Origin of the sequence: Paenibacillus sp. FSL F4-0100, assembly GCF_037993005.1 — a bacterium.
In the GTDB taxonomy this organism is placed as follows: domain Bacteria; phylum Bacillota; class Bacilli; order Paenibacillales; family Paenibacillaceae; genus Paenibacillus_AQ.
Map to the genome: position 1 here is coordinate 3,394,285 of NZ_CP150303.1, position 57,671 is coordinate 3,451,955.

Annotated in this window: 44 protein-coding genes (2 of these 44 only partly in view); 42 read left to right on the top strand and 2 right to left on the bottom strand. The window is 47.9% G+C overall.

The genetic code is table 11. From position 1 onward, the window contains the following. From MHH48_RS15460 to MHH48_RS15535, 16 genes are all read left to right on the top strand, one after another. On the top strand, positions 1–516 hold the final stretch of the coding sequence (locus MHH48_RS15460; protein ID WP_083659836.1) for a response regulator. It extends 1,074 nt beyond the left edge of the window; the window shows 516 of its 1,590 coding nt (coding positions 1,075–1,590); its start codon lies beyond the left edge, outside the window; it ends in the stop codon at positions 514–516. A 293-nt stretch (positions 517–809) separates the two neighbouring features. Further along, a complete protein-coding gene (locus MHH48_RS15465) occupies positions 810–1,730 on the top strand; it encodes a sugar ABC transporter permease (RefSeq protein WP_076326113.1) in 921 nt (306 codons plus the stop codon). Between the two features lie 12 nt (positions 1,731–1,742). After that, complete coding sequence (locus tag MHH48_RS15470) at positions 1,743–2,585, top strand: carbohydrate ABC transporter permease (protein WP_083659837.1); 843 nt, start codon at positions 1,743–1,745, stop codon at positions 2,583–2,585. A gap of 150 nt (positions 2,586–2,735) precedes the next feature. After that, positions 2,736–4,118, top strand: a complete 1,383-nt coding sequence (locus tag MHH48_RS15475) for an extracellular solute-binding protein (protein WP_076326114.1) — start codon at positions 2,736–2,738, stop codon at positions 4,116–4,118. A 120-nt stretch (positions 4,119–4,238) separates the two neighbouring features. Next, entirely contained in the window at positions 4,239–6,590 is a 2,352-nt protein-coding gene (locus MHH48_RS15480; RefSeq protein WP_076326115.1) for a glycoside hydrolase family 95 protein, read from the top strand. A gap of 76 nt (positions 6,591–6,666) precedes the next feature. After that, positions 6,667–7,926, top strand: a complete 1,260-nt coding sequence (locus MHH48_RS15485) for an alpha-L-fucosidase (RefSeq protein ID WP_076326116.1) — start codon at positions 6,667–6,669, stop codon at positions 7,924–7,926. A gap of 37 nt (positions 7,927–7,963) precedes the next feature. Continuing rightward, entirely contained in the window at positions 7,964–9,823 is a 1,860-nt protein-coding gene (locus tag MHH48_RS15490; protein WP_076326117.1) for a beta-galactosidase, read from the top strand. 600 nt (positions 9,824–10,423) lie between these two features. Continuing rightward, the gene (locus MHH48_RS15495; protein ID WP_076323188.1) at positions 10,424–15,403 is read left to right on the top strand and encodes a polysaccharide lyase family 8 super-sandwich domain-containing protein; all 4,980 of its coding nucleotides are present in this window, start codon (positions 10,424–10,426) and stop codon (positions 15,401–15,403) included. A gap of 190 nt (positions 15,404–15,593) precedes the next feature. Next, positions 15,594–17,255 (top strand): hypothetical protein, encoded by a 1,662-nt coding sequence (locus MHH48_RS15500; RefSeq protein ID WP_076323189.1) that lies wholly within the window; start codon positions 15,594–15,596, stop codon positions 17,253–17,255. Positions 17,256–17,283: 28 nt separating this feature from the next. After that, complete coding sequence (locus tag MHH48_RS15505) at positions 17,284–17,955, top strand: bifunctional 2-keto-4-hydroxyglutarate aldolase/2-keto-3-deoxy-6-phosphogluconate aldolase (protein WP_076323190.1); 672 nt, start codon at positions 17,284–17,286, stop codon at positions 17,953–17,955. Between the two features lie 239 nt (positions 17,956–18,194). Next, positions 18,195–19,667, top strand: a complete 1,473-nt coding sequence (locus MHH48_RS15510) for a spore germination protein (protein WP_076323191.1) — start codon at positions 18,195–18,197, stop codon at positions 19,665–19,667. 57 nt (positions 19,668–19,724) lie between these two features. Further along, the gene (locus tag MHH48_RS15515; protein WP_076323192.1) at positions 19,725–20,936 is read left to right on the top strand and encodes a Ger(x)C family spore germination protein; all 1,212 of its coding nucleotides are present in this window, start codon (positions 19,725–19,727) and stop codon (positions 20,934–20,936) included. Then, the gene (locus tag MHH48_RS15520; protein WP_076323193.1) at positions 20,933–21,154 is read left to right on the top strand and encodes a hypothetical protein; all 222 of its coding nucleotides are present in this window, start codon (positions 20,933–20,935) and stop codon (positions 21,152–21,154) included. Before MHH48_RS15515 ends, MHH48_RS15520 begins: the two co-directional genes overlap by 4 nt. A gap of 21 nt (positions 21,155–21,175) precedes the next feature. Next, the gene (locus MHH48_RS15525) at positions 21,176–22,270 is read left to right on the top strand and encodes an endospore germination permease (protein WP_076323194.1); all 1,095 of its coding nucleotides are present in this window, start codon (positions 21,176–21,178) and stop codon (positions 22,268–22,270) included. Positions 22,271–22,429: 159 nt separating this feature from the next. Continuing rightward, positions 22,430–23,209 carry a MerR family transcriptional regulator gene (locus MHH48_RS15530; RefSeq protein ID WP_076323195.1) on the top strand — a complete coding sequence of 260 codons (780 nt, stop codon included), beginning with the start codon at positions 22,430–22,432 and terminating at the stop codon, positions 23,207–23,209. Then, positions 23,206–23,862: a GAP family protein gene (locus tag MHH48_RS15535; protein WP_083659688.1), complete on the top strand. Its 657-nt coding sequence runs from the start codon at positions 23,206–23,208 to the stop codon at positions 23,860–23,862. The genes MHH48_RS15530 and MHH48_RS15535 overlap by 4 nt, the downstream gene beginning before the upstream one ends. A gap of 89 nt (positions 23,863–23,951) precedes the next feature. Here the strand turns inward: MHH48_RS15535 and MHH48_RS15540 are convergent, their stop codons facing one another. Next, on the bottom strand, positions 23,952–24,650 hold the full coding sequence (locus MHH48_RS15540) for an aspartate/glutamate racemase family protein (RefSeq protein WP_076323197.1): 699 nt from the start codon (positions 24,648–24,650) through the stop codon (positions 23,952–23,954). Between the two features lie 219 nt (positions 24,651–24,869). On the opposite strand from MHH48_RS15540, the gene metE reads away from it, so the two are divergent. The 22 genes from metE to MHH48_RS15650 all read left to right on the top strand — a co-directional run bounded on the left by metE (position 24,870) and on the right by MHH48_RS15650 (position 50,761). After that, on the top strand, positions 24,870–27,158 hold the full coding sequence (metE, locus tag MHH48_RS15545) for a 5-methyltetrahydropteroyltriglutamate--homocysteine S-methyltransferase (protein WP_076323198.1): 2,289 nt from the start codon (positions 24,870–24,872) through the stop codon (positions 27,156–27,158). A 328-nt stretch (positions 27,159–27,486) separates the two neighbouring features. Continuing rightward, entirely contained in the window at positions 27,487–28,923 is a 1,437-nt protein-coding gene (locus MHH48_RS15550) for an N-acetylmuramoyl-L-alanine amidase (RefSeq protein ID WP_076323199.1), read from the top strand. A 92-nt stretch (positions 28,924–29,015) separates the two neighbouring features. Next, positions 29,016–29,714 carry a response regulator transcription factor gene (locus MHH48_RS15555; protein ID WP_076323200.1) on the top strand — a complete coding sequence of 233 codons (699 nt, stop codon included), beginning with the start codon at positions 29,016–29,018 and terminating at the stop codon, positions 29,712–29,714. A gap of 3 nt (positions 29,715–29,717) precedes the next feature. Then, a complete protein-coding gene (locus MHH48_RS15560; RefSeq protein ID WP_076323201.1) occupies positions 29,718–31,172 on the top strand; it encodes a HAMP domain-containing sensor histidine kinase in 1,455 nt (484 codons plus the stop codon). Continuing rightward, the gene (locus MHH48_RS15565; RefSeq protein ID WP_076323202.1) at positions 31,169–32,383 is read left to right on the top strand and encodes a hypothetical protein; all 1,215 of its coding nucleotides are present in this window, start codon (positions 31,169–31,171) and stop codon (positions 32,381–32,383) included. Before MHH48_RS15560 ends, MHH48_RS15565 begins: the two co-directional genes overlap by 4 nt. 325 nt (positions 32,384–32,708) lie before the next feature. Then, positions 32,709–34,097 (top strand): extracellular solute-binding protein, encoded by a 1,389-nt coding sequence (locus MHH48_RS15570; protein WP_076323203.1) that lies wholly within the window; start codon positions 32,709–32,711, stop codon positions 34,095–34,097. A gap of 21 nt (positions 34,098–34,118) precedes the next feature. Next, positions 34,119–34,943, top strand: a complete 825-nt coding sequence (locus MHH48_RS15575) for an ABC transporter substrate-binding protein (protein ID WP_083659689.1) — start codon at positions 34,119–34,121, stop codon at positions 34,941–34,943. Between the two features lie 17 nt (positions 34,944–34,960). Then, positions 34,961–35,536 (top strand): extracellular solute-binding protein, encoded by a 576-nt coding sequence (locus tag MHH48_RS15580; RefSeq protein ID WP_083659690.1) that lies wholly within the window; start codon positions 34,961–34,963, stop codon positions 35,534–35,536. After that, entirely contained in the window at positions 35,529–36,410 is an 882-nt protein-coding gene (locus tag MHH48_RS15585; RefSeq protein WP_076323204.1) for a sugar ABC transporter permease, read from the top strand. Before MHH48_RS15580 ends, MHH48_RS15585 begins: the two co-directional genes overlap by 8 nt. A 17-nt stretch (positions 36,411–36,427) precedes the next feature. Then, entirely contained in the window at positions 36,428–37,306 is an 879-nt protein-coding gene (locus MHH48_RS15590; RefSeq protein ID WP_076323205.1) for a carbohydrate ABC transporter permease, read from the top strand. A gap of 24 nt (positions 37,307–37,330) precedes the next feature. Continuing rightward, positions 37,331–38,473 (top strand): biotin/lipoyl-binding protein, encoded by a 1,143-nt coding sequence (locus tag MHH48_RS15595; protein WP_083659691.1) that lies wholly within the window; start codon positions 37,331–37,333, stop codon positions 38,471–38,473. A gap of 218 nt (positions 38,474–38,691) precedes the next feature. Then, the gene (locus tag MHH48_RS15600; protein ID WP_076323207.1) at positions 38,692–39,147 is read left to right on the top strand and encodes a hypothetical protein; all 456 of its coding nucleotides are present in this window, start codon (positions 38,692–38,694) and stop codon (positions 39,145–39,147) included. 76 nt (positions 39,148–39,223) lie between these two features. Continuing rightward, positions 39,224–40,111, top strand: a complete 888-nt coding sequence (locus MHH48_RS15605; RefSeq protein ID WP_076323208.1) for a YwqG family protein — start codon at positions 39,224–39,226, stop codon at positions 40,109–40,111. 27 nt (positions 40,112–40,138) lie between these two features. Then, positions 40,139–40,867: a class I SAM-dependent methyltransferase gene (locus tag MHH48_RS15610; RefSeq protein WP_076323209.1), complete on the top strand. Its 729-nt coding sequence runs from the start codon at positions 40,139–40,141 to the stop codon at positions 40,865–40,867. Positions 40,868–41,128: 261 nt separating this feature from the next. Then, the gene (locus MHH48_RS15615; RefSeq protein WP_340390694.1) at positions 41,129–41,617 is read left to right on the top strand and encodes an RNA polymerase sigma factor; all 489 of its coding nucleotides are present in this window, start codon (positions 41,129–41,131) and stop codon (positions 41,615–41,617) included. After that, entirely contained in the window at positions 41,584–42,564 is a 981-nt protein-coding gene (locus MHH48_RS15620; protein ID WP_076323211.1) for a hypothetical protein, read from the top strand. The genes MHH48_RS15615 and MHH48_RS15620 overlap by 34 nt, the downstream gene beginning before the upstream one ends. 63 nt (positions 42,565–42,627) lie before the next feature. Next, positions 42,628–42,966, top strand: a complete 339-nt coding sequence (gene ytxJ / locus MHH48_RS15625; protein ID WP_076323212.1) for a bacillithiol system redox-active protein YtxJ — start codon at positions 42,628–42,630, stop codon at positions 42,964–42,966. Positions 42,967–43,006: 40 nt separating this feature from the next. Continuing rightward, complete coding sequence (locus MHH48_RS15630) at positions 43,007–43,339, top strand: thioredoxin family protein (RefSeq protein WP_076323213.1); 333 nt, start codon at positions 43,007–43,009, stop codon at positions 43,337–43,339. A 98-nt stretch (positions 43,340–43,437) separates the two neighbouring features. Next, on the top strand, positions 43,438–43,857 hold the full coding sequence (locus MHH48_RS15635; RefSeq protein ID WP_076323600.1) for a GNAT family N-acetyltransferase: 420 nt from the start codon (positions 43,438–43,440) through the stop codon (positions 43,855–43,857). Between the two features lie 508 nt (positions 43,858–44,365). Further along, positions 44,366–46,150 carry a HAMP domain-containing methyl-accepting chemotaxis protein gene (locus tag MHH48_RS15640; RefSeq protein WP_256720568.1) on the top strand — a complete coding sequence of 595 codons (1,785 nt, stop codon included), beginning with the start codon at positions 44,366–44,368 and terminating at the stop codon, positions 46,148–46,150. A gap of 54 nt (positions 46,151–46,204) precedes the next feature. Continuing rightward, positions 46,205–49,933 (top strand): amino acid adenylation domain-containing protein, encoded by a 3,729-nt coding sequence (locus MHH48_RS15645; protein WP_256720569.1) that lies wholly within the window; start codon positions 46,205–46,207, stop codon positions 49,931–49,933. Between the two features lie 150 nt (positions 49,934–50,083). Next, positions 50,084–50,761 (top strand): serine/threonine protein kinase, encoded by a 678-nt coding sequence (locus tag MHH48_RS15650; protein ID WP_076323215.1) that lies wholly within the window; start codon positions 50,084–50,086, stop codon positions 50,759–50,761. A 138-nt stretch (positions 50,762–50,899) separates the two neighbouring features. Here the strand turns inward: MHH48_RS15650 and glsA are convergent, their stop codons facing one another. Next, positions 50,900–51,838: a glutaminase A gene (gene glsA, locus MHH48_RS15655; protein WP_179090653.1), complete on the bottom strand. Its 939-nt coding sequence runs from the start codon at positions 51,836–51,838 to the stop codon at positions 50,900–50,902. A 563-nt stretch (positions 51,839–52,401) separates the two neighbouring features. Here glsA and MHH48_RS15660 point away from each other — a divergent pair. The 4 genes in view from MHH48_RS15660 to MHH48_RS15675 are tightly spaced (at most 26 nt apart) and all read left to right on the top strand, a layout consistent with a single transcriptional unit that may run on beyond the window. Then, on the top strand, positions 52,402–53,169 hold the full coding sequence (locus MHH48_RS15660; RefSeq protein ID WP_076323217.1) for an ABC transporter ATP-binding protein: 768 nt from the start codon (positions 52,402–52,404) through the stop codon (positions 53,167–53,169). Next, on the top strand, positions 53,156–55,087 hold the full coding sequence (locus MHH48_RS15665; protein ID WP_076323218.1) for an ABC transporter permease: 1,932 nt from the start codon (positions 53,156–53,158) through the stop codon (positions 55,085–55,087). Before MHH48_RS15660 ends, MHH48_RS15665 begins: the two co-directional genes overlap by 14 nt. Before the next feature lie 22 nt (positions 55,088–55,109). Continuing rightward, complete coding sequence (locus MHH48_RS15670; RefSeq protein WP_076323219.1) at positions 55,110–55,475, top strand: YxeA family protein; 366 nt, start codon at positions 55,110–55,112, stop codon at positions 55,473–55,475. A gap of 26 nt (positions 55,476–55,501) precedes the next feature. Continuing rightward, on the top strand, positions 55,502–57,671 hold the 5' portion of the coding sequence (locus MHH48_RS15675; RefSeq protein WP_076323220.1) for a M1 family metallopeptidase. The gene runs 35 nt beyond the window's last position; the window shows 2,170 of its 2,205 coding nt (coding positions 1–2,170); it begins with the start codon at positions 55,502–55,504; its stop codon lies beyond the right edge, outside the window.

A 57,671-nucleotide genomic window follows, 5' to 3' on the forward strand; every position in this document is an offset into this window, starting at 1 on the left:
GACTTTGCCAGGGACCTTTCCTCCATGCTTCGCGGTGTCGAGCTGATGTTCTCCAGTCTGAAATTCGATGAGGATCTGTTTGCCTATCTTGCTTTAGCTCGCACCTTGGAGGATATGATGGAACTGGTGGAGAGAAAGCTGATCCAAATTATCGGAACCCGGCAAACGGGAGTAGGAAGCTCCCCGAATGAGCCGAAGCTGCAGGTGATCCAGCAATATATCGATCAGCATCTTGACGATAACATCACGTCGATCGATATGGCACGCTATCTGTTTTTGAATCCGAGCTATTTTTCGCGATATTTCAAACGGATGACGGGGTTGACCTTCACGGATTACGTGCATCAGTACAAAATGAAGATGGCTACCAAAATGCTCAGAATGTCTGGACAAAATCTGGAGTCTCTTGCTATGGGATTGGGTTATTCGGATCGGACGTATTTTTCAAAAGTGTTTAAAAAATACGTGGGGACCACGCCAAGTGAATATAAAGCGAAGTACACCGCGCGAAAATAAGTGGACCGCTACAGTTCAATTCACATTTACAGCAGCAAGCCGCCTGGCAAGGGCGGCTTTTTAAGATTTAAGAATGTATAAGTTTTCAGCGAAGCGTTAGCAATAATGTATTCGCATTTATATGTTTTGGGGTCCCCGCAAAGTATTTGGAATAAGCATCGGAGCATAGGCCCCCCTTTGTGGGGCTTTTTTTAGGTCAAAATCTTGCACATGGCTGGTCATAATCCCTCCTTCTTGCCGATAGCGGATGTATTACTATAATGACAACTTACAAATTGTTGAGGTGATGCTACATGGAGGCTGTACAACAACCTGTGCCCAAGAGCCGACGGAAGTTTTGGACCCCCAAGCGGAAAGAGGCTTTGATCGGGTGGCTCTTTCTGGCCCCGGAAATCGTCGGAATGCTGCTATTAAACGTATTTGCCCTTGGATTTTCTTTGTATTTGAGCTTATCCGATTGGGATATGCTGTCGGGTGTCCAGGGTATCGAATTTACCGGACTGGATAATTTCATCAAGATGTTCCATGATCCAACCATTATGCAAGCGATAAAGAACAACTTGATCTATATGGTTCTTACGGTGCCGATCCCGATTGCGATCGCCTTGGTGCTTTCGGTATTGATTCACAACAGCGTGTTCTTCAAGAGTTATTTTAAAGTCGCGTTCTTTATTCCTTATATCTCTTCGATCATCGCAGTTGCTGCGGTGTGGAGCGCATTATTCCACCCATCGCTGGGTCCGATCAACCAGTTTCTGATGGACATCGGGATCAGCAGTCCGCCGAAATGGCTGGTCGATCCGAAAACGTCGCTCTTGGCGATTTCGATTATCAGTTCCTGGGCGGGCCTGGGTTACACGATCATAATCTACATGGCTGGGCTCACGAACATTTCGAATGAAATTTACGAAGCGGCGGATATTGACGGTGCCAGTTCGATCAAAAAGTTTTTTGCGATCACGGTTCCGATGCTCCGCCCGACGACCTTCTTCCTGTTGATTACGATGTTGATTGGCTCGTTTAAAGTGTTTGACATCATTGCCTTTTTAACGGAAGGCGGCCCGAACAATTCTTCTACCGTGCTTGTATTCCGCATCTATGAGGAAGGCTTTAAATACTACAATATGGGATACGCTTCGGCCATTTCCTGGTTGCTGTTCGCGATTATCGGTCTGATTACCGCGCTCACCTGGAAAATGAGAAATGAAGAATAAGAAGGGAGAGGAATGTACATGCAGTTGCTTCGAAAAAACGTGTCCAAAGTGATAATCACCCTTATCATGGGGGCATTGTCCATCGTGTTTCTCGTTCCGCTTATCTGGATGATTTCCGCGGCTTTTAAATATGAGAAGGATGTTATGCGATTCCCGATTCAATGGATACCGGAAAAGGTGAATCTGGCGTACAATTTCAAGATGGTCTGGATGGGAAGAGTTCCCTTCTATGATTTCTACTTTAATTCTTTTAAAATAGCGATTATTACGACTTTAATCACACTGATTATCTCATCCATGGCAGCCTATGCGCTGACGAAGATTCGCTTTAAAGGACGGAACCTCGTCTTTATGGCCTTGCTCTCGTTCATGATCATTCCGGATCAGGCGACGCTGATTCCTCGATTTTTGCTGATTCGCTGGTTTGGCCTCTACAATACGCATGCAGCCATCATCTTCATGAGCATGTTCTCGATCTACTTCACATTCCTGCTGCGTCAGTTTATGATCGGGATCAGTGATGAATACTTGGAAGCGGCCAGAATTGACGGAGCGGGTCATCTGCGGACATTTGCTTCCATTATGGTTCCGCTGTGCAAGCCTGTGCTTGCTACGGTAGCGATTATTAAATTCATTTGGACCTGGAACGATTACCAGAATCCGCTCATCTTCTTGCTGGACAAGGACTTATACACGATTCCGCTGGGGATGACGCTGTTCCGTGATGACTATACCAACAACTACGCCATTATGATGATGGCGTCCGTATCGGCGATCATTCCGCTGGTCATTGTGTTCATCGCATTGCAAAAGCAGGTTATAAACGGCATTGCTTTGGGCGGGGTAAAAGGTTGATACGAAGTCTAATGTCAAAAATCAGAATTTCGGAAAGTCAAAAATGTAATCCTAGAACCTCAAAATTGTGCACTTGATCCGCCATGCTGGTGCCTATAATGAACATGAAAACAGCACCACAACTAATTTATCTGTGCAGGGGGAAGTAAGATGAAGAAAAAAAGTAAACACAGATTATCCGTCATTCTTAGCACGATCCTGGCGAGCACCCTGGTCTTAAGCGGTTGCGGGAATTCCGGGTCTGAAAGCGGTGCCAGCAAGGACGGTGGAAGCGGTCAGACGGACAAGCAGGTTACCGTCAAGTATTACAACTGGGATAACGAAGCTCAACAGGCGGGTACGGACGCCATGCTCCAGGAATTCATGGATCAGAATCCGAATATCAAGGTCGAACATGTGGTTCTGGTCCCAGGTGATTCCGTGGAAATGTTGAAAAAGCTTGATTTCCTGATCTCATCCGGTGAAGCGATCGATGTTATTCAATTCCCAAGCTTAGGCGGAGTTCTCGAACGCGCCTCACGTGGAGCACTTGCTCCCCTGAACGAGTTCTATGAGCAGGAAAGTCTCGTTCCGGAAGACGAATACTTTGTCAATGCCAAGTTAGAAGACAAGTATTATGGCATGCAGTACACCAAGAGCATGAACTATGTGATGCTCAATAAGGATGCCCTGGATGAAGCGGGACTTGAAGTTCCGAAATTCGGCTGGACTTGGGATGATTACCGCGACTATTCCAAGAAGCTGACCAAGGGCGAAGGCGTAGACAAGCGTTACGGGTCTTACTTCCATACATGGGAGCTTTATATGAACGCTCCGGCGCAAACCATGATGAAAGATCCGTTCGTATATGAGGACGGAACTACCATTCTGGCCGATCCGACTTACAAGTATTTCTTCCAGCTCCGCAAAGATATGGAGGAGACGGACAAGTCGGCCAAACCTTACAGTGACGTACTTGCCGCGAAGCTGAACTACCGTACTGAATTTTTTAATGAAGAAGCTGCTATGATTCTTACAGGCAACTTCACGATAGCGGACCCAGGAAATACCGAGCAATATCCGCATGATTTCAAAACAGCTTTCGCTCCTGTACCTGTGCCTCCTGCGGGAATGGAACCTAAAGAGTATGAAGGAAAATACTTCACCAGCGGCAGTATGCTTGCGTTGGGTGCCAATTCAACCAACAAGGAAGCGTCCTTCAAGCTTATGAAATTTATGACAACAGCCGATTCGGACAACAGACTTGAGTTCTCTGGTTACAAGAAAGCGAATAACGAAGAATTGTTGACAAAGCTGGTTGCCGGTAAAGAGGATAAGTACGATATGGATTCGCTGAAATATACGCTGTTTAGCGATGAAATCCAGTATCTTGATGCAGCCAAAGTCATGATGACGGATACTTCGGAATTGACCAAGATCATTGATGACGGCTTTGCGAAATTCATGCTCAGCAACGAGCCGATTGATGAGGTTCAACAATGGATGGTCGATGAAGCTACAAAAATCATTAACGAAAAAGGCGTTGTTAAGTAATCGGGCCGGATGGAATCCTAAAGGTTGATGCTTAGCTATTGATTGGAAGGGCTGTCCTCAGTAATCATACATCTGAGACAGCCCTTATTCTATTGTGATACTCAAAATAGGAGCAGAGCGATGATCAACGAAACTAGAAAGCTTGTAGAACGACGGCCTGCAAAGGTCTGGACGGAGGCATTTCCCGTCGGCAACGGGAGACTCGGAGCCATGGTATTTGGCGGTGTGTCCACCGAGCGGATTGGTTTGAATGAAGATTCGGTATGGTATGGCGGACCGAAGCAGCACGACAATCCAGAGGCGATACAAAAGCTGGATGATATTAGATCTCTTCTTCGCTGTGGGGAGCTGCGAGAGGCGGAGCAGTTGGCGCTTACACATTTTACGAATGCTCCGCAATACTTTGGACCTTACCAGCCGCTCGGAGATCTGCTGCTTCAGTTCAAGTCCGACACATCCGAAGTTAATCAATACAGGCGGGAGCTGGATCTGAGGACGGGCGTTGCTTCCGTATCCTGGGAAGAGAACGGCATTTTCTATGACAGGAAAGTCTTTGCAAGTGCTGTTCATCAAGTCCTTGTCGTTCGTATTTCTGCATCGGAACCTGCAGCTATTCATTTATCAGCCCGGTTAAGCAAGCGCCCCTTCGATGGAAACATAAAGCGGGAAAATGAACGTACATTGGCGATGGAAGGCATATGTGGGCCGGATGGTGTTAAATACGCGGCAGTACTTCATGCCTATACGATTGGCGGCAAGTGTCAAACGGTTGGCAATTACCTCGATATCCAGTCTGCCGATGATGTTACTTTGCTGTTCGCCGCTCAAACATCGTTTCGCTGTGATGATCCGTACCGGGAGGCACTGCAACAGGCGGGATCCGCTGCATTGCTTCCATATGGCTCATTGCTGGATGAGCATATTGCTGATCATTGCGCTTTATTCGATCGAGTAAGTCTGAAAATCGAAGCGTCTGATACATTGATAACTCCGATAACGGAAGATGGCGCTTCAGAGGCAGAAGATGCACTTGTTGATAGGTCTACTTCGGAGAGACTACAGCTTTATCGGCAAGGGGTTAATGATCCTGGACTTGAGGCGTTGTTCTATCAATATGGTCGTTATTTACTGATGGCAAGCTCGAGACCGGGGAGTTTACCTGCCAATTTGCAGGGAATCTGGAATGAAAGTTTCACGCCACCCTGGGAGAGTGATTATCATCTGAACATTAATTTGCAGATGAACTATTGGATTGCCGAGACAGGCAATTTGCCGGAATGCCACGAGCCATTGTTCGATTTTATCGATCGGTTGGTCATAAACGGGCGGAAGACCGCGGCATCTCTGTATGGGGCGAGAGGGTTTACGGCGCACACATCATCGAATCTGTGGGCAGAGAGCGGCTTGTTTGGAGCATGGACACCTGCCATTTTCTGGCCGATGGGCGGGGCGTGGCTGGCCCTGCATTTATGGGAGCATTACCGCTATAATCTGTCAGAGTCATTCCTGCGAGAACGAGCTTATCCAGTACTGAAGGAGGCTTCCTTGTTCTTTCTTGATTTTCTTGTTTTTGATGAGAACGGCTGTCTGGTTACTTCGCCTTCGCTCTCACCGGAGAACAGCTATATTAACGAGAAAGGACAGATTGGTTCCTTATGCTCCGGCCCTTCGATGGACTCACAAATTATATATGCATTATTTACCGCTTGTATTGAAGCAGCGGAGATTCTGGGGATGGATGAGGAATGGAGTAGACAGTGGAGCGGTACGCGGGCAAAACTTCCTCAGCCCCAAATCGGCCGATATGGACAGGTCATGGAATGGGCAGTCGATTATGAAGAGTTTGAGCCGGGTCATCGCCATATCTCACATTTATTCGCTCTGCATCCGGGAGAACAGATTATCCCTCATCGAATGCCCGAGCTAGGAGAAGCTGCCAGGGCAACGTTGGAACGGCGCCTGAAGTATGGCGGAGGACATACCGGTTGGAGCCAAGCGTGGATTACGAATTTCTGGTCTCGACTTGGCGAGGGAGAGAAAGCACATGACAGCCTACGCGAGCTGCTGGCCAAGGCAGTACATCCGAATTTGTTCGGTGACCATCCCCCTTTTCAAATTGATGCCAATTTCGGCGGAGCGGCCGCGATCCAGGAGATGTTGCTGCAATCCCATGGCGGTGAAGTTCGTTTGCTTCCTGCTCTGCCGTCCTCATGGGCAAGTGGTTCGGTGAAGGGACTTCGTGCTAGGGGCGGTTATACAGTAAATATTAGCTGGAAAGAAGGCAAGCTTGAAACGGCTGAGATTTATTCTGAGAATTTCCGGAATTGTGTTTTATTTAGCGGGCACCAGCTTGTAATACTTGATTCCACGCATGTTCCTGTACCTATAACATGCCTAAGCTCAGGCTCGGGTTATCAATATACGTTTGCGGCAGAGGGGGAAGAGACCTATCAGATTGTATTAAAAAGATAATGAACCGTGTCATTCACTGTGTAGTTGGTATCAAGTTTCATATGTAGCATAACTCATGTGAGGGAGTGAAAAAGAGATGAATGATGATTTGAAGGAGCATTCGGATTATCTTGCTGTTTTGCCGACTCCAGAGCAGCTAGCCTGGCAGGACATGGAGCTCGGGATGTTCTGCCATTTCGGAATTAATACGTTCTGTGACCAGGAGTGGGGAGAGGGCAAGGATTCGCCCACATTGTTTAATCCACTACAGCTAGATGCCCGGCAGTGGGTTCGGTCCGCGAAGCAAGCCGGATTCCGTTATTTCATATTGACGGCCAAGCACCATGACGGCTTTTGCCTGTGGCCAACGGCGACAACGGACTACTCCGTAGCCTCGAGTCCGTGGAAGGAAGGGCGGGGCGATGTCGTAAAAGAATGTGCGGATGCTTGCCGGGAAGAGGGCATCGGATTCGGTATTTATGTATCCCCTTGGGACAGGCACGAGCCGTGTTATGCCGACCCGCAAAAGTATGATGACTTTTATTGCAGACAATTGGAGGAGCTCTTAACCGGCTATGGTCCGCTTGTGGAAATCTGGTTTGACGGCGCGGGGTCGGAAGGCCGCGAATATGACTGGCCTCGAATCATGGATCTCGTGAAAAAGCATCAGCCCAGCGCGATGGTGTTTAATATGGGCGCGCCCACGATCCGTTGGGTCGGCAATGAGGATGGCGTCGCTCCGTATCCTTGCTGGAATACGGCCGATTCTTCGCGAGGCAGCATGTTCAGCGAAGAATCGCTGAAGTGGCTGCCGGAGACGCCGGGCTGGGTGCCCGCGGAATGTGATGTCCCCATCCGAAAAGACCGCTGGTTCTGGCATCCTGACGAAGAACACTTGCTGTTGTCTGTTGGTCAACTAATGGAAATCTATTATCGGTCGGTCGGACATGGGGCAACCTTGCTGCTCAATGTCGCTCCAGACCATCGGGGGCTGCTTCCGGAAGCCGATGTAAAGCGGCTTCTGGCATTTGGCAGAGAGATCGAGCGTCGGTTTGGTCATGCCCTGGCTGAAAGCTCGGGATCGGGCGAGGTCGTTGAAATGACCCTTTCCCGAATATGCGTGATCGATCATGCCGTTGTCATGGAGGATATCGCTTACGGAGAACGTGTAAGTCAATATGTGCTGGAAGCGTGCATCGATGGGGAGTGGCTTGAGCTTACACGCGGCAGCGCGATCGGTCACAAGAAAATCGATGCGTTCTCGCCAGTATCTACGGACAAGGTGCGTTTACGTGTACTGAAATCGGCCGCAAGTCCGAAAATCAAAAAAATGGCGGTTTATCGCTGCGGGCAATAAACGTTGGATTTTATCAAGAAGTGTGGAGGGATCTGTAATGGGAATGCTCACTTGGAATAACGGGCAATACTTGTTGAACGGGCAGCCGTACCGGATCATATCGGGAGCGATTCACTATTTCCGTGTGGTTCCTGGATATTGGGAGGACAGGCTATTAAAATTAAAGGCCTGCGGCTTCAATACCGTTGAAACTTATATCGCCTGGAATGTACACGAACCCAAAGAAGGGGAATTTAACTTTAGCGGCATGGCCGACGTCGTATCGTTTATCGAATTAGCCGGGAAATTGGGCTTGCACGTCATTGTCAGACCCAGCCCGTTCATCTGTGCGGAATGGGAATTTGGAGGTTTGCCAGGCTGGCTGCTTGGTTATGGAGAAGTCCGGCTTCGTTGCAGTGATCCGCTCTATTTAAGCAAGGTGGATCATTATTACGATGAGTTGATCCCAAGACTGGTTCCGCTGCTGTCCACACATGGAGGGCCGATTCTGGCCGTTCAGGTCGAAAATGAATACGGCAGTTACGGCAACGATCACGCTTATCTGGAATATTTGCGCGCGGGACTGGTGCGGCGTGGCGTGGATGTGCTTCTCTTTACTTCCGACGGGCCAACCGACGAGATGCTGCTAGGCGGGTCACTTGACGATGTGCACGCGACTGTGAATTTCGGTTCCAGGGTAGAAGAATCCTTCCGCAAATACCGGGAATATCGTACGGAAGAGCCGCTGATGGTCATGGAATTCTGGAACGGCTGGTTTGATCACTGGATGGAGGATCATCATGTGCGGGATGCGGCCGATGTTGCCGGCGTACTGGATGAAATGCTGGAGAAAGGCTCCTCGATTAATATGTATATGTTCCATGGTGGAACCAATTTCAGCTTTTACAGTGGAGCGAATCACATCCAGACCTATGAGCCAACAACGACAAGCTACGATTATGATGCCCCTTTGACGGAATGGGGGGATAAGACGGAGAAATATGAGGCGGTGCGGTTGGTGCTGGACAAGCATGGCTTTAAGCAGGGTTGTGTCTTCCCGGATCCCATTCCAAAGGCAGCCTACGGAAAGGTCGCGTTGTCTGAAATGGCAGGCCTGTTTGCGGATGCCAATTTAGAGCATCTCTCAGAACCGATACAAAGCGTACACATCCAACCGATGGAAAAATTCGGACAGTCCTATGGCTTTATATTGTACAGCACATTTATTCAGGGACCGCGGCAAGGACAGCAGCTGCATATTCAGGAGGTTCGGGATCGTGCTCAGGTATTTCTGGATGGTCGGCCGCTTGGCGTTATCGAACGATGGAATTCAGAGCCTCTCCATATTACCGTACCCGCAAACGGAGCGAGGCTGGATATTCTCGTCGAGAACATGGGCCGGATCAATTATGGGCCGCTTATCCGCGATCCTAAGGGAATCACGGAAGGCGTGAGAATCGATAACCAGTTCCTGTATGACTGGACGATCCGGACCCTGCCGCTGGAGTCCGAAACGCTGTCATCTCTCTCTTATAAACCGGTTACCGATGATGGACAGACGGAGCAAGAAGAGCTGTCCACACCGGAATCGGAAAACGCAGACCTGCCCGGATTTTACCGCGGACATTTTCAGGTGGAGGACATCGGGGATACGTTTCTTCGCTTTGATGGCTGGACTAAAGGTGTCGCTTGGATCAATGGCTTCAATCTGGGCCGGTACTGGAAGGCGGGGCCGCAGATGGCGTTATATATTCCCGGCCCTTTATTGCGTAAAGGGGAAAACGAACTGGTTCTATTTGAACTACATGGCCGTCCCGCATCTTGCGAAGTCGAACTGTCAGATCGACCGGACCTCGGACAGACCGCTGCTGTGGACGAAGCTGTGCTCAATTTCGTACAGGACGGAGAAGACAAATAGTCCATACAGACACGGATATTGTACAGTTCGTCGAGTTCAACAAGGGGCCGTCCCAAAAGTAGATTTATTGCTTGACGTACGGCTCCCATGTCGGGTGGCTTTCAACTTCCCCATAATTTGTCTCAAGAAGGCGGCCAATGATCAAAACAGAAGCCATAGCGGTGTGGGAATAACATCCTGAGCACCGCCATGGCTTTATTTGACGTACTTTCTGTTAGGACGAATCGATTCCGGACAAGCGTCAGCGCTCGCCTTTGCCCCCACATTTCGTCCTTGCTCAGAACCATTCCAAGAAATGTGGGGGCAACAGCGATGGTAGGAATGATTCGTACATGGAGCGTCTTCTAGGGCCGCCCGCAAGATCTAAGATCTTTTGGGACACCCCCTTTAACGTATGTGCCCTGAACAGGAGTCCAGGACAATGTCAGAAATGTATACGCTTTCGGTCAAAATTCTCCACCTTCCTATTTTTTCAACTAAGTAAGATTACAAGTAACACGAGGCCTGATGCGGGTATTGAGCCGTAGGAGTCTTAGAAAGCTGAGGTGTACGCGTACCAGGTTTGTGGCTTGTACTTTAACCATATGGCGGGGTGAATTAATGCGAAAAACCAGTCTGGTGTTAGCGCTTATGCTTGGGATAGATCTCTTGTCCGCAAGCATCGGGAGTTTCACAGCCGGGGTAGCGTCGGCTGCATCTACCAATCTTATGCTTAATGGAAGCTTCGAAGAAACGACTTCCACGGTAAGCGGGGCCTGGAAAGGGATCGCGGATCCAATTCCGGTTCATTGGGATTTATGGATTCCAACCGGCAGCGGCAAAGAGCCGAACAAAACGGCAACGGTCAAAATCGATACGGAACACTCGCATGAAGGGAAACAGTCACTGTTGTTTGATGCTTTTAACACGAGTCGGGTATCCGTCAAGCAGGTGGTCACATCTGTGACACCCGGCAAATCCTACAAGCTTAAGCTGTGGCTGAAGACGGATAACGTATCCGGCCAGGGCGTTTACTTCCGGACCCAATACTATAATACGGCCAAGGTGGGGGACGGACCTGCTTCCGAGAAATGGACAGGAACCCGTGATTGGACGATGCAGCAGGTGGTTCTGACGATTCCCGAAACAACAACCAAATTGACCATTGAGCCATTTCTGGAGACAGGGAAAGGGAAGGTCTGGTTTGACGACCTGGTACTGGAGGAATATTCAGGTTACACCGGAATCACGCTGAATCAAACGGCCTTTTCCATGGCAGTTGGTGGCCAAGTTACGTTGTCTCCGACCATGACGCCTTCTACGGCATCGGACAAAAGTGTAAGCTGGACTTCGAGCAACCCCGATGTGGCGATCGTAAATGATCTTGGCGAGATTACCGGCGTAGGTATCGGTACGACAACAATCAGAATTTCAACACCGGATGATCTGACGTTTGCAGAATGTTTGGTAAATGTGGAATCAGCTTCAGACATGGAGGCCTACGAAAGCTTACGTGCAAAATGGCATACACGTCTGACTGGCGGCGCATTTGACGAAAGTGATCCTGATATTGTCGCGGCTGTAACCGCCCAAGCGAATAAGGCTTCTGGATTCTGGAAGTCGCTGGACAAGTCACCCGGGCGCACATGGTTGTGGAGTGATCTGACCAGCACGACTGATTCCAGCCAAATCACGACCGCTTATAACCGATTAAAAACGATGGCATTAGCATATTCCGTTCCGGGCTCCGATTTGTTCGAAAACAAGGAGCTTGCGAGCGATATTGTCAGCGCACTCGATTGGATGTACGCAAATCGCTACAACGGTAGTAAAAAAGCCTACAATAACTGGTGGGACTGGGAGATTGGTGCTCCGCAAGTACTTAATGATGTGATGGTTTTGATGTACGACAATCTATCTCGGGAACAAATCACCCGTTTCATTTCGGCAATCGATACATTCTGTCCGAATCCGAAGGTAGGATCCGTGCTTGGCGTAAGCGGGGTCAAAATGACCGGTGCCAATTTATTGGATAAAGCGTTTGTGGTTACACTTCGTGGAATTATCGAAAAAAACAGTGCCAAAATTATGCTGGGTAGAGATTCGATCGGTTCCGAATATGTTTATGCAACAAAAGGGGACGGCGTATATCGCGACGGCTCCCTTGTGCAGCATTCGAATATCGCTTATACCGGAGGTTATGGATCGGTATGGTTGAAAGGCACGGCGGACATGTCCTATCTGTTGACCGATTCGCCATGGCCGATCACGGATCGTAACGTATTGAATGTGTATGACTGGGTATCGCAGACCTATGAGCCGATCATTTATAACGGGCAGTTCATGGATATGGTCAACGGAAGGGGGATCTCCCGCAGTGGCAACGGCAGTGCCCGCAGTACGATCATTACTTTGCTGCGCATGGCGGAATCTGCACCGGCTGATGTGGCCATATCCATCAAACAAATGGCAAAGGAATGGATATCCAAAGATACAACCTACAGTAATTATTACGAAGGATTGTCCCTTGGCGATATCATGGTCATCAAAAAGCTGATGAACGAGGATGCGATTACACCGAGGGGCCACCTGGTAAAAAATCAAATGTTCGCAGGCATGGACCGGGTCGTTCAATTGCGGGATGGTTTCGGGTTTGGGCTGAGCCTGTTTTCGGATCGCATCTCGGCCTTTGAGAAGGGAAATAACGAGAACCTGAAGGGCTGGTATACAGGCATAGGTATGACTTATTTGTATGACCGGGATTTCGGGCAGTATCGCAATGACTTCTGGCCGACCGTCGATTCCTTCCGTTTGCCGGGGACCACAACGGACGGATCCGGACAAGGGCGGGTTCCCGGAGAATGGACCTCATACATGAATACTCAATCTTGGGTCGGGGGCGTATCGCTGGATGGCGAATACGGAGCCGCCGGCATGGATTTCTCGCTGGCTAAAGTGACGGGCAGCGATTTGAAGGGTAAAAAATCCTGGTTCATGTTTGATGATGAGATCGTCGCGCTTGGCTCCGGCATTACCAGTAATGGAAGCGGGCCTCAAACGGTTGAAACCCTAATCGAGAACCGCATGTTGAATGCTGCCGGGGACAATAGACTCATTATGGACGGCGTTGACCAGCCGTTAGCGACCGGATCCCCATATAAGACGAGCGGTGTGCATTGGGCACATCTCGACAGTAATACGGATGGCGCCGGAACGGGGTATTATTTCCCGGATGCAGCGGAATTGTCGGTACTCCGTGAGAACAGAACCGCCAGTTGGAAGGAGATCAACAGCTCGCAAGCGGATACTCCGATTACACGGAATTATTTAAGTCTGGCCTTCGATCACGGAGAAACACCAGCTAATGCCTCCTATTCATACGTTCTGCTGCCTGAGCAAGGTGGGGAGGCAACCAAGCAGTACAGTGAGAATCCGGATATCGACGTGTTGGCAAGCACGATAGACATCCACGCGGTGAAGGAGAAGACGCTTGGCCTCACAGCGGCTAATTTTTGGAATCCGGGTACCGTGGGCGATCTGCGTTCGGAGCAGCCGGCTTCGGTGATCATGAAGGAAACGGACGACGGTTTAAGTATCGCGGTCTCCGATCCGACACAGCAGCAGTCGGAAATAACGCTGTATTTAAATCGCGCGGGGCTGGTATTGGCAAGTGCCGATCCTACTGTAAGCCTTGAACAAACGACTCCATTCATTAAACTGCGCTTGAACACAAACGGATCATTAGGTGCGGCACATACCGTTGTTTTTAAGAAAGAGGTACCTGTCTCTTCCTTATATTCAACACTTCAAACCGAAACGAGTGTCGAACTGGAATGGACGGTCCGGGATAGCGTGTCGGGGATAGAAGGTTATGAAATTACCAAAGACGGTGTTACGGTAAGTGACGCTACTTACCGTACAGTGACATCTGACACCTACACTGCGACCGTGGACGGCCTGCTGCCTGGTACCATTTATCACTTTGAGGTATCGGGCCTTGATGGAGGCGGCCAGCGGGTGGGAGACAGTCGGGAGATTACGGTCGCGACTCGTGATGACACCCCGCCAAGCGCGCCTGTGCTGAGTTATACATCGGTGACAGATACTTCAATTGCCTTAAAGTGGTCCGAGTCTTCCGACAATGTAGGAGTATCCGGCTACAGCCTTTACAGAGATGGGCAGTGGGTGACGAGTGTGTCTGCGTCGGTGTATAGCCAAACGCTGGACGGGTTGATTCCTGCAACCGAATACGTGTTTAGTGTGAAGGCATCCGATGCCGCAGGCAATCTGTCGGAGAGCAACAAGCTGCAAGTAACGACGGATACATCCTCTACCGAGGGTGGCACGGATAATGGCTCCGGTAACGGGAATGGATCGGAGAGCAATTCGCACGACAACACGTCCGGCAATGAAGGGACGCAAGGTAATTCGGACACTTCAACGGAAACGAGCCATCATGAAGCGACCCACGGGGTCAAAATCGTGAATGAGAAGACGCTTCGGGCGCCAGTGGACGGCGTAGTCTCGATCTCACTCACTGAAGAGGAAACCAAGATCAGCCTGCCCCAACAAGCCGGAGCATTTCTTGGAAAAAGCAAGCTGGAAATCAAGAAGAAGGGCGTAACTCTTACACTCGATTCGGCGCTGCTTTCGGCAATCGAAGCCGATTCGGTCGGCCATACGGCGGTGCTGCTGACATTCGAACCGGTTGGGCAACAAGAAGCGTCCGTTCTAGTCGGTGGTTCCCGTGGATCGAATCTTCAGCTCCGATCCGGCGGGATGATGAAATTCGGCGTATTTCTTGGCGGGGCAGATGTGGAAAAGGAATATAATCAACCTTTTGCGGTGCCTGCCCGGATCCGTTTTGACGCCTCGGCTTATGCCGGATTGGATCCTGAACTGTTGGGGATTTATGTATATGATCAAGATGTTCAAACATGGAAGTATGTCAGCGGGTTAACCGGGACCCACAAAGAATCAATCGAAGCCTACATAAATAGTCCTGGATTATACACTGTGCTGGAATACAACAAAGGGTTTAACGACCTACCTGCTTCGCACTGGGCGAAGCGCGCCGTTAAAATATTGACCGCACGGCATATTGTAAATGGTCGGACGGAAACGGAGTTTGCTCCGGACTCGGCGGTAACACGCGCCGAATTTATCTCATTGATCGTACGGACCTGGGGCTTTGCGGCAAGTGACAAAAACGCATTTGATGACGTCAAACCGCAAGCCTGGTATGCGAATGCGGTTGCCGCTGCCTATGAAGTCGGGCTTGTAAAAGGTAAAGCGGATGGTATATTCGACCCCAATGGGCCGATCAGCCGGGAGGATATGGCTGTCATGGCTGCAAGACTTTCAACGATGATCAAGGGCAGTATGGAAGGACAGGTTAAAGAAATCAAGTTCATAGACGCGGATCAAGTATCCGCTTATGCACGGGAAGACCTGAAGCTTGTCGTAAACCTTGGTTTAATGCAGGGAAGGGGAGAAGCTTTCCTTCCCCAGGGACAGACTACCCGTGCAGAGGCGGCACAGGTAATGCTGAATATGATCAATTTCCTGGGTATGGATAACCCATTAATAGAGGGCCGATAGGCCCTCTTCTGTGGTAAAGGGCAAGCCATGCAAGATAAATGAAGGCTTTGGTTTTTAAATATAGCTTCCCTTTTTGTTCATTTAGGTTTTTAATGTTTATATAGGTTCGAATTAGGTTTCTTTTGGTTCTTTTTTTATTCTGCATTATGTTGGGAAGCGGCTTTACCATCGGATTGGGAAAGGAGAACACATGAACGATTATAAAGAGAGAATGAACCGGATTGTTCGGAACGTTGCGGAACAAGCATGGAGGCAGCCTTTGCTATCCAGCGGGCTGTGGTTTCACAGAGATGTTCGTGATAACTTCTATTACGCTTCTTATCTGTTTGCAGCTTCGGTAGACTTCGAGAATGATCCGCAGTTCAACCGGCAGGAAGGTAAACGGTTGGCAGAGGAGGTTCTGGGTCGTGTGCTGCGGCTGCAGAACCGGGATGCGAAGAATCCCATGCACGGGCACTGGCCGCTGAACCTGGGGGCGAAGCCGGAAGAGGCGAGTCCGCATGCGCTGCCGGTGGAATTGATGGGAAGCTTGATGGTTTTTTTCCATCGCAAGTTTGAAAGTGAGATGAGCGAGGGCTTGGCCGCGGAGTTTGAAGCTACGCTGGAACACATCTACCAAGGAGGTTTTTTTCGCAAGCCCCTTACTGTGTGCAATCATCATGAGGCTAAATATACGGCAGCCAAGTTAATATTCGGCCAGCGCTTCCGCGATAAGGAACTCCTGGAGGACGGAAAACAAAGTCTTCGGGATACCCTGAGTCTGCTCCGCCGGGAAGGTATGGCTGAGTATGGGTGCCTGCCGTGGTTCTGGCATTGGACACAGGCGTTCACCTGCGCACTGGAATTGGCGGAGGAACCGGAATTGAAGCAGGAGCTGTATGAACTGTTAGATGAGCTGTGGAGCCTGCGCACGTCCTATTATTTGAAAGGGGCGTGGGTAGGAGCCCACTCCAGGGGATGGCCGCATGATGCGCCGAGGGATGCCAATGTGCTTCACGATTATGTCCAGTTCGGTGATTTCAGTCTCCCGGAGGAGATGCCGCGCACGGAGTATGCCGGATTTCTGTTCCACAAAGCTCCGGAAGCTAAACGACGCCTTGCCCTAAACCGAAGCGAACCGTCGGAAGTGCGTAAGGTTCTGATGAAATCGGTTGACGGCGAGATGAGGCAACTGCACTCCTATGCTTATGTGACAGAACATTATGCGGCGGGCGGATTGTGGGAGCGGGTTCGTGAGTTCGACAACGAGCAGCTGCGCTGGATGTTCAGCCTCCCAATTCGCGACGGCGGCAAGGCAAATCAGCTGTATTTTTTTCACCCGGGAGAGGGATATGATCCTTCTGGTGGCGATCCCCGCCACCAAAGCGAGTGGATGGAGGTGCTGTATCACAAAAATGTGGTGCTGGCACTGTATCCGCTGCCGGAACCAGCGGGTGCCGGCGGTGCGGAAATTGTCGGCGTTCTACCGGAAGGGGAATGGTTGTATGAGTCAGAAGCTTTGTACGGTAAAGTAGATGAGGTCTATTTTGCCGTACATTTTAGCCCCGGGACTACTTATGACATTAGGGAACAGTCCGGATATCATCAGGTCATTTGCCATGGCGCCGGAATGGCTCTCACCGTAGAAGCGGTGTCCGTTCGGGAAGCGGAGAACAAGGGGATCGGACAGCTGGCGGCGTTCGCACGGCAAATGTCCGAGCACAGGCCGGAGTTCAAGACAGACGGCGAGTTTGAGGTTGCATATACAGGATGGACGACGGAAGATCGACTCATTCTGAAGTATATGACTTCAGGGAACTTGGCGAGAACGATAAACGGAGCGGAGTGTACGTTTGAATGGTACTCTGTGTAGTTACCGAATAGAAAAGAGGAGTTTTAAGATGAAGAAACTGCAGCTGATTCAAAAAATCACGGAGGAAGGCGTGGTCGCGGTCCTGCGCGGCGAAACGCCGGAGCAGGTTGTGGAGATGGCCGAACAGGCGATTGCCGGCGGCATCAAAGTGATCGAGGTGACGATGACCGTACCGTTTGCGCTCCGGGCTATTGAAACGTTGTCGCGCAAATATTCATGGAACGCCGAAGATCCTTCCTCCTATGCCATCATCGGGGTAGGTACAGTGCTTGATCCGGAAACCGCGCGTGCTGCGATATTGAGCGGTGCCCAGTTTGTTGTTGGGCCGTGCCTGAGCAGAGACACCATGATGCTGTGCAATCGTTATCGGATTCCGGTCATGCCGGGGGTCATGACGATCAAGGAAATCCAGGAAGCACTGGAACTGGGGGCGGACATTGTTAAGCTGTTCCCTGGCAACCTGTATGATCCGTCGATGATCAAGGCGATCAAGGGCCCACTGCCGCAGGCGAATATTATGCCGACCGGTGGTGTCTCGCTCGATAACCTTGGCGAATGGATCAAAGCGGGGGCGATAGCCGTCGGTATTGGCTCGGATCTGACAAACGAAGCTTTGAAGCGTCAGGACTACAGCTTGATTGCCCAAAAAGCGGCCGCATACAAGCGAGCCTATCTGCAAGCTAAAGGTCTGACGCATTAACAATACTTTAAAGTGGTAGGAAATTTTGAGCAGATAACGCCTGTTGGGACTCCCTGAGTCTTCAAGAGGCGTTATTTGTTTTTTGAACGTTCATTCTGAATATCGAATGAACTTCAGTAGTCCGTATAAAAAGTATATTATATCCAACTGCGGGAACAGTAGAGGAAAAGATAAATGAAGGTCATTGAATTCCTTGTAAGGCAAAGCTGGCCATGAGGGAAAAACGAGGAGTCGTTTACATGACGAATAAAACCACACGAGATCATGTTTCACAAGAAAAATTGCCGGTTTCCATAGCGCAATTTATCGAAAATATGAAGAGTCGATTCGGGCAGAGCGGAGATATCATCTACAGAGAGTTAATTGTGGGGGCTATCCCCACAGTGATGGTCTATATTGAAGGGATGGGAGATCCCCGATTGCTAATAGAAGCGATTCATGCAGATTTACCTCCATTTATTGAATTTCCAAACCAGTCACCGGAAGTGCGCATGAAAATGCTCAAAGAACTCACGATCACGATGGGAAAAGTGGGAGAAGCCAGCACTTTTCAAGAAGTTGAAGGGAAATTGTTGTCCGGGAATACGATCATCTTTATGGATGGGACATCAACCTCACTGTACGTTGGTACTGAAGCACTGAAACAGCGCGGAGTTGAGGAAGCCAGCTCACAATCCGTAGTAAGAGGGCCGAGGGAAGGCTTTACCGAATCCCTTCGCGAGAATACGGCTCTAGTCCGGCGAAGAATTCAAAGTCCTAGGCTGCGTATTGAAGAAAGAACTGTAGGCGAGCACACCAATACGCTAGTGGCCGTGATGTACGTGGATGGATTATATGATATCGAAGTACTTGATGAGCTGCGCAGAAGATTGGATGAAATCAAACTAGACAGCGTTCTTGAGAGCAATTATATCGAGGAAATGATTCAGGATCATCGGTACAGCCCTTTTCCGACGGTATATAATTCAGAGCGGCCTGACGTCATTGCATCCGCTTTACTGGAAGGACGAATTGCTATTTTTGTGGAAGGAACGCCCTTTGTGCTGGTGGTTCCGGCGTTGTTCGTTCAGCTGTTTCAATCGAGCGAGGACTATTATCAGCGATGGGATTTTGCCAGTCTTGTTCGGCTTCTTCGATATCTATGCTTTGGAATAGCGCTCCTTACCCCCTCACTATATATTGCGATCACCACATTTCATCAGGAAATGCTGCCGACCAACTTGCTGACAAGCTTAATCGGCCAGCGTGAAGGGGTGCCCTTCCCCGCATTTATCGAAGCGCTGATCATGGAGATCACGTTCGAGATCCTGCGCGAGGCCGGCATTCGATTACCTAAATCGATCGGCCAATCCGTCTCCATCGTTGGTACTTTGGTCATCGGACAGGCCGCTGTCGAAGCGGGTCTCGTATCGGCCGCGATGGTTATCGTTGTGTCCATAACGGCGATTGCCAATTTTGCCCTACCATCTTTCAATATTGGAATATCGGTGCGGATTTTGCGATTTGGGCTAATGGGAATAGCAGCGTCGTTTGGATTGTACGGGATGATTATCGGCATGATTATAATTGGCCTTCACCTGTGCAGCCTGCAGTCCATGGGGGTTCCTTATATGTCTTCTTTTGCGCCTATACGATGGCGAAGTCAAAAGGATGCTTTGCTGCGAATGTCGCGTCACAGCATGAAGAAATATGTAACCAAATCCAAACCATGAGCCTTCTGTAAGTCATGACAGGGGTTCTTTATTTTAAGCAGAGGGGACAGATTATGTATGTTCAAAAGAAAAATACGATCAGTCCTGCTTATATTAAGTCTGGTGGTTTTCATATCTGGATGCTGGAGCAGAAAAGAACTGAATGAGCTTGCCGTCGTCATGGCACTTGGAATTGATACGCATGAGAATGGGTACGCCATTTCTGCTCAAGTGCTCAATTCCGCTGAGGCGGGCTCCAAAAAAGGCGGATCGACGGGGAGCCTTCCGGTCGTAACCTACAAGTCAGTCGGCAAAACCATCCCCGACGCCCTTCAGCGAACGTTAAGCATGGCACCTCGGATGCCGTATCTGTCCCACGTCCGCGTGTTGGTATTTGGAGAAGACATGGCCCGGTCAGGGGTCAGCGATGTGCTCGATTATATCTCCCGGAATCATCAGCTGCGATCGGATTTCTTCATGCTCGTTGCCAAGAACGGAAAGGCCTCAGAGATCCTGGAGGTCGTTACGCCATTCGAGTACGTTCCGGCGAATTCGCTCTATTCCTCGATTTTAATATCGGAAAAAAAATGGGCAGCAACGGGGAAAGTCACGATACAGCAGTTTGTGACGGAACTCAAACGCAACGGCTCAGACCCTGTATTATCCGGGGTCCAATTAAGCGGCAGTTTAGCCGAAGGACAGTCTATGGAGAATGTCAAGAAAATCAACCCTTCAACGCTTCTTCAACATACGGGACTCGGCGTGTTTAAAGGGGACCGGCTAGTAGGATGGCTGGGGGAACCGCCCAGCAAGACCGTCAATTATGTCCTCAATAAAGTCGACACTACAGCGGGATATATTTCATGTCCGGATAGCGGCATTGTCGGGTTCGCGGTGAATCGGGCAGACACAACGCTTGATGTTGCGCTCAATGCGGAGGGGATTCCCGAATTTTCAGCCGAATTGGAGATCGAGGCCGACGTGAATGCCGTTCAATGTCAGATTGATATCAGTCAACCAGCCGTCATAGACGAATTAGAGAAGGATATCGAGGATAAATATAATGCAAATATTCGGAAGCACATCGGGCTGGTACAGCAGCGTTATGGATCCGATGTTTTTGGATTCGGCGAGGTGCTGCACCGAAAATATCCGAACGTTTGGAAAAAATACCGGGATCATTGGGGAAAAAGCTTTAAAACGATGAGCATCCGCGTGGATGCCGATGTAGCGATCCGGCGGATCGGATCCATCATACAACCCTTAAATCGGGAGGTCGATGAGCCGTGAATTGGCATTGGTTGTTGATATTGTTCTTGTTCATCGTGTTCGTTACGGAAACCCGGCATCTTCTGCAACTGCGCTCCCTCAGGGACATGATCGTGTTCTATACGGTGTGGGGAGTCACATTGCTGGCCTTGATAGGGGATATGATGGAGGTGCCTTATCTAAGACCACTGGATTGGATCGGTGCCATCATGCAACCGCTGAACAGGTTGATCTCATAATGAAGAAGGGTGTGGTAACACGTGATCAAATACAAGGATATCGCCGCACGACAATTCTTTATACTGGCCTTCGGCTTGACCATCGGAACCTCAATCCTGGTTACCCCCTCCGGGTTAGCACATACTGCAAGGGAAGATGCGTGGTTGGCCTCCCTCTTCAGTATCTTCATTAATCTCCTTATGGTTGTGCTGTACATAGCCATCGCGCGTGTCTATCCAGGTCAAACGATCTTCGAGATCCATGAGAAGGTTTTGGGGAAGCTGCTGGGAAAGATTCTCTCGCTGCTCTACCTTTTTTATTTTTTGATTCTTACAGGCACTTTGCTTGGCAACTTGGGTTTTTTCCTGAGCAGCGAAATGATGCCGGAGACGCCGATCGAAGCTATTCAAATCTTGTTCTTGATCGCGGCCGTCATGTGCGCCAGGATGGGCATCATAATCTTGGCCCGGGTTGGTGAATTGATGTTTCCGTGGATCATATTTCTGTTTATGGTCCTTGTCCTCTCACTCATTCCCCAGATCGATTGGAACCATATCAAACCTATGCTTGAGGAAGGCTGGATGCCTGTTGCCAAGGCCGGATTCCATGCTTCCATGTTTCAGGAACTGATTGTGCTGATGGTATTCCTGCCTCTGGTCAAGGGGGAGAAAAAAGGGGAGAGGGCGTTGATGGGGGGAGCCGCTGCAGGCGGGTTCGTGCTCAGCATGACCGTTCTGCTCAGTGTGCTGATTCTGGGAATCGAACAGACAGAGAATAGCACGTTTCCGGCATTTGCTCTCGCGAAGACGATTAACCTAGGAAACTTCTTTCAACGTGTGGAAGGCATATTGATTACGCTTTGGATCCTGACTTTTTTTATCAAAATCTCTCTATTGTATCTTTCCATTCTTCAAGGTATAAAGACCGTGTTCGGACTGAAGGAACAGAATCCGCTAATCTATCCGTTGGCCGTGCTGTTTGTAATCGTGGCCTGGAATACATACATCAACACCGTCTATGTTGCTGATATCATTCAGAATGTATGGTCGAGCTACGCCCTTCTCCACTTGTTGGTGATTCCCATGGGTCTTTATCTGATCGGGTTAACCAGAACGAAAATCTTCAAATTGAAGTGAATTTCAGTATGTGTTTGAACAAGCCCGATAGCTCGGGCTTTTTTTGTCGCCTGCTGCATCGAATCACAATTGTACTAATATTTTTCGTTAAAAAGCTTGAAAGTGACGTAACGTCATCTTATATACTGAAGGTATCAGAGAGAATTAAGAAAGCAGGTGATGAAGTCGATTCCCATTCAAGAATTGTCTAAACAGACGGGTATTACGGTAAGAACGCTGCGCTATTATGACCAGATTGGCCTTCTGATTCCTGTCGCCAAAACACCGGGCAAACATCGTATATACAGTGATGATGAATTAAAGAAGCTGCAGCAAATACAGTTTCTCAAAAGGCTGGGCTTCAGTTTGCAAGAAATATCGGATATGATTTCAAACTCGGAATGGAACTGGTCCACCGGTTTGATGAATCAGTTGGACTTTGTTTTGAACGAACAAAAAAAGCTGGACCAGATGGAATCGGCGCTGCGAGCTGTGCTTCATAGCATTGCGGTGGAAGGTGAGACAAGCTGGGATGTCATTCAGAAATTAATTCACCTCTCCGGAAGAGACCCATCGTTAAAACACTCGTTCCGGCAGCAAATGTTTGAGAAGCGTGAAGTGGAGTTGCTAAGTCTACTCCCTAATATGAACAGCACGGATCCCGACTCTCTCGAGTGGATTGCTCTGTTGGGACAGCTCAAAAGGCGGATGCAGGACGGACCCGACTCACCGGATGTACAACGAATTGTACGGAGGATGGATGAGAAACGACTGGAGGTATTTGAAGATGAAGATCCCTTCGTAGATAAGCTGTGGGAAATCCGTAAATCTCCGGCGCAGTCCGAGCAGATGGGGTTATATCCCATCGAGGATGAACTTCTTCAATTCATGGAACAAGCGTTTGAGATTTATGTGTTATACAAAGACAAAGAACAAATTGAAGAGAGGGAGACATCTTGACGCTGGAATTGCTGCTCTCCATTGGAGCCTTATCACTCTTGGACACGCTAAGTCCAGCCACGCTTGGCGTAACAGTGTATCTGCTCTTGACCGAACGGGACCGGCTAATCCCACGTTTATTCATTTATTTATTCACAGTGGCGGGTTTCTACTTCCTGGTAGGAGCTGCACTTATGCTGGGCTTGGATGCTGTTCTGCAATCCGTAACCGGCATCTTTCAGAATCGAGCGGTCAGTTGGGTCATGGCCGTGGTAGGCGGAATCCTGTTTGTCGCCAGCTTCTTTATCCCTACGAAAAAAACGTCCGAGCCGCGCCGTCCAAGATCCAAAAGCTTCGGGGCTATGATCGGACTTGGGTTCACGACTGCTCTGCTGGAGGTAGCAACAGCCCTTCCGTATTTTGCGGCAATCGGACTCATGACAAAGGCGCAGTTGACTACGGTTCAATGGATGCCCATCCTGGCTGCATACAATATCGTGATGGTGCTGCCTCCATTGATATTGCTCGGATTACACCTCGTATTAGGCCGGATGATGCAGCGTCCGCTGGAGAAGCTGCGACTGAGAATCGCCAAGAGCTCCGGATCGATTCTGTCATGGGTGTTGTGCATTGCCGGGCTGATCCTGGTGCTGAACAGCATTGATAACTTGTAAAGATATCCGATTTTGAATTGAAAACTCGCTAGGTGTGAGGGGGCCGTGAATCGTCGGCAACCTCTCCCAAAATCGGGAGAGTCAGCCCATTAAGAGTCAGCTTGGAGCGATTTATGTACAGCTTCAGTGGCATGTATGAAGGTTGTATCAAACAGAGGAACTATGGAATCCTGGGGTTTTATTAATAATCCGATCTCGGTGCAGCCTAGAATAATTCCTTCGGCTCCATCTTGAATTAGCCGTTCAATGACTTCTTTATAATAAGCTTTTGAATCCGATTGGATGTTGCCTAGACATAATTCCTCATATATCACTTTATTTACGATCTCTCGATCTTGTTTATTGGGGATGAGCACTTTGATATGATTAGATTCTAATCTTTGCTTGTAAAAATGCTGCTCCATGGTATATCTGGTTCCGAGCAAGCCTACCGTACGAATCCCATGCTCATGGATTTGATTAGCCGTGGCATCGGCAATGTGCAGCACAGGGATGCTTATTTTTTCTTCTATTTCCTCTAGTACCATGTGCATCGTATTGGAACATATCAGTACAAAATCGGCACCGCCTTTTTCTAAAGAAAGTGCAGCCTCACCCAATGTTTCACCGGCTTTTTTCCAATTTCCCTCGGATTGATAGCGTTCAATCTCTGCAAAGTTCACGCTGTACATCAGGCATTTGGCCGAGTGGAGGCCACCCAGGCGGCTTCTCACCTGCTCATTTATCATTCTGTAGTATTCAATGGAGGATTCCCAGCTCATTCCTCCGATAAGTCCAATCGTCTTCATAGATAAGCTCCTTTACAATCCTAAGTAATCTCATTATAGAGTATTATGAAAAAAACGTGTTAATCTCGCGTTTTTTTGTATTGGCGTATAACAAGATTACATATACACCTTTCTTGCTATAGCCATAGGCTATAACTAGATATAGCTTATATGAGTTACACTATACCGATTAATACATGGTATCTTTCTTGTAACAATTTGTATAGGAGTGTTACATAGATGGCAAAAAGCAGTGTACTGGGATATCCGCGTATTGGCGCTGATCGGGAATGGAAAAAAGCCCTGGAAGCATTCTGGGCAGGCAAGCTTGATGAATCGGAGTTTCACCGGCAGCTGCAGGAGATTCGGTTGAATCATTTACGGAAGCAGCAGGAGAGCGGGATCGATCTTATTGCGGTTAATGATTTTAGTTATTACGATCAAGTTTTGGATACGGCAACGATGTTCGGTATCGTACCGAAGCGCTTCTCTTATGAGGGCGGTGTTGTGCCATTGTCTGTATATTATGGTATTGCACGCGGAACGAAGGATGCTACAGCAAGTGAAATGACCAAGTGGTTTAACACCAATTATCATTATATCGTGCCTGAATTGGATGGGGCTGCACCAGTTCTTACGGAGAACAGACCGCTGGCAGCCTATCGGGAGGCTAAGGAGAAGCTCGGCATTGAAGGCAAGCCGGTTATTGTCGGTCCGCTAACCTTCTTGAAATTGTCCAAAGGGTACCAGCCGTCGGAGACGGATGCCTGGCTGGAAAAATTGCTGCCGCTCTACGTACAGATTCTCCAGGAGCTTGCCCAAGAAGGCGTTCAATGGGTCCAGATTGATGAGCCGATCCTCGTGACGAAATTAAGCGATGCGGATCTTAAGCGGTTAACCAGCATTTATGAAACGTTTGCGGCTTCGGCACCCGGCCTAAACATCATGCTGCAAACCTATTTCGAATCGGTGGAAAACTACCAGGATATCATCCAGCTTCCGGTTAGCGGCATCGGACTTGACCTGGTCCACGGATACCAAGGCAATGTGCAAGCCATTAAACAATCAGGGTTTCCTGCGAATAAGGTGCTTGGCGCCGGCATGATTGACGGACGCGGCATTTGGAAGGCATCGCTTCGCGAGAAGCTGTCGCAATTGGAAGAGCTGACGAAATATGTAGCCACTGAACGGTTGATCGTTCAATCTTCGTGCAGCTTGCTGCATGTTCCGGTGACAGTGAGCAGCGAAACGAAACTGCAGCCTGAACTAAAAGGGGCACTCGCCTTTGCAGATGAGAAGCTGAATGAGCTGGTTCTTTTGACGAAAGCAATCTCCACAGGCACAGCCCGGATTGCCAAGGAACTGGAAGAATGCGATGCTGCCCTTCAGGCGCTTAAACAATCCGAAGAGCGCAATCGACATGACATTCAGCAGGCAGTTGCCGAGATTAGTGTGCAGAATCCAGTTCGCAGTCTGCCGTTCGCGGAGCGTCATGTCGCTCAACAGAATAAGTGGCAGCTGCCGATTTTTCCGACCACGACGATCGGCAGCTTCCCTCAGTCAGCCGAGGTGCGCAAGGCACGCCAGGCGTGGCGCAAGGGAGAATGGAATCATGAGCAGTATGAGCGCTTCATTCAGGAGCAAATCGATATTTGGATCAAGCTGCAGGAAGAGATCGGCCTGGATGTGCTTGTGCATGGAGAGTTCGAAAGAACGGATATGGTTGAATTTTTCGGTGAGAAGCTTGGTGGCTTTGCCTTCACTCAATATGGATGGGTTCAGTCCTACGGCTCACGCTGCGTGAAACCGCCTGTAATATTCGGGGATGTCGCATTCGAGAAACCGATGACGGTGGAGGAAACGAAATATGCACAGTCGAAGACTAACCGCCCCGTGAAAGGGATGCTAACTGGCCCGATCACAATCATGAACTGGTCGTTCGTCCGCGAAGACATCTCTCGGGAACAGATTGCCTATCAATTGGCTTATGCCCTAAGACAAGAAGTAGAGGCGCTGGAGCAGGCGGGCATCGGGATGATTCAGGTCGATGAGCCTGCGGTGCGCGAAGGGCTGCCGCTCAAGGAGGAAGATCAAGCGGAGTATCTCGCTTGGGCTGTTAAAGCCTTCCGTATGACCACATGCACGGTACAGCCGACCACGCAAATTCATACGCATATGTGTTATTGCGAGTTCCATGACATGATCGATTCGATTGAGGCGATGGATGCCGATGTCATCTCGATTGAAACTTCGCGCAGTCATGGCGAGCTGATTCACAGCTTCGAAGTCAATACCTACAGATTAGGGATTGGCCTTGGCGTGTACGATATCCACAGTCCGCGGGTACCTCGAGTGGAAGAGATGACAAGCATGATCGAGCGTGCACTGCGGGTCCTGGATCCGAAGCTGTTCTGGATCAACCCGGACTGCGGTCTCAAAACACGCGGTAAGGAAGAGACGGTCGCATCCCTCCGTAACATGGTTCAAGCCACGGAGATCGCCCGTTCGTCCTATTCGCTAAACGTGTAACCGTAGATCTGACTTGTTGTCAGAGTGGGCAGAGTTATGAATAGTTAAGATAGGAGCAGGCTGCGTCGGCAGCCTGCTCCTTTTTTTGTTACCCATGCCAGATATAATGGTGCGTACAGATGTAGAACGGAACTATATGAAAGATTTGGCTATAAGGAGGATCGTAAGGATGCGATTGACGTCTATATGTCTATGAAAGCCTCCTGTCATTTACATAGAGTAGAGTTGGACACAAGTTGTTGACATCTTGGTAAAATCGTTATCACATCCGGCGATTATATTCTTCTTATGGAATCGTATTTAGCACGATCCCTAAGAAGGAGGAACCATGATCTATCACAAAAAACGCAAGAAGTTTACCAGAGTCTTCTTTATTCTATTCATTGCAATCCTATTTATTGTCGGCTTCAAATTGGCATGGCACGTCGGTTCATCAACGGTGGAGTTGGTGCCGGCATCATCTGCTAGACTTGCAGAGACCTATAGGACGCTTCCTGCTGTGCCTAATCCAAATAAAACGTATCGAATCGTAATCGATCCCGGTCATGGGGGAAAAGATCCGGGAGCTACCGGAGTAAGCGGTGCATATGAGAAAGCGTTCAATCTATCTCTTGCCGGGCGGGTTGTTGACCTCCTGGAGGAGGACCCTTTGTTTGAACCTCTCTTGACACGTTCGGATGATCAATTCGTTGAATTGGATGAACGGGCAGCCAAGGCGAATGATTGGAATGCGGATGTGATGATTTCCATTCATGGCAATACCTATACGGACCCCATGACATCGGGTACGGAAACCTTGTACCGACACGAGGACAGCATCCCCTTGGCCCAAACCCTTCAGGAGCATTTGGTGAAGGGAATTGGCCTTCGTGATCGCGGGATCAAGGAAGAACAGTTAAAAGTGCTATCTACGCCCACGATGCCGGCAGTGCTTATCGAAGTTGGATATCTCACCAATGCGGAGGATGAGCGTTTCCTGCTGAGCAATGAAGGTCAAGATCTTGCCGCACAAGCTATTGTTGATGGGCTCAAGGACTATTTTGCGGAATCGCAGGAACTCTCGCTTGGACACCAAGCAAACGGTGAATCAGTTGAAAGATCACCCGGCACTCCGCAAAGCGGGAATCAGTCTATGGAGAAAAAGGTGTATTTTAATGGATCAGCCCAGGACGGTAAACAGGTCGCACTTACATTCGATGATGGACCGGATGCCATTGTTACGCCCAAAATCCTTGATATCCTGAAGGAAAACGATATTAAAGCCACCTTTTTCATTCTAGGAAACCGGGCTGAAGCCCATCCTGAGACTGTGCGGAGGATTAAAGAGGAAGGTCATGCCATAGGAAATCATTCCTGGTCACATCCCAACTTTACAGAATTATCGATGGAGGAAGCGCTGAATCAGGTGAAGAATACGCAGGATGAACTGAACGACATTATCGGCTATCGTCCATCCTTGTTTCGGCCGCCTTATGGCGCTTTGGATGAGGACAAAGAGGAGGCCATACAAAATATGGATTTAGCGATCGTGAACTGGTCCGTGGACACGATGGATTGGTCAGGTCTGCCCGCACAGGAGATCATGGGAATCATCCACAAGCAGTTGAAGCCTGGAGGCATCATTCTTCAGCATACCGCAAACGGCAAGAACCATCTTGCCAACACGCTGGAGGCACTGGAGCTGTTAATACCGGATTTGAAAGATCAAGGCTACTCATTCGTAACGGTCCCGGAACTGCTGCATTTGCCTGAATCGCAGTCTTAGTAAGCCTGTAACGGATCAGACTTATCATTTGTCAACGGTATATGCTAAAATCGATTCATCAAATAGGCCTATGGAATAAGAATGGAGACTTCATGAAAAAAACAAAAATTCTCATAATCGAAGATGAGGGGCCGATTGCCGACTTGCTTGCCTATGGTCTCAACATGGAGGGTTTCGAAACCCGTATTGCGGCCAGCGGAGCTACGGGCTTAAGGGAGCTTGAGTCATTCAATCCCGATCTGCTCCTTCTGGATTGGATGCTGCCGGACCAAAGCGGACTCGATATATGCAAAAAAGTAACCGCGAACTTCAACATCCCCATATTCATGATTACGGCTAAATCTGATATTACGGATAAAGTGCTCGGACTTGAATTTGGTGCCGATGACTATATCACAAAGCCGTTTGATTTACGGGAGGTTGTTGCCCGAATTCGTACGATTCTCCGGCGGCTGGACCAAGCGAATCACGGGGATAGGGAAGTGGCTCAGGAGGCCGTGATCCGTGTTAAAGGCATCGAGATCGTAACGGAGGAGCGACTGGTCAAGAAAGACGGAAGGCTGGTTGATCTAACACCGAAGGAATTTGATCTGCTCATGACCTTGTACGGTCACCGGGGGAAGATTTACACGCGTTCGGAACTGCTGGATTTGGTCTGGGGTTATGATTTTATTGGGGATACGCGGACCGTGGATACGCATATTCAAAGGCTCCGCAAAAAGCTGGATGCCAGCGATTTGATCACAACTGTATTCGGCATCGGTTATAAATTCGAGAAGCAGGCGGAATAAGAGATGATCCGGACCATCAGAGCCAAGTTTATTGTTGGTTTTTTTCTGATCTTCTGCCTCTCGTTCCTCGTACTCAATCAGACCGTGAAGGAGATCATTCGGACAAGCAATCAGGAGATCGTAACGTCGGATCTGGTCGGACTCAAAAACAACAGCAATATATACGTAAGGCAAGCATTTCTTATTAACCATTTCACGAACAATAAGCTTTATTTCGGACAGATGGCCGAGGAAATGGTGAATGATTTGAATCATGCGACATCAAGCCATGTTAGTGCTTACACCGTAGATGGCAAGTTATTGTTCTCATCAGACCAGAGAGAGTTCTCTGGACAGTCGGACGAGGATCTCCGGCAAGCGATCGAGGGTAAAACGGCTTATACCATCACTTATGGCCGGAATAGCGGAACCGTTCTATATTCATACCCGGTTATCATCGATGGAGTGAAGGTGGGCATCTTGAGATTTACCAAAGATTTCACCCTGCTCTATGAACAAAGCGGGCGCATCATGGACATCATTTTCTACATCGCGCTCGCTATATTTGGAGCGGCATTCCTATTCTCCTATATGCTATCCCGGCATATCACCATTCCATTAGTGAAGCTGACCCGAGCTTCCACGGAAGTGAAGAACGGGAATCTCGATGTTCGAATCCCGTTCCGGCGAAGAGATGAAATTGGCGAGCTGGCTCTGAATTTCAATGACATGATTGACCGGATCGGAAGCCAGATTTCCACGATTGAGGGTGATCGGGATCGCCTTCAGGAGCTTAACGATCAGGAAAAACGTTTTTTCGACAATGTCACCCATGAGCTTAAGACGCCACTGACGTCCATTCTTGGTTATGCCGAGATTATTCGGGAGAAAGGGGATGACGACCGGGAGTTCTTCGATAAGGGCATGAATCACATTGTTGAAGAGAGCCGGCGGCTGCATAACATGGTGCTAAGGCTGCTGGAAGTATCCCGCAGAGCTTCGGACGACCGTGAATTCGAAAAGGTGGATGCGGGTCAAATTTTGCACGACGTTAGCGATTCCATGTCCTTCCGTGCCAAGCGTTATAAGAAGCGCATCATCTGCCAGACGGATGAACATTTGTATGTAAACGGACAACCGGACAGGCTGCGCCAGCTGTTCATCAACCTGCTGGACAATGCGATCAAATACAGCTCTCCCCAATCGGAGATTTCTGCTAAGGCCGAACTGGACTCCGGACTCGTTCGCTTTATTTTCGACAATCCGGGTGAACCGATCCCACCTGACCAGCTTGAGCACCTGTTTCAGCCGTTCTATTCGGCGGGCCATAAGTTCATGGAAGAAGGCAGTGTCGGTCTGGGTCTCAGTATCGCCAAATCGATCGTCGACGACCATGGAGGGACCATCCGCCTAGTCAGCCGGGACGGGCAGATCATGGTTTACGTGGAACTACCTTACTTCAGGGAGGAGAGATCATGATGATACGGAAACGATTTGCAGGTTTGTCCGTGCTGCTTGCAATCATCCTCCTCTTGTCCGGATGTGAGGGAGGTCTGCGGTCGGAGACCATCGTTATTCCGAGCTCGGAAGATGAGCAAGTTGCCGATTCGGGCAGCGCCCCATTCCAAGTAAAAACGATATACCGTCTTCCGATTTCGGACACGAAGGACGATCAATTGCTTGGTTGGGAGGATTCAGGATCCGTTCTCGGTCTTTTTCAGGCCCCCGACTCAAAGATGCGCTTGTCGCAATATCTGCTGCAGCGGCTTTCACCGCCGTATGAAAAATTCGAGACGCTGCAAGGCGTGGACGCTGATCATTGGAATCTCGAACTGTCGCCAAACGGCAAATATATCGCCGGTATTAAGAAGACAAAGGACGGCAATGTATTGAAGTTGATATCGCTTTCTGATGGACGGGAAACCATCATGGCCACCATAAAGCCCCGTCATGATCTGCTCCTGACAGAGCTCACTTGGTCGGATAACAGCAGATACATCTCTTATCTCGTCACAGACGTCGCTACAGATGTCGCTTCAGGCCCCGTCAGTGGACAAACCGATGTGGGTGTCGCCACAAACCCCGTTGTCAAAATGGCCGTATATGACACAACCGCCCGGCAAGTCAAGGTCTATCCGCTGAAGGGCCTCCGAAACACAGGCAGCGTCTCCGAGGTGAAAATGTCGGACGATGGACAAAGCGCACTGATTGTGGTGCAAAATGAACGGACCATTAGTATCAGCATGGGGACGATAAACGGAAGCAGCTTTCATATCGAATACGAGCATCAGGCGGGCGGTGATCAGATGGCATGGCTTAATAAAGATCAGTTTGTTTTCCTTGGAACGGAAGGCGAGATCTATGAGTACGATCGACGAAACATGGCTCTCTCTGTCCTGCTGGAGAAGGTTCTTAGCTTTCAATTATCGCAAGACAGGAAGTATATTGCTTATTCCCAGAAAGACGACAACGATACAATCTCAATTTTTGCAGGAAAGCTTCAAGGAAACAACGTCCTGTACAAAGAATCGGTCTATCAGGGCGTCTTCCCGTCGGTAATGTATTGGAGTCCGCATAATGACAGTCTTCTGGTAAATGGGCGAAAAATATATTCCACTTCAAGACAACAAACGAATCCGGAGCCAAGTATCGTCTCGTATAATCAACCGTTTATTATAAAGTTTCAATAGCTAACCTAACCCTTCAAAGTGGATAGTAACCTTATTTGCGGCAGACTGAACGAAATATCGTTCAGTCTGCCGTCTTTTTTTAAGATATTAGCATTTATATGTTTGTGGGGTTATTTCAGAGACAATTTGTTTACAAGTAGGTGAAGTTTCGGAGACATCTTTACTTTATATTTGGAAAAGTCAGCGAAGATAGTTTCAATTCTTTTTACAAGGATCGTCTTCACGGATGACAAGGGGGCTTCCCGGAGGGTGGAAGGCTATTCCATGAACGAATGGCTGGCCACGCTGCTTAAGGAAGTTAACGGTAAAGAAAGGTGGTTCATTGATGAAGAAAATAGGCTGGATATGGATTTGTCTAATCCTCTGTCTCTCCGCCTGCAGTGGAGCTCAGGGAAACAAAGACGAAATGGCAATGAAAGGAGCGACAGCGGCGCAAGACGGAAATACGAAAGAAAGTGTGGATTCAAAAGGACATGTGAAGCTTGTGTTCTCGACTTTTTATCTGAGCAATTACATGCAGACGGCTGTGAAGAAGTATGAGAAACTGCATCCCAACATCGAGATTGAGCTGCAGGCTACACCTTCTGAGGGGAAGGATCTCGACGAGGTATCTGCAAATATTGAAAAATTCGTTACCTCCTCGAACACATCCATCTTGGCCGGCAAAGGTCCCGATCTGATTGAGCTTGATATGCTCCCGGCAGATAAATATGTAAGCCGTCATCTGCTTGTCAATCTAAGCGACATGATGGAGAAGGATTCATCGCTTCAGACGAAAGATTATTTCACCAACATCTTGGACAACTCGAAGATTGACGGGGGACTTTACTGGATGCCGCTTTATTTCTCCCTTGCCGGTTTGATTGGCGATGAGGATGCCCTCGGAAAGAGCGGAGTCAAGATCGATGACAGCAGTTGGACATGGAGCGATTTTACGGATATTGCCAAGCAATTGACACAGAAAGGTGAGTACAAGAATGTGCTCATTAGCGAACCGCATTATATGCTGAGCGAGATGGTCGCTGAAAACTACCGCCAGCTCGTCACAGAAGGAAACGGGAAAGCCAATTTCGATTCGGTGCGCTTTGCCGGGTTAATGCAGCAGATCAAAACGATGTTCGATGATGGCTTGCTTTACGACATGGTTACAGATGGCGGTGGCAGAGGCAGCGAAGCTACCAGGAATGCGAAAGCTTATTTCAACGAAGAAACCATCAGTTCCCTCCGAGGGTATCTGTTGAACAATTTCGCCGAGCATACCAAGCTGTATGCCAAACCGCATCCGCAAGATGTGGGGGCTGGAGGTTATTTTAAAAACTCTGGAATGATCGGGATTAACGCAAGCTCGCCTCATAAGAAAGAAGCCTGGGATTTTATCAAATTTCTCATAGAGGATGAGGCGCAGTCTTATACCGATGTGTATGATCAAAGCCCTGGTTTTCCAATTAACAGAATTGCCTACGAAAAACAGCTGAAGCAGCTTAAAGACGAAGGAACGATTCATGAGGCTGATCTTCCCGCGGTCAAGGTTGACAATGCATCGCTGGACCAACTGGACGCCTATATTACGGGAGCCGTTCATTCCATCGAGAAACAGTCCAAGATTGATGAGATCATTTCCAATGAATCAAAGTCTTTCTTCAGCGGACAGAAATCAGCGGACAATGTCGCGAAACAAGTTCAGAACAAGATCAATCTATATCTCAACGAATGAAACGATGAGGAGAATCGTCATATGAAGAAAATCGGGTTAGGATTATTGGTTAGCTGTTTTATAGCCTTCTCTTTAACCGCTTGCGGTAGTGGAAGCCCAACAGGGGCAGCATCATCAGCGGGAACCAGCGGCGGCAATGAAGCGTCCGCAGGTACAAACGACGGTGGTTCGGTGCAGAGCACAACTCAGAATGATGAATCAGCCTCCGGTGGCAAAAAGACCATCGTCTTTTCGATGTTTTTCCCAGATGAACTGTTTCAGGAAGCAAAGAAGAATTACGAACAGCTTCATCCGAATATCGAAATCAAGCTGCAGACGGGTTATACCGACGATTCGCACATGGAGGCGGATGAGGAGAAGTTCGTCAAGAATACGAATACGGCGATGCTGGCAGGCAAAGGCCCCGATCTGCTCCAATCGGCTGAATATGTGAATATTCTGCCTACTGATAACTACGTTAAACATCATCTGCTGGTTGATCTCGGTGAATGGATGGACAAGGATTCCACCTTCCGAAAGGAAGATTATTTCGGTAATATCCTGGACAATTCTCGAACCGGCAAAGGACTTTACAGCATGCCGCTCGCATTCTTTCTGGAAGGCTTTGCCGGAGATGCAGATGCCATCGCGCAAACCGGGATTCAGATTAACGACAAAACCTGGTCCTGGAACGATTTTATAAATACCGCAAATCAGCTGGCGGCGGCTTCCAAGGTATACCCATCAGCGCTGGTATCTGGTGGACCCGAAAACCTGCTGGCAGACATTGCACTTGACAATTATTCCTTATTTGTGGATACGGAGAGCCGCAAGGCCAATTTCGAATCGGCCTGTTTACCGGTCTGATGAACCAGGTGAAGTCCATGTACGACAATCATATCGTGACCACGGATCCTCGGAGCAAGGCTTATTTCAGAACCATCCATATCAACTCTCCTTGGGACTATCTCGTATCTCTAAGGGAATACGGCGAGAATATGAAGTATTACATGAAGCCTCATGCCCAGGAAACGACAGCCGGCGGTTATTTCCGGCCTTACAAGAGCATTTCCATGAATGCGAACTCCAAAGTGAAGGAGGAAGCGTGGGATTTCATAAAATTCATGATGTCCGGAGAAATCGAAACGCCTTCCACGAAGGCAGGATTTCCGATCAACAAGAAATCATTTGCCAATCAGATCAAGCAATTGAAGGAAGAAGGTACGGTTAAAGCCTATGAGGAAGGCCCGCTGCAAGGAATGGCGATCAAAGTCGATCAGGCCAAGCTGGACCAACTGGAGAGTTTGGTGGGTGGAGCCACTCATCAGGTCGAGTACAAGTCCGCCAAAGTGAATGACATCATCGTAAATGAGTCCAAAGCCTTCTTTGCCGGACAGAAATCCGCAGATGATGTCGCCAAGCTCATCCAGAATAAAGTTATGACCTATCTGAATGAATAGAAGAAGTTTAAGGAGATGGATACGCAAAGACGGGATGAAGGCTTTATGGTTCTTGGCTCCCAGCCTGATCGGCTTTGCATGCTTTTATATTATCCCGTTCATAATGGGCATTTACAAATCGTTCACGGACGGTTCATTGGGGGGCACATTTGTTGGCCTCGATAACTACAATGAAGTGCTAAGCAGCGGCTCCTTCCACAAGGCATCGGTAAATATGCTGATTTTTACCGGCATTGGCGTTCCGCTCGTCATCGCGTTGTCGCTCATTCTGGCATTACTGCTGAATCGGCCCTTGTTTATGCGCAATTGGCTTCGAACCTCCTTTATTATGCCGCTTGTCGTACCCGTCGCCTCCGTTGTGATGATCTGGCAGATCCTCTTCGATTGGAACGGAACCTTAAATGCATGGCTGCACCATTTCCATAAAGAGAGGATCGACTGGATGCAATCGGATTGGTCGATGAGCGTGGTCATCCTCATGTATTTGTGGAAAAACATCGGCTACAACATGATTTTATTTCTGGCCGGACTTCAATCCATTCCGAAGGATTATTACGAGACGGCACGTGTTGAGGGCGCGGGGCGGATCCGTCAGTTGTTTCACATTACGCTAATCTATTTGACGCCTACAATATTCTTTGTCGTGCTGATCTCCATCATCAATTCTTTCAAGGTCTTTCGGGAGACGTATCTGCTTGCAGGCGATTATCCATATGACCGGATCTATATGATGCAGCACTATATGAACAACATGTTCTCCTCGCTTGATATTCAGAAGCTGACGGCTGCAGCCACTCTGATGGTCGGCTTCATCGTCATTCTGGTGATGGGACTATTGAGCGTTGAGCGCCGATTTCGGGATAACTTGGAGTGATCAAAGGGAGGCTCATCATGAAAAATACACGGTGGATTCCAAAGCTGGTACTTACGCTGCTGCTCGGATTGTTAGCCGTTGTCATGCTGGTACCGATTCTGCTTACCTTTACGAACTCCCTGATGACGGAGCAAGAGATTGGGCGGAATTACGACCTTCTGGGGCAGATGATCGACGTTGCGAAGGGTGGCAAGGACGCGTTCGTCAATCTGAAGATTATTCCTGATTGGCTATCCTTTGGACAGTATGCCGAGGTACTGGTTCTAACCACAAAATTTCTAAGGATGTTCTGGAATTCCGTCGCCTTGGTCGTGCCGATTGTTGCCGGACAGGCGGTCGTCGCCTCGCTTGCGGCTTATGCCTTTGCCAAACTTCGCTTCATCGGAAGGGACAAGCTGTTCATGCTTTATTTAATGACCATGCTTATGCCGTTTCAGGTAACGCTTGTTCCGAATTATATTGTTATAGACAAGCTTGGACTTATGAACCATACCGCCGCCATTATTTTACCTGGCATCTTTGGAGCCTTTGGCGTCTTTATGATGCGACAATTCATGGCCCATATTCCCGGAGCGTATTCTGAAGCGGTCATGATGGACGGTGGAGGAGCATGGGTCATCTTCTGGCGTATTATCCTGCCGCTGGCGAAGCCTGGTCTGGCCGCGCTGACGGTTCTATTGTTCGTCGATTATTGGAACATGATCGAGCAGCCGCTCATATTTTTGCAAGATTCCTATAAACAGCCGCTGTCTCTATATCTTGCACAGATTAACAAAGACGCACTGGGAATCGGTTTTGCCGCATCGGCATTGTATATGGCACCTATGATTCTGCTATTCCTGTATGCCGAGTCTTATTTTATTGAAGGCGTTCAATTGTCGGGCATAAAAGGTTAGTTTCAGTACTAGGAGTGATGGATATTGGAAGAGGTAATTTCCCGGTCAAGAAAACGCAAGGTTAGCATAACAGCCGGACTGTTCACAGGTCTTCTGCTTATACTGACTTTTGCAGGTAACACCCTACAAGCCTTGACGCTGCCTAAGGTAGTGATTACATCGGTAAACAAAGGCTCGCTGGTTCATTCCTATGTCGGCCGATCGACGATAAATCCAAAGGAGGAGAGGGAACTTATCCATCCTTCGGGCTGGAAAGTCGATAAGGTGCTCGTTAAAAAAGGTGAGATGGTGCGTAAAGGACAAGTTCTTATACAATATGATGGCAGTGAGGTTAAGCAGCAGATTACTGTGGAGCAGTCTGCTCTGAAGAAGCTGAATCTATCCATGGAACTTCTCGAATATAATGTCATTCAAGCGATGCAGGAAGAAGATGAGTCTCTTCTTATAAGTGCCACAAGCGCGTTCGAAACGGCAAAGCTTGATATTGCTGCACAACAGCAGCAGATCGAGAACCTGAAACATACGCTTTCAGTTAATCGGCAGATGGTAGCCCCTTTTGACGGTATCGTTATAGAGATTGGTGCGATGGAGGGATTAGGTTCTACCGGGAAACCGGATATCACGATGAGCCATTTGGCAAAAGGGTATGGGTTAGAAATGTATGTACCGTCAGGTATCGCTGCCACGCTGAGCGTAGGGGATGTTCTGGATAACATCATGCTTGAAGGCAAGGAAGAACCATCAATTACGGGTGAGATTGAAAGGATAGAAGAGGATATGAACTCGCTCAGTCCCGATGTTGACGAAGACGCTGAGAAATCAAGCAGTTCCATGACACGTTTGTTCGTTAAACTAAAAGGGAGTGGGCTATCCGGTGGCGAACAAGTGAGGATCAGTATAGTCAAAACTAAGAGCAGCGAAGGGATCCTCATACCGAATAAAGCCGTTCACAAGGACAGCGAGGGCGCTTATGTCTACACCATAAAAGAAACACAAGGCCCTCTCGGCAATGCATATTATGCTGTTCGCACGTCAATTCAAATTACCGATTCCAACAGCCATACCACCTCCGTTGTCGGTGGTCTGTTCGATCAACAGGAAATTATCGTGGACAGCAGTGATCTTATTATGGATGGAGCGCGTGTCAATGTATATAACCAAAACTAACAACGGGATGTCGCCAGCCAGAAAAATAGTTGACAGTACAAACCAAAAGATGTTAAATTATCCGGCAACCAAAGCATGGTTTATGGGGTTTATATAGTGATAGGTGCTAAGCTTATAATGAGGGGAACTTATTTATTATATATGTGCAATGGAGGGGGATATGAAAAATACGCTTATGAAAAAGCCCGAATTCCTTAGGTTTTCAGGACGGAATCGTGATGAGTGACAGGTCATGGCGAGTCTTTTTTGTTGTGGTTGCATTGATCGTACTGACTGGAGTCGTCTATTCATTGATTCAATCCAGTACTTCCTTTAAAGAGTTGATGAGCGATCAGGTTTATGATACAGAGAAGATTAGTTACATAAGAATTGAGAAAATGGGCAGACCATACGATGATGAAAATAGTGTGGAAATTACCGACCCGGCCACTATTGATCGCATCATCAACGGCTTCTCCAATGCGAAACTATGGAGGACCGAAAATTATGCAAGAGGTATGATGTATAGTATATGGGTTAACGTCGAATATACTCCTTTTTCTATATATTATACGGAGCCCGATATCATACGTATTAATCCAAATAGAGGTGGACATAAGAAATACTCCTGGAACTACAGGATCACTAATGGCTATGACAAGTCGATCATTGAAGATCTCTTTAAGGAAGAGTAGAGGAAGATCACGATTCCCGGACATTATCGTAATTCTCATAACATTCTAATTTATTGAAAAGAAGAGGAACTAGACTATGAAGTTAAATGAACACAACTTGATCAAGATGCAAAATATCATCCAAGAGCACGAATTTGAACATGCAGCAGACTATTTGATCGAACATACTCGGCAAGGCATGCGTTTATCCAAACAGGGAGAGGAGGACTATGCCGGCTCGTGCAATTCACGGATTGGTGGAGATCCCGATCTTCCTGAAGGAATGGAATGGCCGCTGGCTTCGAATGGAACACCGATGACGTTTTTGGCACAGCTGCAGTTGAGGGATTTGGCAGCTCACGACGCCACGGCTTCACTTCCGCACAGCGGAGTGCTGTATTTCTTCGTTGGCGTTGATGAACCTGCTTATAACATTGAACACCGGGTGCTGTATCTGGCCGAGGATCAGACAGCGGCCGCTAGTCGATGCCGGGCGCCTGAGGGAACTGCATTAGATGGAGAATTCGCAGGCTACCGTATTGAAGCAAGAGCCACACTTGAGCCCCCGAATTACGCTTATGTGGATGATGAGCTTGTCGAGGATGATGAGCATGATTTTGAATCTTACGAGGATCTGTGTCATCAATTGACGGGGCAGGATTCTGACGACATCGCGACGATCTTTGGCTACCCTTCTACCCAGCATGGAGATTGTGAGCACGAGGCTGCTTTAATGCTGTTAACGGGATCAGAATACAATTACTCCATGGAGGCGGCTGTGCAGCAGATTACCGATCATTGCGGCGGCAACGCGGAACAGGCCCAGCAGGAGATTCGGGATACACTGCTGCTGCTGGCCATCGATTCGGACGACGAGATAGGATTTTGCTGGTGGGATGCGGGTGAACTGCAATTTTTCATCCGAAAAGAGGACTTGCTGGCCAGAAATTTCGAACGCACGTATTGTTCGCTGTACTCAAGCTGAGCACAATATATGGGGGGGGGATGATCCATGAAGGAGAAGGTCATTGAGGCATACGATAAGCTGGCTGGAGACTACGAAAGACATGTGGATTCGCAGAGCGGGCATAATGCTTATTACGAAAGGCCAGCCATGCTCAAAGTGTTACCGGCGGATATGGAGCAAATGACCGTCCTAGATGCTGGTTGTGCCGCAGGATGGTATACGGAGCAATTTATTATACGAGGGGCCAGGGTTACAGCGGTTGATCTGAGCCCGGCGATGGTACAAGCCTGTAAGAGACGAGTCGGCAATGAAGCGACTGTATTTGCATGCGATATAACCGAAGACCTGCCCTTTGAAGATGAGGCGTTTGATCTTATCGTAAGTTCATTGACGCTTCACTACATCGAGGATTGGACGCCGACCTTTCGCGAATTTCAGCGAGTGCTGAAACCTGGTGGAAGTTTGATTTTCTCCGTTCATCATCCTTTTATGGATGTTAAACATTTTGACCGACCAGACTACTTTGCCCGTGAGTTATTGACGGAGGTTTGGAACAAACAGGAGTCTGGACCCGTAGAGGTTACTTTCTATAGAAGACCGATTCAAGAAATCATTAACGTAACTTCATCTCGGTTTAGAATCGAACAGATCGTTGAGCCGCAGCCCAGTTTAGCGCATAAGGACAATCCGGAAGCTGCGGAATGGGTGGCCAAATGGTTTGATCGCCTGATGAAGAACCCTCATTTTCTGATTGTGAAAGCTAATAAATCGTAACTTGGAATCCATACATATTCATAGGGGAACCGCGTCCATCGCGGTTCTTTTTGTGGTCATATGGCCTCGCCATATATTTAATGGGCCGATTATTCCGAATGAAGTCCGCTTTTCGTTTGCTGCATGGTTATATAGGTATCCAAGTTTCAGGAGAGGAGGGGAAGGATCATCAACGCTGAAACGATTGAAGAATATGTTCAACAGACTCAGGATGGGCATGCAGAGGCATTTATTCCTATCGTAAGTGAGTACCAGCGCCAAATGTATATTTACTGCTGCCGACTACTGGGTAGCGAACAGGAAGCAGAGGACGCAGTGCAGGAAATCTTCTTGAAGGCATACAAATCGATCACAAAGTATAAGCCTTCGGTCAGCTTTAACGCATGGTTATATAAGATCGCTTACCATCATTGTCTGAATGTAATTCACCGGCGGCAATTATCACAGAAGCTGGGAAGATTGTGGAAAGGACAGATTTTCGCCGAAAGCGCAGAGCAGGAGTATTTAAGAGGGATATTCAGCGAACCGCTAAGGAGAGCCCTGGTGGATCTTACGGTGGAGGACAGAAGCTTATTAATTCTGTATGCATTTCACGACAAGTCGTATGCAGAAATAAGTGAAATAACAGGAAAGACATCGGAAGCCGTCCGAAAAAAGATAACCCGAATCAGAATAAAACTGAAGGATGCCATGAATAAATGGAAGGAGGAAGAACAATGGGAAGCATCGTTGATCCAATCGAAGAGTTGAGGCAGCATTCTGTACCGGACAGTCATTTTCGTGATGTTGAATTTGTTTCAAGAGTCAGACAACATATTGAGGACGAGCAGCATAAAAGTCGTTCAGGATTCCGATCTTTCAAGCGTAAAACCGTATTGTCTATCATGATTTCGTCTGTATTACTAGTCTCGTTCACTGCATATGCAGCAACCGGACATATTCAAATCTTTAATAGCAAAGGTGAAATTGTTCTAAAAACAGCCCATCCGTCGTCATCAGGGCTGCCAGCCAAACTAAGCAATCTTCTGGAGGAATACAGGACGAGAGTAAAATCCATGCTGAAGCCCGGAGAGCTGGCCGCATATTACATCAAGGATGATTACATAAATAAGGACAACGGATATGACACTGTGAATCCTATAAAATTTGAATATCAACCGATAGACTATCTTTCCTATGAAAATTTTCAAAAGGAACTTGTTCGTACCTCGGCACCCATCCTAGAGGTGCCTGGTAATCTTCCCAAGGGTGTGAAATTCGCGTATGGTCAAGTTTTTCCTTTTGGACCGGCACCTTCAGGAGAAAAGGATCGTGTAAAATACGTAGAATTAGAACAAAGATTGATGAATGAGGCCAATTCATCCAAGAGTGGAGATAAGCTGTTTGTAGAGAAGCTGGATTGGTCGAAGGCCTTCAACTCCATTGTATACCTATCCGATGGCAAGAGCAGCACGGCTGTATCGATCATGGCAGCGTATGGTCAAGGTGCGAGCTTAACGAAGTCTCTTGATGCCTCTTCCGAGAAAGTACAGCTGAAACATGTAGAGGCCATTTACCTCCATGATGAGGCAGATGGTGATAGTATCAGTTGGTATGATAGTAAACAAAACATCGTATATACCATTATGGTAAATGTAAAAGGTCTGATGACTAAGAATGACCTGCAGGCAATGGCAGAGAGCATGATTATTGACTAATGAGATGGATTTGAAATAGGATTAAAGCAATGAGTTATATCACATCAAAGGGGAGAAAATCACATGCAATGGAATGAAATTACGACAATAGAAGAATGGGAAACGATTCTGAAAAAATCTTCCGAGCGCGGCCAAGTTATTTTGAAGCATAGTACGACTTGTCCGGTTAGCTCTAATGCTCTTTCGGAGTTTGAATCTTACTTGAAAAAGGCGCCAAACGGCGATGTGGATTACACACTGGTTAAAGTCATTGAATCCCGCCCGGTTTCCAATAAAATTGCCGAGGATTTGAACGTAAAGCATGAATCGCCGCAAATTATCTACGTGAAGGATCAAGCGAAATATTGGACAGCTTCACACTGGGCGGTTACGTCTGCGCACATATCAGCGGTATTAGACTGAATATCGGCATAGAGCTATTCATGAAAGTAAGGTGCAACAGATGAAAGAAATGGAAGAACTAACGTCGATAGACGCCATAGAACGGTTTATTGACAACCACACGTTCAGTTTTTTATACGTATCGAGACAAGATTGCAGTGTGTGCCATGCCATATTACCCAAGCTAAGAGAACTGTTAGACTGGTTTCCGCGCATTTCATTGGGACATATCCAGGGCGAAGCAGTAGGGGAGATAGCCTCAAGATATTTGATTTTCACGGCACCGGCCCTTCTCTTGTTTGTCGAAGGAAAAGAGCTTCTGAGAGAAGATCGATTTGTACAGTTTGGCGCGTTAGAACGGAAATTGGAAAACTTGATGGATCTCCTTAGCTAGCTGCCTTTGTATCGAGTCATGATGGTATGAAGCTGAACTTATGAGTATAATAATTATTTAGGAACGTATCTTCTTGATTGAAAGCGAGTGTGGAGTATTTGAAGATAAGAGAGGCTAAGCTTGAGGATTACCCTGTGCTTAGGGAAATATTCTTGGCATCACGACGTGAAAATTTTCATTGGGCGGATGCAAACGAGATGGCGTTGGGCGATTTTGATAAGCAAACGGAAAAAGAATTTATACTATTGGCAGAGGAAAATACGATTATCCATGGATTTACTGCGCTATATTTGCCAGACAACTTTATCCATCATTTATTCGTTCACCCGGATCATGCTGGCAAGGGAGTGGGCAGACAATTGCTTGATGCTGCGATTGAGAGCATGAGAAAGCCGATCCGATTGAAGTGTGTATCCGCAAATCACAAGGCGCTGAAATTCTACGAAAACAACGGCTGGGAAAGAGTGGTTGAGGAAGAGAAGCACGGCGAAAAGTATTGGGTTATGGAATTCAGATAACGCTTAGAAGAAAACTGGGAAACCAGTATTCAATGCAATTAATACTGAAGAGGGCCGCGTAAATCGCGGTCTTTTTGCATGCTCAAAATGATAGGAAACTACGTGCTGATTTCAAAAATTGAAGGAACATAAAAATTCGATTAATTGTCGAAAACAGGGATTTTTTTGCAAGTTGTTGTTACTAAAGTATTAAAAATATTCGGATAAATGCCGATCTATAAATAGTACAAAAGATGCAATGGTTATGGAATCATAACGTGAATATGGATCTATTGAACTGGAATTTCACTTAACAAGACCATTTTGTGAAGTGAGCCTATGTCAGAATATTGATGGAGGGAGAACGCGGTTCATTCAAGATGAACATTTTTGAAAAATGTAATGTATTCATGAAAGATTGCGGAAATATTCAATGTTTCCAGGAAAGTAGGTGATGCGAACAGGTTCGCTAAAGAGATCCCTATTTTATATGGAAAATACATAAGAGATATCAAAGGAGAGACACCAAGTGAGTAACCAAGTGAGTGAGCCAAAAACGTTCTCAAAAGGACTGCGTTTTAAAAATCTGAGTATTGTTAAAAGAAACATGTTATGGACGAGCCTGTATATCATTATTACGGGTGTCATCGTGATTGGTTCAAGCTATTATATCCAGGACAGCGTACTAACGAAGCAGCTGCAATCCGATTCGGGAAAAATTATGGATACCTTGGTTAAGTCCGTATCGCTGGAAGATGCTCAAGCGGTGAAAGGCCAAACCGACCGCAATGCGGATATCCAAAAAAAACTTACTAAAACGTTTGATGAACTATCCCTAAGTCATCCCAACATTGCACAAGGCTATATATTTGGACCGGAGCTCGAGGATGGCAACAAGACCTCGATTATTGCCATGCCAACGGCAGTGCTTGATATGTTTGCCGAAGAAGACTTGAATCTGGGCGACTTATACGAACAACCGGAGATCCATGCTGACGCCGTGAGAGAGATGCTGAAAACGAAAAAAACCGTCTACACCAAAGGCTATAAAGATAATTATGGTACCTGGATCACCGTGCTGTATCCTTTCCAGGATGCCAGCGGCGAAATTTTTGCTTACATGGGGATCGATGTGGATGCAAGCTTAATCGCTTCCGGGAAACAGGCATTGATCACCAATACGGTTTTTGCGCTGCTGATTACCTTGCTGATTGTATTAGCGCTGCAGTACTTCACCATTAGACGTACCTTCGCACCGATCCAAGCATTAATGGGGGCGCTGGACAAGCTAAGCAAAGGTGACTTTACCGTCCAATTAAAAGCTAGCGATGATGAGCTGGGGCAGGTCAATGCCAAGTTCAATACGACCGTTAATCAAATTAATGAACTTGTCACAACGATCAAAACGGTATCGGAGCACTCTGCAGAGCAGTCTAAATTCCTCTTCTCGGCTGTGGAAGTCAATAATAACAACTCTTCCGCTATTACTAAAAATATGGAGGAAATGTCGGAACGAGTCGCGCTGCAGAGCACTTCCATTACCGAAAGCGTGGTTTCGCTTGAGGAAATCTCATCTGGCGTATCAACGATTGCCGGCAATACATCGGATCTTTCCGAGATATCCGTGCACATGAAGGAGCAATCGGAACGCGGTAATCAAAATGTGGAGCAGGTGATCGAACAGATGAATTCGATTGATCATTCGGTCAAAAACTCGGTGAATATCATCGAAAAGCTGCAGAACCGTTCAAATGAGATCGGTCAGATCGTGCAGGTAATTACCGAAATTTCCTCTCAGACAAATCTGTTATCACTTAATGCCGGTATCGAAGCGGCAAGAGCGGGCGAAGAGGGCCGCGGTTTTGCTGTGGTTGCCAGCGAAGTTAAGAAACTTTCGGAGGAATCAAGAAAATCCGCAGACCAAATCATTGAATTGGTTCGATACATTCAGGATGAAACGGCATCTGCGGTAGAAGCCATCAGCGAAGGGGAACAAAACGTCGCCAAGGGAATTGAGGTTGTCAAAGAAACCGGTGAGCTGTTTAAAGGCATGCTGGTGGCAACCGATACAGTGACCAGTCAAATTCAAGAGGTGTCTGCAGCTACCCAGCAAATGGTTGCCGAGACCGAACAGATTACGGCAGCGATTAAACAACTGGCTGAGCTCGCAGAGAGAAACTCGTCCGTGTCGGGTGAGATCCGGATTAGTAGCCAGGAACAGCAGGCATCCTTTGCCAAAGTTTTCGAGTCTGCGGAGCAGATTAACCAGGTTTCCGCTGAGCTGGAGGCCCTTGTAAACAAATTGCATGTGTAGTGTGTAGTACTACGAGGACAGAAACAGTAGAGAAAAAAGATGGAGCTGAAACCTTTGAATACAACATTGATGATCGAACAAGGCAAAGAATATTGGTTGAATGAACTGCAGCTACCTTTACCGGGATTCTATCTGTACACCGATGGTCCAGCGCATCTTCAGCAGCAAGAGCTTGATCATACGGCGATTAATCTTCGTATCGAAACCGGTAAGATCAAGCGGTTCCGCGATTCATATGACATGAAGGCATGGATGCTCACAAGCTATGTCGTATTTCTGTACCGAATGACGCACGATACCGATTTGCTGATCGGCGTGAACAATGAGATGGGCAATCTCCTTCCGCTGAGAGTTAACTTAAGCGGTAGCGATTCATTCGCACAGATTTATGAGCAAGTTTCCGCCAAAATGGAGCAGATTGAAGGAAGCAGCTTTTCGCTTGAGGATATAGAAGGCTTCACCGGTCAATCGCTCACTCTCCAAACGGTCTATGGAAGTAACGGGAAGGGTTATGCCTATAGTTCCAGCGGGCTGAACTGGATGGTTCAGGAAGAGAAGAAGGACGAGTGGACACTCTATGTATCCTATGCACGGCCTTTGTATAAAGAAGAAACGATCGAAAAATTCAGCAGGCATTTTGAGCTGCTTGCTTGCGCGGCTCTTGAGCATGCGGACATGCCGGTTAGCCGTTTGCCTATGCTTACTGATGAGGACCGGAACGCGTACACGATTCTCAATGACACGAAGCAGGAGCTGCCGGAAGATCCTACCATTGTGTCAATGCTTGCTTCCATTGTGAAGAAATTTCCGGAGAGAATTGCACTATCGTCGGATCATGAGCAAGTCACGTATGAACAGCTTGACCGGTTGTCAAACCAAATCTCACATATGCTTCTAGACAAGGGGCTGCGTAAAGGCCAATTCGTCTCGATATTTATGAAGAGAGGCCTGGATACGGTTGTAAGTATGCTCGGTGTGCTCAAGGCCGGTGGAGCCTATATCCCGCTGGATCCATCACATCCAGATGAACGAAATGCCTATATTATCGAGGATACCGAATCGGCGATCATTCTTACACATCAGGATTTCACAGCAAAGCTGGATGGGCTCCTGGCAGGTTTTCAACCGAAGCCAGAATACTTCTGTCTTGATGATAAATTCCTTTCGTACTCGGATGAAGCCTGTGGCGTTCGCGTTGAAGGTGATGATTTGGCATACATCATCTATACCTCCGGTTCAACAGGCAAACCGAAAGGGGCCTTAATCGCCCATCAAGGCGTCGTGAACTTGGCACTGGCCAATCAAGAGAAATTACAGATGAGTGAACAGGATATCATTCTTCAATATTCCACCTTCAGCTTTGATGCTTCCGTTTACGATATATTCGGATCGCTGGCTTGCGGTTCACGACTGCATCTTCTCTCCGATGAGCAGCGTTTCTCCATAGACGCCTTTACGGAGGCTGTGGCAGAAACCAATGCAACGCGTGTCGCGATACTGCCTACGGTGTTTTTTAATCAATTGGCAGCGTATTTGCCTATGGAAGATACTCACAAATACCGTAATATCAAAACGATCGTGGTTGGTGGGGAAGCACTGGCCGGAGAAACCGTTCGTATGTTCCAGAAGAAGCTGCAGATTCCAATCGTGAATCTATACGGCCCAACGGAAACGACGGTTGTAGCAACAGGGCATGTCGTGAATTATGCGGTTCCGGACGATCTGGCCACCGTGTATATCGGGACGCCTTTTGCCAACTATGAATTGTATATTGTGAATGAGCATAATGAGTTATGTCCAACTTGCGTAACCGGAGAGCTGCTGATCTGCTCGATCGGCGTAGCCAAAGGGTATCTGAATCAGCCTGAGAAAACCAAAGAAGCCTTCATTCTGGATCCGTTAACACCAGAATCTGGTAAACAATACTACCGTTCCGGAGATTTGGTTCGCCTGCTGCCGAACGGACAAGTAGAATACCGGGGACGAAAAGATTCACAGGTGAAGATCAGAGGCTTCCGGATCGAGATTGGAGAGATCGAGGATAATCTGGCGAAGCATGAACGCGTAAAGGACATCGCGGTCATTCCGAGAATTGACGAGGACGGAACCAAAATGTTAGCGGCATTCTATACAACCCATGATGGACAGGCAGCTTCCGCTAAGGATTTGGTGCAATTTTTAAGTCAGAAAGTACCTAGTTACATGGTTCCTAAATACATGTGTTTTGTAGAAGAGATGCCACTATCCCCGACCGGTAAGATTGATCGTAAGAAGCTGGCATTGTACGAATTGTCGATGGAGATGGAAGAGGATGACTCCCACTACGAGGCACCGGTTAATGATATTCAGCGGGATATTGCTGCAGCCTGGGAAAGAGCACTCGGACAAACCAAAATCGGCATCCATGACGATTTCTTCGATATTGGCGGGTATTCTCTGAAAATCCTGGAGATTCTAGTGCTTCTTAAGCCGCAATATCCACAGTTGAAGATCAATGATTTCTTTGTTTATCCGACGATTGTAAAATTGGCGGAGAGAGTAGAGGAACTGGGTCAGCAGACGATTCCATCCGATCAAACAGAGAATAGGGATCTTCCTATTCAGGATTTGGCTGAGTATCCAATCTCATTCCCTATCAACCAGGGTTCGGGACAACCCATCTATACCCAGCAGCATATTTTGCTGACTGGCGCGACGGGATATTTGGGATCACATCTGCTGAATGAACTGCTGAAACAATCGACCGCTACCGTGTACTGCCTGGTTCGACCGTCGAAGCTGATGGAGCCCTATGCTCGCCTTGAGCAGATCATGACCGGATATTTTGGCGAAGAGGTCAAGACTCGTATGGATAAAAGGGTGATCGCGATTCAGGGCGACTTGGAGCAGGAGTTTCTCGGGCTCGGAGCCCAAGACCGTGCATTGATTGAAGCGCGCATCGATTCCATCATTCATTGCGGAGCTGAAGTGAAGCATTTTGGCGATTCCGACTATTTTGCCAGAGTCAATGTGGAGAGTACGGACCGCCTGTTGGCTTTGGCTCAGAGAAGACCGCATATCCGCTTCCACTTTATATCTACGCTTGGGATCCCTGAAGATTTGGCACTGGGTGGTCAATGGGATGCCATCGTTGCCGGAACGGGATATGAAGAGTCGATCATCGAGAATGTCTATACGAACAGCAAGCTGGAGGCAGAGAAGCTGGTCATTAAAGCCGGTGCAGATAGAGGAATCCCGGCCGCGGTTTATCGCGTGGGGAATCTGTCTTGTAACTCGGAGAACGGAATATTCCAGAAAAACATCGACAACAACGCTTTTTACCGCATGCTGAAAGCGATGCTGCTGTTGAAGAAAGCGCCTGGCGTGAGATGGGAAGTGGATATTACGCCGATTAACTATGCCGGGGAGGCCATTACCGCTCTGCTGCTTCAACAAGAAACGGTTGGGCGAGTGTTCCATATCTGCAACCCGGTTGCCATTCCTTATGAGGACATGGTGGAGCATTTTAAAGCCTATGGATATGACATTTCAGTGACGGACTGGAAGGCATACGAAGCATGGTTATTGGATCCGCAGCAGCCGAAGAATAAGGAAGGCCTTGAGCTGGCGATGGCACAGTTCGAAGGCGACGGAGCGAAGAATTCCATCTACCGGTATACTTGTCCGCAAACATCGGAATTCCTTAAGCACACGGGAGTAAAATGTGCTGTACCGGACAAGCTGTTATTTGAAAAAATGATAGAGTATGCCACTGGTATTGGATATTTCGTGAAACCGGAGTAACGATATGTAGGCAAGAAGCATGAAACCGCGAGAAGCTCTCGCGGTTTTTTTGTGGTCAGGATCAGGCATCGCTGGCAAATATTTTTTTTGAAACGTGAGTGTGGTACGATCATACTGATTTAAGTCCAGTAACACCAAATGAGGTGGCCTATGAATCACGAACATTGGAAGCAGGCAGAAACCGCACTAGCTTGTATGGAAGTTATCAAGAACGGTGATAACGACCCTGTCACGATTGAAGGCGAATCGGATGACCTGCGCTGTATCGGAATCGGTACGGATGCTGCAGTATTCGTATACGAACCTTTGCCGGCCTACGCGTTCAAACTGTATGCTGCGGAGGCGCTGCCTAAGAAGGAAGCGGAGATTAAGGTCTATCAAGAGCTGGTGGGCAGCCCCTATTTCCCTGCATTTTATGGGGCAGGTCAGCGTTATGTGGCGATCAGCCATGAATCTGGATTAACCCTGTATGACTGTTTGCTCTATGGTGTGTCCGTTCCAAGGCAGGTCATCGATGATGTCGAGGCAGCACGCTCCTTTGTGCGGAGCAAGGGCTTAAACCCGCGGGATATTCATTTGAAGAATGTACTGCTGCAGGAAGGCAGAGGGAAGGTGCTCGATGTATCGGAGTATATTCAGGAAGGAAACGACAAGCGATGGGAGCATCTTATGTGGGCCTACGACAACGTATATCCGCTGCTTGAGGGCAAGAAGCTGCCGCTTTGGGTATTGGAGGCCGTGAAGAACGGATATTACCGTCTTGACCCATCCAGTGTGAATATGCAGGAATTTGCAGACCGGATTGGGCGACTGTTCTTCAGAAAATAGGAGAATGGGACCCATTCGAAACAGGTAAGAGCGCATTCCCCTCTTAACAAACGAAACGAAGCAAAGTGCTATCTTCAGAACATATTTGACGGATTCAATCCTCTTGAAGCTGTAACTGCTCCAGGGGGATTTTTGTATTTAGAAGATACTCCAGTCCATCTCGCGGGATATGGACTGGAGTAAATGTACGCCGGCATAGCTGTTGCCTTTATTATTCAATGCAGGGCCTACTACGCCGATGCCATAACGTCCCGGCACAAAAGTTAAAATGCCCCCTGAAACGCCGCTCTTGGCGGGTAAGCCTACCTGAATGGCGAATTCTCCTGATGCGTTGTACATGCCACATGTCGTCATGAACGTCTTGGCGATTTGAACATATCTTCTCGGTATGAGCGCTTTGCCGGTTAGCGGATCCGAACCGTTGCAGGCTAGCACCAATGCCATTCTGGCTAAATCGGCGCAATCCACAGCGATGGAGCAGTGCCGAAAATACACCTCTAACACCTCTTCAACATCTCCGCTGAGCACCCCGTTTTCCTTTAGAAAGAATGCTATAGAGCGATTCAGATTCCCGGTATCCGATTCGGAGCGGTAAACGCCCAAGTCATATTCCAAATCAGTGTTGACCGCTAGCTCTTTAAGGAACTGAAGAATTCGGTCGGATTTCTCGTTTGGGCTGTCTCCGCGAATTAAGGAAGAAACGGTAATCGCGCCTGCGTTAATCATCGGATTGAAGGGAATGCCGGGTCTGACTAACTCCAGCTTCAACATGGAATTGAAGTTGTCTCCGGTCGGCTCCATGCCGACCTTGCTAAAGACGGCGTCCTCTCCATTGTCCATCAGCGCCAATATCAGCGTAAACACTTTGGAGATGCTCTGCATCGTAAAACGCAGACCGCAGTCCCCGGCGGTGACGGATTCACCCTGGGGGTTCATTAAGGTGATGCCCAAAGCATCATGGGGAGCTTTGGACAGCTCGGGGATATAGGAGGCGACTTTGCCTCTGCCGACACATGGAGAGCTGGCTTCCAGCCAGCCCGGGAGCTGCTGCCGGATGGCTTCGATTTCGGGTGACATCATGTAGTAAACCCCTTTCTTGGATTCTAGTTAGCCAGCAGTTGAATGACATTAGTGACGATGAACCAAGCGGATTTTGAGACGTTGGATGACGCAAGATTGGGATGGGCTTGTGTGGAATCAACGCTTCTAGGTATCCGCGGAAAAAAGCTTCCGTCAAATCACAGGCGATTTCAAGTTTGAACAGAAGCCAACAGGCTTTGTGCATGTTCTGGGTGTTTTATGACCACGCCAAGGATTCAGAAAGCGTGTATTACGCATGAGATTTAATGAGATCGCTCCCGATAGCTTGAAACGGATCAGGCTGTTCATTCGTTCGAACCCGCAGGATTTTGTGGTGTTAAAGGAAGAATAGTCCGAAGACTTGAATAATAGAACGTTATAGCCCGCCATGGCCATGTCCATGAAGCGGGTTTGTGTTTTGTTCTGAGCCAGCAAGTTTGTGTAAGTGCACTCAACCAGTTTGTTAAGCTTTATGTAAGGTTCGTATAAAAATCGTGTAAGGTTCGCCTTCTATAATTACATCTGTGCTTAACTAACGATGACTTGAAGGAGAACGCGATATGACAACCATATTACAAGCAAAACATGTAGAAAAAACATTCGGTATTCAAGGAAATCAATATACGGCATTGCAAGACATCAATCTTGAAATTCAGGAAGGTGAGTTTGTCGGTATTATGGGGCCTTCCGGGGCAGGCAAATCCACGCTGCTGAATATTTTCTCGACGATCGATACACCGTCGGCAGGCGATATTACCATTGCCGGACAACATATCGTATCGATGAATGAGGAGCAGCTATCCGATTTTCGCCGGAATCAGCTCGGATTTATCTTTCAGGACTACAACCTGCTGGACACGCTCACCGTCAAAGAAAATATTTTGCTTCCCCTGGCATTGTCCAAGGTGCCTGCAGCCGAGATTGAGAAACGGGTGAACGACATCGCCGATACGTTCGGGATTCGCGATATCTTAAACAAATATCCTTATCACATCTCGGGTGGTCAGAAGCAGCGTACCGCGGCCTCGCGCGCCATTGTTGCCAATCCAAGCCTCATATTGGCGGATGAACCGACAGGGGCGCTGGATTCCAAGTCGGCAACCAGCCTGCTGCAAAGCTTAAAGAAACTGAATGAGATAGAGCGTGCCACCATCATGATGGTCACTCACGATGCTTATGCAGCAAGCTACTGCAAACGCGTCATTTTTATAAAAGACGGGCAGCTGTACCAGGAGCTTCATCGAGAAGACCAACTGCGCAAGGTGTTTTTTGATCAGATCCTGGAGGTACTGGCTGCACTTGGGGGTGAGCATGATGACACTGTTTAGCATAGCCAGAAAAAACATCCGCAAAAATTTCACCAATTACTTTTTATATTTTGCTTCGATGATCTTTAGTATCGTCATTTACTTCACTTTTGTTTCACTTAAATATGATACTGCGATTCAGTCCGCAACGGAGGGGTCGACAAAAATCAGCTCTGCTTTTAGCGGTGCCGCTGTTGTGCTGATCATCTTTGTGGCTATATTCATCTGGTACTCCAATTCCTTCTTTACTCGCAAGCGCAAGAAAGAGGTCGGATTGTATTCATTGCTCGGTGTTCGGAAAAAACAGATCGGCCGGATGTTATTTTATGAAAACTTTCTGATGGGCGTGCTGGCTCTACTGGCCGGGATTGCCCTGGGCTCCGTGCTGACGAGATTTTTTGTATCTCTGTTAATGAAGGTCATGGGATATGATGCGGTGTCGAATTTCTCGATATCGCCTGCGGCCATCATCAACACCGCCATTGTGTTTATGATCATTACGCTTATCACGTCACTGCAGGGTTACCGATTGATCTACCGGTTCAAATTGATTGAGTTGTTTCATGCGGATCAGGAGGGAGAACGGGAACCGAAGGCTTCATGGATCACCGCTGTATTGTCTCTGGTATTCATAGGCACCGGATATTGGCTTGCTCTGCAGAACCTGCTGGAATCCAAGGCTTGGGCGGCGATGGGATTCATGCTAACGCCACTCGTCATCCTGACGACGGTGATTATCGGAACGTATCTGCTGTTCAGTACCCTGACCGTGACATTGTTGAAAATATCCAGAAATAACAAGAACAGATTCTGGAACGGGATGAACATGATCGGTGTCTCCCAGCTTCTATATCGCATCAAAGGCAATGCGCGTACGCTCACGATCATTGCCGTCCTTAGCGCGACAACACTTACTGCTGTTGGGACGGCTTACAGCTTTTATTACAGTAATGCAAGCAATGCCCAGCAAGCGAACCCGAACAGCATGATGTGGATCTCCCATGATAGCAGCGTGACCAAGCGAGCCGACGAGTTGATAGAGTCAACTCCGCAGCACGAGCTGTTATATCATGCGTCCGTCCCTATCTTGGAAGTGGATGCTGATGTCAGTGGGCTGAACGATGTTTTTTCGCATGACATCCAATCATACAGCGTCATCTCCCAGCATGATTTTAACGAGCTGGCGAAGATGCAGGGCCGCGAAGATACCATCACATTAAGCGGAGAAGAGGCCGTTGCCTTGGACCCGGCCTATTACGAAGGAATTTCACCGACGTATGTGGGTTCTACGGTCTCGCTCAAAACAGACAAGCAGGAGCAGCCAATTACCTTTAAGGAATTGAAGAAATACAGCGTGCTGAACTTGGGTACGGTCTATTCTACTATCGTTATAAGCGATGAACGGTTTGCGCAATTGGAGAAACAAGCAAACACGATCATGCTGGAGGCCTATGGCATATCGAATCAAGACAAAGCGAAGCAGCTGACGGAGGATCTCGAAGGCATCTTGCCGGAAAGCGCGTCATTTGCCAGCTATTATCAGGATTATGCGAGAGGAATGGAAGCGTCAGGCCTGTTGATTTTTATGGGAGGATTTCTGGGGCTTGTGTTCCTTACGGCGACTGGCAGCATCATATATTTCAAGCAATTAACCGAGGCAAATTCGGATAAGGCAAGATATCAGATATTAAACAAGATCGGCGTAAATCGGCGTGAGGTTAAAAAGAGCATAGCCCAGCAAGTGCTGTTCATCTTTGCTTTGCCGCTCGTTGCCGGCATTGCCCACTGCGCTGTCGCACTTTCTGCGTTGTCCAACCTTCTGCATATGAATCTTGTGATTCCGGTCGTGATCTGTATGGCCGTCTATACCTGTGTTTATTTGATCTATTACGTCGTTACCGTTAGGTCCTACTATAAAATTGTAACCAAAACTAAATAACCTATCATAAAGGAGTATAGTCATGAAAAAAACGATGATCTTCGGCGGCATTCTTGTCGCCATCCTAGTTGGATTTGTTGTATTTATTCAAAATGTGAACATTAACCGCTTCGGGACGGATCAATATTATGTGCAAATTCAAGATGGAACCAAAGTGGAAGACAAAACGGATAACGGGGAGAAGTACATCTACTATGAGTACACCTTGGAGGGCTTCAACAAAGAAGGGAACGCGAAGACGTTAACCTTTAGGGCGAACAAAGAACTGCGAAAGGAAGCGTACTTGCGTTTATACGTCAAGGAAAAGGGTGTCAGTTCCTATCAAGAGGTACAGGCAAACGAGCTTCCGGAACCAGCCAAGGTGAAGCTTGAAACGTTAGGAAAATAAGGACGATATCAGAGGGAGAGAATAACATGACTCACGTAAAAGAAAAAACGACGATCCTATCGAAAAAGGCTATTATTGGCTCACTTGCATTGACATTGACTGCATGCCCGCTCATCAACGCGGGTCATGCAGCGGCAAAAGCCGGTTCCCCGACTACAATTTCACAAGTCTCTGCGAGCGTTGAAGCGCATGCGCCGATTCAATATCATATTCAGGCGAGACTGAACGAGAAGAACATGACCATGCAGGCAAGCAGCATGGTTACCTATCGAAACACCAGTCAGGATACGTTGAATCAGCTGGTATTCCATACCTATGCCGATGCCAACCGTTCGAAATCGACTCAGACGTCCATGTTTAAACGATCGAACGAAGCAATCAGCAAGAACAATCCGAATAAGAAGCCGGAAGATTTTCTCGGCGGCATTGATATTCAAGGAGTCAACGCTAACAGCCAAGCTCTCGAGTTCCATAATAAAGATCAGGCTTTGACTATTCAATTAAAGGAGCCCCTTCAACCGGGCGCAACGATATCGGTACATATGGACTTCTCTTTGAACATTCCGTATGGCTCGCAGCGCTTATCTTATTACCAGGATATTGTGAATGGCGCTCACTGGTTTCCGGTTTTGTCGGTCTATGACGAGGAGAGGCATCAATGGAATACAACCCCTTACAGTCCATCATTCGAAAGCGATTATTATACTTCTGCAGATTATGAAGTAGAGCTCAACGTTCCTGACGCTTATCAGGTGGCGATGCCAGGCACGATAACGACACGGAATAACGTGGAACCTGGCCGCAAGGTTGTTTCCACTGTTGCCAACAATACAAGGGAATTCGTATTTTTTGCCAGTCCCAATTTCAAAGTGGATAGTGTTACCCGCGACGGCTTGACGATCGAATATTTATATTTTGATAACGAACCGGGAAAGAAACAGGTCATTGATCGGTATATCGATCAGGCATTTAAAGCCATTGAATTTTTTGGTGATAAATACGGCGCTTATCCTTATCCGGAATTCCGAATCGTCGAGTCTTACGTGGAGGGTGTGGCTATTGAATATTCACGGGTCATCCAGATGGGACAGGTTCACACCCAGGCCGACCCCGCGCAAGACACTGTATTCGTTCATGAAATCGCTCATCAGTGGTTCCACGCTCTAATCGGGAACGATTCGGAGAAGGAATCTTTCCTGGACGAAGGTTTTGCCGATTTTTCCAAGGTGTATTTTGCAGAGAAGCAGGGGGATAAGCTGAATGGTTTTAAATCCATTCAATTTGACGATTCCAAGATGGAGCTTGCCATTGCATCGACCAATGACGAGGTGGGGGATTTGGCTAACCCGGTGTATTACGAGAAAGGTCGCCAAGCGATCTACCAATTGTACCGTTCCGTTGGCGAAGAGAAGTTTGACCGCTTTATGAAGGAATATTTCAAACGCTATGTATATAAAAATGCTACCATTGAGGGACTTCTCCAAACGATTGAAGACGTGCTCGGAAAAGAGGCGCGAAACGAAATGGCAACGGCTCTACATCAGCCGGGGTTTGTACTCAAGCCTGAATACCAACTGTCCGAAGAGGAGAAAACCGCATATATGCATGATCAGTTTCAATTGCTGTACCAATCAGCCCTTTCCCAAATTCCAGGACTGCCCTACGAAACGATGAGCCGCATCATGGAGAAGGCCCTTCAGGGAGAGCCATTATCGATCGTTCTGAGCGATCAAGTAAGCAATCATACACGCAAACAGCAAGAAGCCATGGTGAACCAGCTCACAATGCTTCTTGATATCAGCGGAGTGAAATATGACGTTATTCGGGATCGCCAGGTGTTGAAAACGAAATTGAAGAAGGAACTGGGGACAAGCAATCTGATCGTGATCGGTAACGGTAAAACGAACGGGGTGATCCAGGCCCTGAAGTCCGGTATCATCGAGCGGGTGAACAAAATGGGCTTTGCCTGGAAGGATACCATGAATCAACCGAGTGCTTCCGGGGCGTATGTGATCAAGCATCCATTCAATCAAAATCGCCTAATGCTGCACTATTTCTGGAATGGAGATCATGTAACAGATGAGGCCTTGGAGACCTACATGGTGAAAATGCAGGAATCCCTCGGATTCACGAGCGCTTTTTATCAGTACTATGTGATGGACAAGAAGGGCAAGGTGGTGTTAGATAAACAAGAGG

Coding starts and splice junctions, on each gene's coding strand:
- MHH48_RS15605 (WP_076323208.1), top strand. CDS start 39,224: ATGAAGTTAAATGAACACAACTTGATCAAGATGCAAAATATCATCCAA.
- MHH48_RS15660 (WP_076323217.1), top strand. CDS start 52,402: ATGACAACCATATTACAAGCAAAACATGTAGAAAAAACATTCGGTATT.
- MHH48_RS15650 (WP_076323215.1), top strand. CDS start 50,084: ATGAATCACGAACATTGGAAGCAGGCAGAAACCGCACTAGCTTGTATG.
- MHH48_RS15620 (WP_076323211.1), top strand. CDS start 41,584: ATGGGAAGCATCGTTGATCCAATCGAAGAGTTGAGGCAGCATTCTGTA.
- MHH48_RS15610 (WP_076323209.1), top strand. CDS start 40,139: ATGAAGGAGAAGGTCATTGAGGCATACGATAAGCTGGCTGGAGACTAC.
- MHH48_RS15490 (WP_076326117.1), top strand. CDS start 7,964: ATGGGAATGCTCACTTGGAATAACGGGCAATACTTGTTGAACGGGCAG.
- MHH48_RS15570 (WP_076323203.1), top strand. CDS start 32,709: ATGAAGAAAATAGGCTGGATATGGATTTGTCTAATCCTCTGTCTCTCC.
- MHH48_RS15565 (WP_076323202.1), top strand. CDS start 31,169: ATGATGATACGGAAACGATTTGCAGGTTTGTCCGTGCTGCTTGCAATC.
- MHH48_RS15590 (WP_076323205.1), top strand. CDS start 36,428: ATGAAAAATACACGGTGGATTCCAAAGCTGGTACTTACGCTGCTGCTC.
- MHH48_RS15665 (WP_076323218.1), top strand. CDS start 53,156: ATGACACTGTTTAGCATAGCCAGAAAAAACATCCGCAAAAATTTCACC.
- MHH48_RS15500 (WP_076323189.1), top strand. CDS start 15,594: ATGAACGATTATAAAGAGAGAATGAACCGGATTGTTCGGAACGTTGCG.
- MHH48_RS15540 (WP_076323197.1), bottom strand. CDS start 24,650: ATGAAGACGATTGGACTTATCGGAGGAATGAGCTGGGAATCCTCCATT.
- MHH48_RS15600 (WP_076323207.1), top strand. CDS start 38,692: ATGAGTGACAGGTCATGGCGAGTCTTTTTTGTTGTGGTTGCATTGATC.
- MHH48_RS15630 (WP_076323213.1), top strand. CDS start 43,007: ATGAAAGAAATGGAAGAACTAACGTCGATAGACGCCATAGAACGGTTT.
- MHH48_RS15585 (WP_076323204.1), top strand. CDS start 35,529: ATGAATAGAAGAAGTTTAAGGAGATGGATACGCAAAGACGGGATGAAG.
- MHH48_RS15475 (WP_076326114.1), top strand. CDS start 2,736: ATGAAGAAAAAAAGTAAACACAGATTATCCGTCATTCTTAGCACGATC.
- MHH48_RS15495 (WP_076323188.1), top strand. CDS start 10,424: ATGCGAAAAACCAGTCTGGTGTTAGCGCTTATGCTTGGGATAGATCTC.
- MHH48_RS15615 (WP_340390694.1), top strand. CDS start 41,129: ATGTATATTTACTGCTGCCGACTACTGGGTAGCGAACAGGAAGCAGAG.
- MHH48_RS15470 (WP_083659837.1), top strand. CDS start 1,743: ATGTACATGCAGTTGCTTCGAAAAAACGTGTCCAAAGTGATAATCACC.
- MHH48_RS15515 (WP_076323192.1), top strand. CDS start 19,725: ATGTTCAAAAGAAAAATACGATCAGTCCTGCTTATATTAAGTCTGGTG.
- ytxJ (WP_076323212.1), top strand. CDS start 42,628: ATGCAATGGAATGAAATTACGACAATAGAAGAATGGGAAACGATTCTG.
- MHH48_RS15505 (WP_076323190.1), top strand. CDS start 17,284: ATGAAGAAACTGCAGCTGATTCAAAAAATCACGGAGGAAGGCGTGGTC.
- MHH48_RS15465 (WP_076326113.1), top strand. CDS start 810: ATGGAGGCTGTACAACAACCTGTGCCCAAGAGCCGACGGAAGTTTTGG.
- MHH48_RS15555 (WP_076323200.1), top strand. CDS start 29,016: ATGAAAAAAACAAAAATTCTCATAATCGAAGATGAGGGGCCGATTGCC.
- glsA (WP_179090653.1), bottom strand. CDS start 51,838: ATGTCACCCGAAATCGAAGCCATCCGGCAGCAGCTCCCGGGCTGGCTG.
- MHH48_RS15575 (WP_083659689.1), top strand. CDS start 34,119: ATGAAGAAAATCGGGTTAGGATTATTGGTTAGCTGTTTTATAGCCTTC.
- MHH48_RS15510 (WP_076323191.1), top strand. CDS start 18,195: ATGACGAATAAAACCACACGAGATCATGTTTCACAAGAAAAATTGCCG.
- MHH48_RS15550 (WP_076323199.1), top strand. CDS start 27,487: ATGATCTATCACAAAAAACGCAAGAAGTTTACCAGAGTCTTCTTTATT.
- MHH48_RS15580 (WP_083659690.1), top strand. CDS start 34,961: ATGTACGACAATCATATCGTGACCACGGATCCTCGGAGCAAGGCTTAT.
- MHH48_RS15560 (WP_076323201.1), top strand. CDS start 29,718: ATGATCCGGACCATCAGAGCCAAGTTTATTGTTGGTTTTTTTCTGATC.
- metE (WP_076323198.1), top strand. CDS start 24,870: ATGGCAAAAAGCAGTGTACTGGGATATCCGCGTATTGGCGCTGATCGG.
- MHH48_RS15670 (WP_076323219.1), top strand. CDS start 55,110: ATGAAAAAAACGATGATCTTCGGCGGCATTCTTGTCGCCATCCTAGTT.
- MHH48_RS15485 (WP_076326116.1), top strand. CDS start 6,667: ATGAATGATGATTTGAAGGAGCATTCGGATTATCTTGCTGTTTTGCCG.
- MHH48_RS15530 (WP_076323195.1), top strand. CDS start 22,430: ATGAAGTCGATTCCCATTCAAGAATTGTCTAAACAGACGGGTATTACG.
- MHH48_RS15480 (WP_076326115.1), top strand. CDS start 4,239: ATGATCAACGAAACTAGAAAGCTTGTAGAACGACGGCCTGCAAAGGTC.